The sequence below is a fragment of the Paenibacillus camerounensis genome, from assembly GCF_000723885.1.
GTDB lineage: Bacteria > Bacillota > Bacilli > Paenibacillales > Paenibacillaceae > Paenibacillus_AQ > Paenibacillus_AQ camerounensis.
On sequence record NZ_CCDG010000045.1, the window covers coordinates 1 to 53,039 of the forward strand.

Annotated in this window: 42 protein-coding genes and 1 other annotated feature; of the genes, 10 read left to right on the forward strand and 32 right to left on the reverse strand. The window is 52.1% G+C overall.

Features of this window, described 5'->3' with window-relative positions; all coding sequences use genetic code 11:
* Window positions 1-375 precede the first annotated feature (375 nt).
* The 7 genes from BN3772_RS17555 to BN3772_RS17585 form a co-directional block, all read right to left on the reverse strand.
* A complete protein-coding gene (locus tag BN3772_RS17555; RefSeq protein ID WP_042201047.1) occupies window positions 376-2,283 on the reverse strand; it encodes a beta-glucoside-specific PTS transporter subunit IIABC in 1,908 nt (635 codons plus the stop codon).
* A gap of 116 nt (window positions 2,284-2,399) precedes the next feature.
* Window positions 2,400-3,233 (reverse strand): BglG family transcription antiterminator LicT, encoded by an 834-nt coding sequence (gene licT / locus BN3772_RS17560; protein ID WP_042201048.1) that lies wholly within the window; start codon window positions 3,231-3,233, stop codon window positions 2,400-2,402.
* Between the two features lie 209 nt (window positions 3,234-3,442).
* Window positions 3,443-5,335, reverse strand: coding sequence for a serine hydrolase domain-containing protein (locus tag BN3772_RS17565; protein WP_052380563.1), 1,893 nt, complete (start codon window positions 5,333-5,335; stop codon window positions 3,443-3,445).
* 182 nt (window positions 5,336-5,517) lie between these two features.
* Window positions 5,518-7,902, reverse strand: coding sequence for a phosphoketolase family protein (locus tag BN3772_RS17570; RefSeq protein ID WP_209443665.1), 2,385 nt, complete (start codon window positions 7,900-7,902; stop codon window positions 5,518-5,520).
* A gap of 394 nt (window positions 7,903-8,296) precedes the next feature.
* Window positions 8,297-9,019 carry a GntR family transcriptional regulator gene (locus BN3772_RS17575; protein ID WP_042201049.1) on the reverse strand — a complete coding sequence of 241 codons (723 nt, stop codon included), beginning with the start codon at window positions 9,017-9,019 and terminating at the stop codon, window positions 8,297-8,299.
* A 169-nt stretch (window positions 9,020-9,188) separates the two neighbouring features.
* Window positions 9,189-10,229: a methyl-accepting chemotaxis protein gene (locus BN3772_RS31555; protein WP_052380564.1), complete on the reverse strand. Its 1,041-nt coding sequence runs from the start codon at window positions 10,227-10,229 to the stop codon at window positions 9,189-9,191.
* 12 nt (window positions 10,230-10,241) lie between these two features.
* Window positions 10,242-11,273: an FIST signal transduction protein gene (locus BN3772_RS17585; RefSeq protein ID WP_042201050.1), complete on the reverse strand. Its 1,032-nt coding sequence runs from the start codon at window positions 11,271-11,273 to the stop codon at window positions 10,242-10,244.
* Window positions 11,274-11,548: 275 nt separating this feature from the next.
* Between BN3772_RS17585 and BN3772_RS17590 the strand changes: the two genes are divergently transcribed.
* Window positions 11,549-11,734: a hypothetical protein gene (locus BN3772_RS17590; RefSeq protein WP_042201051.1), complete on the forward strand. Its 186-nt coding sequence runs from the start codon at window positions 11,549-11,551 to the stop codon at window positions 11,732-11,734.
* Window positions 11,735-12,378: 644 nt separating this feature from the next.
* Here BN3772_RS17590 and tyrS read toward each other — a convergent pair.
* From tyrS to BN3772_RS17675, 17 genes are all read right to left on the reverse strand, one after another.
* Window positions 12,379-13,641: a tyrosine--tRNA ligase gene (tyrS, locus tag BN3772_RS17595; RefSeq protein WP_039878439.1), complete on the reverse strand. Its 1,263-nt coding sequence runs from the start codon at window positions 13,639-13,641 to the stop codon at window positions 12,379-12,381.
* Between the two features lie 168 nt (window positions 13,642-13,809).
* Window positions 13,810-14,036, reverse strand: a binding site (T-box leader).
* A 69-nt stretch (window positions 14,037-14,105) separates the two neighbouring features.
* The gene (atzF, locus tag BN3772_RS17600; protein ID WP_042201052.1) at window positions 14,106-15,896 is read right to left on the reverse strand and encodes an allophanate hydrolase; all 1,791 of its coding nucleotides are present in this window, start codon (window positions 15,894-15,896) and stop codon (window positions 14,106-14,108) included.
* 5 nt (window positions 15,897-15,901) lie between these two features.
* Window positions 15,902-17,536, reverse strand: coding sequence for a PucR family transcriptional regulator (locus BN3772_RS17605; protein ID WP_042201053.1), 1,635 nt, complete (start codon window positions 17,534-17,536; stop codon window positions 15,902-15,904).
* 15 nt (window positions 17,537-17,551) lie between these two features.
* The gene (locus tag BN3772_RS17610) at window positions 17,552-17,983 is read right to left on the reverse strand and encodes a cupin domain-containing protein (RefSeq protein ID WP_039871350.1); all 432 of its coding nucleotides are present in this window, start codon (window positions 17,981-17,983) and stop codon (window positions 17,552-17,554) included.
* A gap of 24 nt (window positions 17,984-18,007) precedes the next feature.
* Complete coding sequence (gene atzD, locus BN3772_RS17615; protein WP_042201054.1) at window positions 18,008-19,078, reverse strand: cyanuric acid amidohydrolase; 1,071 nt, start codon at window positions 19,076-19,078, stop codon at window positions 18,008-18,010.
* Window positions 19,078-19,830: an ABC transporter permease gene (locus BN3772_RS17620; RefSeq protein WP_042201055.1), complete on the reverse strand. Its 753-nt coding sequence runs from the start codon at window positions 19,828-19,830 to the stop codon at window positions 19,078-19,080. The genes atzD and BN3772_RS17620 overlap by 1 nt, the downstream gene beginning before the upstream one ends.
* On the reverse strand, window positions 19,827-20,648 hold the full coding sequence (locus BN3772_RS17625) for an ABC transporter ATP-binding protein (protein ID WP_052380565.1): 822 nt from the start codon (window positions 20,646-20,648) through the stop codon (window positions 19,827-19,829). The genes BN3772_RS17620 and BN3772_RS17625 overlap by 4 nt, the downstream gene beginning before the upstream one ends.
* Window positions 20,649-20,659: 11 nt before the next feature.
* Complete coding sequence (locus BN3772_RS17630; RefSeq protein WP_042201056.1) at window positions 20,660-21,670, reverse strand: ABC transporter substrate-binding protein; 1,011 nt, start codon at window positions 21,668-21,670, stop codon at window positions 20,660-20,662.
* A gap of 63 nt (window positions 21,671-21,733) precedes the next feature.
* On the reverse strand, window positions 21,734-22,417 hold the full coding sequence (gene biuH, locus BN3772_RS17635; RefSeq protein ID WP_042201058.1) for a biuret amidohydrolase: 684 nt from the start codon (window positions 22,415-22,417) through the stop codon (window positions 21,734-21,736).
* Between the two features lie 344 nt (window positions 22,418-22,761).
* Entirely contained in the window at window positions 22,762-23,562 is an 801-nt protein-coding gene (locus BN3772_RS17640) for an ABC transporter ATP-binding protein (RefSeq protein WP_052380566.1), read from the reverse strand.
* 32 nt (window positions 23,563-23,594) lie between these two features.
* On the reverse strand, window positions 23,595-24,719 hold the full coding sequence (locus BN3772_RS17645) for a taurine ABC transporter substrate-binding protein (RefSeq protein ID WP_244444774.1): 1,125 nt from the start codon (window positions 24,717-24,719) through the stop codon (window positions 23,595-23,597).
* 30 nt (window positions 24,720-24,749) lie between these two features.
* Window positions 24,750-25,640 (reverse strand): ABC transporter permease subunit, encoded by an 891-nt coding sequence (locus tag BN3772_RS17650; protein WP_244444775.1) that lies wholly within the window; start codon window positions 25,638-25,640, stop codon window positions 24,750-24,752.
* A 79-nt stretch (window positions 25,641-25,719) separates the two neighbouring features.
* Window positions 25,720-26,628 carry a LysR family transcriptional regulator gene (locus BN3772_RS17655; protein ID WP_042201059.1) on the reverse strand — a complete coding sequence of 303 codons (909 nt, stop codon included), beginning with the start codon at window positions 26,626-26,628 and terminating at the stop codon, window positions 25,720-25,722.
* Between the two features lie 98 nt (window positions 26,629-26,726).
* Window positions 26,727-27,110 carry a thioredoxin family protein gene (locus BN3772_RS17660; RefSeq protein ID WP_042201060.1) on the reverse strand — a complete coding sequence of 128 codons (384 nt, stop codon included), beginning with the start codon at window positions 27,108-27,110 and terminating at the stop codon, window positions 26,727-26,729.
* Between the two features lie 7 nt (window positions 27,111-27,117).
* Window positions 27,118-29,175, reverse strand: coding sequence for an alkaline phosphatase family protein (locus tag BN3772_RS17665; protein ID WP_086074636.1), 2,058 nt, complete (start codon window positions 29,173-29,175; stop codon window positions 27,118-27,120).
* Window positions 29,176-29,323: 148 nt separating this feature from the next.
* Window positions 29,324-29,818, reverse strand: coding sequence for a MarR family winged helix-turn-helix transcriptional regulator (locus tag BN3772_RS17670; RefSeq protein WP_052380567.1), 495 nt, complete (start codon window positions 29,816-29,818; stop codon window positions 29,324-29,326).
* A 36-nt stretch (window positions 29,819-29,854) separates the two neighbouring features.
* Window positions 29,855-30,286, reverse strand: coding sequence for a MarR family winged helix-turn-helix transcriptional regulator (locus tag BN3772_RS17675; protein WP_042201061.1), 432 nt, complete (start codon window positions 30,284-30,286; stop codon window positions 29,855-29,857).
* Window positions 30,287-30,419: 133 nt separating this feature from the next.
* Between BN3772_RS17675 and BN3772_RS17680 the strand changes: the two genes are divergently transcribed.
* Window positions 30,420-30,875: a CBS domain-containing protein gene (locus BN3772_RS17680; RefSeq protein WP_042201062.1), complete on the forward strand. Its 456-nt coding sequence runs from the start codon at window positions 30,420-30,422 to the stop codon at window positions 30,873-30,875.
* A 98-nt stretch (window positions 30,876-30,973) separates the two neighbouring features.
* Here BN3772_RS17680 and BN3772_RS17685 read toward each other — a convergent pair whose 3' ends face one another.
* Together BN3772_RS17685 and BN3772_RS17690 are read right to left on the reverse strand one after the other, a co-directional pair.
* A complete protein-coding gene (locus tag BN3772_RS17685) occupies window positions 30,974-35,131 on the reverse strand; it encodes an S-layer homology domain-containing protein (protein WP_042201064.1) in 4,158 nt (1,385 codons plus the stop codon).
* Between the two features lie 884 nt (window positions 35,132-36,015).
* Entirely contained in the window at window positions 36,016-37,302 is a 1,287-nt protein-coding gene (locus BN3772_RS17690) for a Gfo/Idh/MocA family protein (RefSeq protein WP_086074637.1), read from the reverse strand.
* A 139-nt stretch (window positions 37,303-37,441) separates the two neighbouring features.
* On the opposite strand from BN3772_RS17690, the gene BN3772_RS17695 reads away from it, so the two are divergent.
* Window positions 37,442-38,272 (forward strand): AraC family transcriptional regulator, encoded by an 831-nt coding sequence (locus tag BN3772_RS17695; protein ID WP_341872578.1) that lies wholly within the window; start codon window positions 37,442-37,444, stop codon window positions 38,270-38,272.
* A 589-nt stretch (window positions 38,273-38,861) separates the two neighbouring features.
* On the opposite strand, the gene BN3772_RS17705 is transcribed toward BN3772_RS17695, so the two are convergent.
* Window positions 38,862-39,242 (reverse strand): hypothetical protein, encoded by a 381-nt coding sequence (locus tag BN3772_RS17705; RefSeq protein WP_042201068.1) that lies wholly within the window; start codon window positions 39,240-39,242, stop codon window positions 38,862-38,864.
* 233 nt (window positions 39,243-39,475) lie between these two features.
* Between BN3772_RS17705 and BN3772_RS17710 the strand changes: the two genes are divergently transcribed.
* The 3 genes from BN3772_RS17710 (at window position 39,476) to BN3772_RS17720 (ending at window position 42,465) form a co-directional block, all read left to right on the forward strand.
* Entirely contained in the window at window positions 39,476-40,450 is a 975-nt protein-coding gene (locus BN3772_RS17710) for an aldo/keto reductase family protein (protein WP_042201070.1), read from the forward strand.
* A gap of 387 nt (window positions 40,451-40,837) precedes the next feature.
* Complete coding sequence (locus tag BN3772_RS17715) at window positions 40,838-41,371, forward strand: hypothetical protein (RefSeq protein ID WP_042201071.1); 534 nt, start codon at window positions 40,838-40,840, stop codon at window positions 41,369-41,371.
* Between the two features lie 239 nt (window positions 41,372-41,610).
* Window positions 41,611-42,465, forward strand: coding sequence for an AraC family transcriptional regulator (locus BN3772_RS17720; protein WP_042201072.1), 855 nt, complete (start codon window positions 41,611-41,613; stop codon window positions 42,463-42,465).
* Here the strand turns inward: BN3772_RS17720 and BN3772_RS17725 are convergent.
* The 5 genes from BN3772_RS17725 to BN3772_RS17745 form a co-directional block, all read right to left on the reverse strand.
* Window positions 42,456-44,759 (reverse strand): helix-turn-helix domain-containing protein, encoded by a 2,304-nt coding sequence (locus tag BN3772_RS17725; protein ID WP_052380568.1) that lies wholly within the window; start codon window positions 44,757-44,759, stop codon window positions 42,456-42,458. The genes BN3772_RS17720 and BN3772_RS17725 overlap by 10 nt on opposite strands.
* A 63-nt stretch (window positions 44,760-44,822) precedes the next feature.
* Window positions 44,823-46,424 carry a type 2 periplasmic-binding domain-containing protein gene (locus BN3772_RS17730; RefSeq protein ID WP_052380569.1) on the reverse strand — a complete coding sequence of 534 codons (1,602 nt, stop codon included), beginning with the start codon at window positions 46,422-46,424 and terminating at the stop codon, window positions 44,823-44,825.
* 36 nt (window positions 46,425-46,460) lie between these two features.
* Complete coding sequence (locus tag BN3772_RS17735) at window positions 46,461-47,339, reverse strand: carbohydrate ABC transporter permease (RefSeq protein ID WP_042201073.1); 879 nt, start codon at window positions 47,337-47,339, stop codon at window positions 46,461-46,463.
* 15 nt (window positions 47,340-47,354) lie between these two features.
* Window positions 47,355-48,326: an ABC transporter permease gene (locus BN3772_RS17740; protein ID WP_042201075.1), complete on the reverse strand. Its 972-nt coding sequence runs from the start codon at window positions 48,324-48,326 to the stop codon at window positions 47,355-47,357.
* A gap of 105 nt (window positions 48,327-48,431) precedes the next feature.
* Entirely contained in the window at window positions 48,432-50,741 is a 2,310-nt protein-coding gene (locus tag BN3772_RS17745; RefSeq protein WP_042201076.1) for a glycoside hydrolase family 95 protein, read from the reverse strand.
* Between the two features lie 417 nt (window positions 50,742-51,158).
* Between BN3772_RS17745 and BN3772_RS17750 the strand changes: the two genes are divergently transcribed.
* The 4 genes from BN3772_RS17750 to BN3772_RS17765 form a co-directional block, all read left to right on the forward strand.
* Entirely contained in the window at window positions 51,159-51,740 is a 582-nt protein-coding gene (locus tag BN3772_RS17750; protein WP_052380570.1) for a TetR/AcrR family transcriptional regulator, read from the forward strand.
* 13 nt (window positions 51,741-51,753) lie between these two features.
* Window positions 51,754-52,092: a DMT family transporter gene (locus tag BN3772_RS17755; RefSeq protein ID WP_042201078.1), complete on the forward strand. Its 339-nt coding sequence runs from the start codon at window positions 51,754-51,756 to the stop codon at window positions 52,090-52,092.
* Between the two features lie 2 nt (window positions 52,093-52,094).
* A complete protein-coding gene (locus BN3772_RS17760) occupies window positions 52,095-52,409 on the forward strand; it encodes a DMT family transporter (RefSeq protein ID WP_042201079.1) in 315 nt (104 codons plus the stop codon).
* An 88-nt stretch (window positions 52,410-52,497) separates the two neighbouring features.
* A partial coding sequence (locus BN3772_RS17765) for a hypothetical protein (RefSeq protein WP_042201081.1) occupies window positions 52,498-53,039 on the forward strand: 542 nt, incomplete at its 3' end.

Here is a 53,039-nt window from a genome sequence, read left to right on the forward strand (position 1 = left end):
TTGGACTTCCGGCCGCTGTTGTCTGCAGATTTCTTGATTTGATACCGCTGTTCGCGGTGGAAATCCGCAGACAGCTTATGCTTCCGGAGCAAGCTTTTCTGCGAAAAGCTTTCAGGCGGTCGCTAACGCTCCTACAGTTCCAAAATTCTCCTCCGCCACTTTTCCCTTAATTTAGGTTTTCAAGATCAATCTATATAATATTTTTTGTAAAAAGTGCTCTGTATCTGCTGCGCCTCTAATACATTCCTGGTTAGTACTACAAAATTGATCTAATTGCCCGGGAAATTCCCGATTTTGGCACGTCAGGCACGGATTCGGGTCCGTCTACTGTAGTCTATTGATACTGCCCACAGGTAGCAGCGTTTAGCACCCAGCCTACAGCTCCGCCCGCACCACCGGCTCACCAAAACCAACCGGTCCCAGCTTAATCGGCAGAATCTGCTTGTAGTCTGCAGTGTTCGTAACAACCATCGCGGTAGTAATATCATAGTTCTGGGCAATCTGCTCCAGATCAAAGGTAAGCAGCTTGTCGCCGGCCTGCACCTGATCACCGGTCTGCACATGTGCTTCGAAGAATTGTCCGCGCAGCTTAACCGTATTGATGCCGACATGGATCAGCAGCTCCATACCGCTGTGGTCACGGATGACCATGGCATGTTTGGTTTTAAATACATTCATTACTGTACCGCTGACCGGAGATACCAGCTCACCCACTGTCGGCACAAAAGCAATCCCCTTGCCCATCAGCTCGTCACCAAAGGTAGGGTCGTTGACCTCTTTTAAAGGAATCGCTTTACCTGTCATAGGTGCGTATGCTGTGCTGTCTGCAGTTGCGGAAGCTGCTTCAACTTCTACCGCTGCCGGAGCCGCAGACTGCGGAGCCTCATTAGCCGGTTTGGCTGCAATATTACCGGAGATCTGTGCAGCGTCATCCGCCTCTTCCTGGAATCCAAGCAGCACTGTAACGACAGCGCCGACTACAAAGGCAATAACCATCCCGCCAAAAGCGTACCAGAACGTCTGGCCGACCAGTCCCGGAAGACCTGGAATACCGCCGTTACCGGCAAGTGCGTAAGCCTTGGCTCCAAAAGCCAGCGCGAAGCCGCCCCCTGCCGCACTACCAATCATCGCCGCGATAAACGGCTTTTTGTATTTCATATTTACACCGTACATCGCCGGCTCGGTAACACCCATAAGCGCGGTGAAGCTGGTGGAGAGTGCTACGGATTTCAGCTTTTTATCTTTTGCCCGGAAGAATACGCCCAGTGTTGCACCAGCCTGTCCCATATTGGAGATATAGGTCAGCGGCAGGAATTTGTCGAAGCCAAGCGTAGCCAGATTGCTGATGATAACCGGAACCAGCGCGTAGTGCATACCCGTCATAATAATCAGGGCCATTGCGCCCCCGAGGACGATACCGGAGATCAGTCCGCCTTCATTCAGCAGCCAGTTAATGCCGCCGGACAGGCCGTCGCCGATAAAGGTTCCCAGCGGTCCGATCGCAATCAGCGTTACAGGAACCATAATAAGCAGTGAAATTAACGGAACGAGCAGCAATTTAAGGGATGGCGTGATGAAACGGTCCACCGTCTTTTCCACATAAGAGAGCAGCCATACTGCCAGCAGGATCGGAATAACGGATGAAGCGTACGATACCGCAGTAACCGGAATGTTCAGAAAAGCAACCGGATTACCGCTCGACATTAACACCCCCATGTCCGGATACATCAATGACGCACTTACTCCAACCGCAATAAACGGATTGCTCCCGAATTTCCGGGCTGCGCTGAAGGCAATCAGAATCGGCAGGAAGTAGAACACACCGTCACCGATGGCGGAGAGAATCCGGTACGTATCCGTTCCGGTTGTCAGCCATTCCAGTGTTACGAACAGAGCCAGCAGACCCTTGAGAATACCTGCAGCTGTGATTGCCGGCAGCATTGGCGCGAAGACGCCTGCGATCGTTTCAAAAATCTTCAGGATGACGTTCTGCTTCTTTCCATCCTTTTTTTTGCTGCCCTCGCCGCTTTGCTTGAGCGCCGGGTAAGCTTTTACCATCTCATCAAAGACCTTCGGCACATCGTTACCTATGATGACCTGGAATTGCTCGCCTGAGATGTTGGTTCCCATGACCATATCCAGCTTTTTGAGCGCAGCCTGATCGGCCTTGCTGTTGTCTTTAAGCTCAAAACGCAGCCGGGTTACACAGTGGTACACCGAGTTGACATTGTCCACCCCGCCCACGGACTGGACGATTTGCTGTGCTGTTTCCTGATGTTTCATCTTACTTCCCCCTATTTTTGGCAACTAAAAAACCCGAACGAACACACAGTCTCCGCGCCTTCGCGCGTGCCGTGCCTCATCCGGGTTTTGCCTGATTGAACAGTAACAAGCCCTTGTTATTTACTTTTCATCAGCCGCTCCAGATGCAGTGTCAGGTAGAGCTGCTCGGAATGCGTCATGACATAATCATAGTTTTTGAGGATAAACGTTTCGATCTTGATGATGCCTTTGAAGGTCTCCGGGTAATTCTTGCGGACAACCTCGTACAGATATTCCTCCGTGTCATCATGACTGGAATGGGTAATGACCCGCTGGCAGAAATATTTAAGATGCGTAATGAACCGGAAATAGTTGACGCTGTCCTCATCCAGATCCACACTGAAATGATATTTGATGATGTTCATAATCTCCTGCAGCAATTGCATCAGATGCGTCACATCGTTCATCGAATCATTGACTTCAGCATTTATGAAATGAAGCGCAATATTGCAAATCTCATCTTTCGGAAAATCTATCCCCAGCCGCTCCCTGAGAATCGTCAGCGCTTCCTTGGCCACATCGTACTCCGCCTTATAGAAGTGCTGCACCTCCCACGACAACGGGTTACGGACAATCTGGTCCCGCGCCATCCGCTGTACAGCAAAGTTAATATGATCTGACAGGGATACATAAATCCCGTCGCTGATCTGCTTATTCAGCTGCATGCGCGCCAGACTGACAATATCATCCGTCACCTGCAAAATTTCAATCGGCACCTCGGTAACAATCGCCTTAAAGCGCTCGTAGATGGAGGAGTCCTGCAGACGGAAGATTTTTTCAATCCGCCCCTCATCGATCGTGTCGCCTGCACGGAACTGGAAACCGATACCCCGGCCGAGGATAAGCAGCTCCTGGTTCTTGTCATCAAGCGTGCTGACGATGTTGTTGTTAAAAATTTGTTTGATGATCACTATAAACCCACCTGTGTTTGAGGAATCAAAAAAGGGCAAAACAACAATGGACATGACAGAATCATTTCCACTGTGGTTTTGCCCGCATTACCGGTAACAAGCCTCGGAAACAATTTAACACAAGCTGAAAACGGTGTCAACCACTCTTCAAAAAATCTGCAACCTAATTTTAACCAGCCGCAGTCTGAACTATACATCCGCCCTACATACTAAAAGTACAAATCCCACCCGATGATCAGCGCGCTGAACAATACCGCCGACAGCCCGGACAGCACGTACAATACTTTTCTCACTCTTCTGCTGTCCGAGCGCCGCAGCTTCAGGAGAAGCATTACTATGTATCCGGCGGTCAGCAGACAATAGAGAATGTTTATTATTAGATGAACTCTAACTGTAGCGTAGGATGTTAAGCCAATATTACGATAGGCCAGAATAACAATATTCAGAACCAGAAGCAGACTGGAAGCATTGATTATTAAATGGTACTTTTCCAAGCCGGGTAACGATCCGGCCATTCTTTTGAATGTACGTCTACTGAAGTGCAACAATCCGTTAATAAGTGCAAACAGGGTATACGTTATCCCAAGCACAAGAGCAATCAGCGTAATTCTTACACTATACAAAGCCAGACCTGTCAGGCGAAAATAATCACTGCTCTGAATAGAAAGCTTTTCAACCTCGCCCTGATCATTTCTTACAAAGTATTCATTGGCCGACCAGTATACCTTAGAGTATGCATCCGGTGCAAATTGGCTGGAGGGCTGTTCATTCCAGTTATACGTGCGGTTATTTACAGCAACAATGTCCGCCGTATTAAAGTAGGCATACATCTTCCCGAAGCCGTGAACTGCCCGCCGTGCCGGAAGATAGGTCCCAGCGACCTCAGTAGTGTCCGGCAGCTTACCGCTGTAAGTCTCCGGTCTATAGGTGCCAAAAACGATGTCAACCAGCCCCGTAGTAAATTGCCCTTCATTCTTCTGATTCGTCATCACGATCATCCCGAATTCAGAGACAGGGTCAAACACAAAATTGCTTGTAAAAGCCGTCGTATTGCCCCCATGCTCCAGCGTGCGGACTGCGTGTTCGTTTACGAGAAAGCCGTGGGCAATCCTTGCCATATCAGTGCCTTCATACATCAGGCTTGGAGTCAGCATTTCCTCAAGTGTTGCATTACTCTGAAACAGCGGGCTCGTGCTGTCAGCTGGCGGGACAATCGCGGCCATGAACTTTGCTGCATCTGCCGTTGTTCCGAGTGCAGCCCCTGCCGGATAAATACTGATAGGCAATTGATTCTGCCGTATCAGCTCCCGTTCTGATGAATAGCCCTGAATCCTGTCCCTTGCAATGCCGGCTGCCAGATTATCCTGCTGTAACGGATGAATAGAGGTATGCTCCATACCCAAAACACTAAAAATATGCTCATTAACATATGTATAAAACGACTGGCCGCTCTGCAGCTCAACAATATAGCCTGCCAGCGCTGCACCGTAATTGGAATAGGCTACTACTCTACCCGGTTTGTAAGCTTGTCGGGGTTCAAAGATCCGTAGCGCCTCAGCCAGATCAGGGACATCTTTTTCCTGCAAGAAATATAAACCTGTGTACTGCTCCTGCCAGCCAGCATTGTGATTCATCAGGTTAAGCAGCGTAATCGGCTCATCATACTTCAGCTTCTTTAGGAAGCCTTCCGGCAGATACTCGCGGATATCTGTCTGCAGTTCCAGCTTTCCCTGCTCTACCAGCTGCATGACACTCGTCCAGACCAGTAGCTTCGTCACTGAACCCCATTCAAATACCGTGTCTGTATCAGCGGCGGTATTATTTTCAACATCCGCTAAGCCGTAGGCTTTGTTTAATATAATGTTACCGTTCTTAACTATTGCAACAGATACCGCTCCAGTCGTCTCCATACGTGCAGGAGTCATATAAGAATCAATAACGGTTTCCAGTGAAGACAGCCTGATTCCGGAAGGGCTCTCATCATTGGCCGGCACTTCTCCTTCTGCCGCATAGGCAGGAACTCCGGCAGACAGCAGTAATAACATAGCCATCAGACAAATAACCGGCGGCTTAAATAAGGCAAACAATCTTTGCATATACATGTACAGCCTCCTTTTGTAACGCTGGTATAAGAGTTAATTAATCCCATAAGTGCGTATAACTGCTACTACGGTCATTTGGGACATTCGGTGCAAGATTTTACTTTAATCGCAAAATGCTTAATTATCCGCAAAAAAAACCTGCCCCCGGCAAGGGAGCAGGCCTTCAATCCAATATACAAACCTTATTTCAAGCCCTTCCAGACCCAGCTTTCAACCTCCGGCAGGTCAATGCCTTCTTCGCGGATAAAGGCATTGTGCTTCTTGACCATAGCATCCATTTCAGCCGCAATAGCAGAATGCCCGGCAGACTCCGGCAAGCTCAGTACAGCTTCCTTAGTCAGATCGAAGCGGTCCATCTGGTTCAGCACGCGCATATCGAACGGAGTGGTAATGTCGCCGTTCTCGCGGTAGCCGTGCACATGCAGATTGTGATTGTGACGGTCGAAGAACAGGTCCTTGATTAGGCCTTCATAGCCGTGGAACGCGAAGATGACCGGTTTATCTTTTGTGAAAAATTGATCAAACTCTTCGTCGGACAAGCCGCGCGGATCAAGCTTCCGGCTTCTCAGCTTCAGCAGGTCCACTACGTTGATATAACGGATTTTGAGCTCAGGCAATTTCTCATTGAGGATAGAGATAGCCGCCAGGGCTTCAATCGTTGGCTCTGTACCTGCGGAAGCAAAGACCACATCCGGCTCGCCGCCCTTGTCAGTGCTTGCCCAGTCAATAATCTTCAGGCCTTTATCAACCAGCTCCTGCGCTTCTGCTACACTGAACCACTGCGGACGCGGATGCTTGGAGGATACGATCAGGTTGATCTTTTGGCGGTCATTCAGCACAGTGCCGAATACAGCCAGCAGGGAGTTCGCATCCGCCGGCAGATATTCACGGATGAATTCTGGTTTTTTATCAGCCAAGTGGCCTAAAAGACCCGGATCCTGGTGAGTGTAGCCGTTGTGATCCTGCTGGAATACAGTCGAGGTTGCCACAACATTCAGGGACGGGATATCGGCGCGCCAGCCCTGATCGGTTGCCTTGCGCAGCCATTTGAAGTGCTGGGTAATCATCGAATCCACCACACGCAGGAACGCTTCATAGCTGTGGAAGAAGCCGTGGCGTCCAGTCAGCACATAGCCTTCCAATAAGCCTTCCGCCTGATGCTCCGACAACTGGGAGTCAATAACACGGCCGTAGGAAGCCAGGAATTCATCATTTGGTTCAATAACCTGATCCAGCCATTGGCGTTTGGTCACTTCGAACACAGGTGCCAGACGGTTGGACATCGTTTCGTCCGGTCCGAAGATCCGGAAGTTACGGTTAGGCTCATTACGCAGGACTACCTCTTTCAGGTATTTACCGAGAACAGCCATATCCTGTGCCACCACTTGACCCGGAACAGCATTGTCCAGCGCATAGTCGGCAAAGTCAGGCAGATTCAGGTCCTTGATCAAATTGCCCGCATTAGTAACAGGATTCATTCCCATACGTCTGTCGCCGGTAGGCAGGATTTCAGCAAGTTCAGCATTCAGGCGGCCGTTCTCATCGAACAGCTCTTCCGGTTTATAGCTGTGCATCCAATCCAGCAGCGCCGGAGCATGCTTCATATTCTTCTGGTCCACCGGAATCGGCACCTGATGGGCACGGAACGAACCTGTATTAGGCACGCCATCCCACTGCGCAGGTCCAGTCCAGCCTTTAGGGGAACGGAAGACGAGCATCGGCCATACCGGACGGGTAAGGTCGTTATGTTCACGCGCATTTTTCTGAATAGCTGCAATTCTTTCAACGATAGTATCGAGGACCTTAGCCATTTCCGGGTGCATTTGTTCAGGGTCTTCGCCTTCAACAAAGAACGGCTCCCAGCCCATGCCTGTGAAGTAGGCGGTAATTTCTTCCTTCGATTGACGGGACAGGATGGTCGGGTTGCTGATCTTGAAGCCGTTCAAGTGCAGAATCGGCAGCACAGCGCCATCGGTTACAGGGTTGATGAAACGGTTGGAGAACCAGGAAGCAGCCAGCGGTCCGGTCTCTGCTTCACCGTCTCCGACAACTACAGCCGAGATCAGATCCGGGTTATCCAGAATAGCTCCAGCGCCGTGGGATAAGGAATAACCTAGCTCTCCGCCTTCATGAATGGATCCCGGAGTTTCTGGAGCAGCATGGGAAGCTACGCCGCCAGGGAACGAGAATTGCTTGAACAGTTTTTTGAGACCAGGGATATCCTGGGTAATTTCCGGGTAAATTTCGGTGTAGCTGCCATCCAGATAGGAGTTGGACACCATAACCTGGCCGCCGTGGCCCGGTCCTTCTATATAGAACATATTCAGATCATATTTGGTAATAACGCGGTTGAGGTGAGCATAAATGAAGTTCTGGCCGGGAATCGTTCCCCAGTGCCCGATCGGTTTGATTTTAACGTCAGCATCCTTCAAAGGTTCTCTTAACAACGGATTATCCTTTAAATACAGCTGCCCTACAGAAATATAGTTCGTTGCCCGCCAGTAAGCGTCAAGCTTCTCCAAATACGTTTTTGATGAGTAATCAACACTCATGGTCGATAATCCCATTTTCTCCACTCCCTAATGGATTGTATTTATATTTGCCAATCTTTTCTCTCTACAGGTACATCATACCTCCGAAAAAAATAAATACAACCTTTTAGACAAGTGATACGGTCCAATTTTGTGAAATTTTGAACATAGTATGAAATGTGCAGGTAATTGTCTGGGAAAACACTCTACCGCTATGTCTTTCGCCAGTTTTTTACATTCAACGAAACCTAAAGGCTATTTGTTAGAGGAGGATTACTGTTATGTTGAGAACAAGTAGAAACGGCTATGCCGTCCTTCAGAGAAGGCGGTAACCGTTCCTGCGAGAAAGATAAGGATTATGGATAGCGTAAAACATATAAAAAATTCTTATATTTCAAAAAAGGCCCGGGACAATTTCCCGGACCTGCGCTTAAGTAACCGATACAAAGGTATTAAATTTCAGATATTTGTAGTGGAATCTCATATGGGAGAATTCAAGCGGAGTGCCGTTATCAAGAAAGAAAATCCCCTCCATGATGCTGACAGGCTCATTCGGCGCCAGATTAAGCAGCTCCTGGTCACCCGGCTCGGACGGTTCTGCAAACACAGACAGGAAAGATTTGGTCACCGCGAGATTGCGCGAATCCTCCAGATAATTAAAGATCGAGCCTTCGATAATTGTCTGATTGAGGTCCTGAACAATTTTGATCGGGATATAACCGGTCTCAATCATGAACGGTTCGTCGTCGAACAGACGGAGCCGGACGATCCGGTATACGAAATCATGGGGCCCGAGGAATAAATCCCGCTGCAGCTCTTTGGTCGGAGGGATGACCTCGAAATTCAGCACTTTGACTTTGGGCTTGGTGCCGTGCATCTGGAAATTGTCGGTGACTCCCAGATTGGAGCCTTCATAATTAAAGATCGATTCATTTTTTATGTACAAGGGATTGATAAAGGTGCCTGAGCCCCGTTTTTTGAAAATAATGCCGACACTCTCCATCTTGGCGAGTGCGCGTTTGATTGAGCTGCGGCTGACCTCATACGTCTCACTGAGCGTACGTTCATCCGGCAGGCGCATATCCGGGTAGTCTCCGGCAAAAATTTTCATTTTGAGGTCATCAATAATCTGCTTGTAGACAAACTGTGTCATGAAGTACTCCCTTTCAGGTCTGCTGTCACTTCGTAAAGCTTACTGTTAACTATAGCATAAACAGCGTCTCTATCATACCGACTCCCTGGCGTAATTACAGCAAAAACCCGCAGCCCGAACTCTGCCGGCTGCGGGTTTGCTGTATCGCCATTCCATACGCTGTAGCTGCTCAGTGCACGCTTTGCGCTTCATCAAGCTGCTGCAGCTGCTCTATCTGATGCAGATGGTTGAGCAGCTGCTGATAGTGATCGGCTTTTTGCTGGACAGCCATTACGAGCTTCTGGAACTGGTCGGAATCCTGGCCTGATTTCTCCAGAATACGCAGCAGGTCGCCGTTGATCTGCTCGACATCCTCCATGCTGCTCTCCTGAGATACCTGGATTTTCTCCAGATGTTCAAATACCTCTTCCTCCGCCTCCACAATCTCGTTCATATATACGGTTGACTGGCTGATCTGCCCGGCCGTTTCGGCCATCGCCCTGGTGCCATCAGCGGATTTGCTGTGCAGCTGCTCCATTACATCGGTCATTCCTGTGAGCGAGCCCATAATTTCTTTTACATGGCTGCGTGTGCTGTCGGCAAGCTTACGGATCTCACTTGAGACAACGGCGAAGCCGCGCCCATGTTCGCCTGCCCGGGCTGCTTCAATCGCCGCATTAAGCGACAGCAGATTCGTCTGCTCGGCGATTTCGGTAATGAATCTGGCAAGCTGTTCAATGCTGGTGAAATGCCGGCGCAGCTCTTCGTTCAATGTAACGAATTCCGTAAATACCGCAGATGCCTTCTGCATTTCGGCAGCAATCTGGAGGTTGGATTCCTTGGCAAATTCGATTTTGTTGGAGGAAAAGGACAGGCTGCCGTACATATCATTGATCAGATTCTCAGTCAGTCCGCTGTTCGCCTTCAGATGCTCCAGCAGCTGCTGGGTTCCGCCGACCTGGGTGATTAATTCGCCGCCACCTGCCCGCAGAGCTGCAAACTCCTCGACCATTTGTCCCTCCTGCTGAAGAATAGCCCCGGTTTCGCGGCGGATCTGCTCAGCCAAGGCATAGGCATGAATACCGTAAGATACAGGTGCAGGTACAGCAGGTACAGGTGCGGTGTCAGCTTCAGTAACTGCTCCTGCAGGTATAGCAGCTCCCGGGATCATGATCTCATGATCTGACTTTGATGTTATCCAGAAAGAGCGCAGTTTGTTAATCCATTCCATATATGATTCCCCCTATTCAACCAGCAGCAGTATCATGGTCTGGTTGGCATGCTTTTTATAATATTGCTCTCCGTAGCTGATGAAGCCTGTAGTGTTGCCGCAGAAGCTGAGCATCTTCTCATCGAACGCCGCCCACAAGTTATCCCTGGTGAACAGCTGGTCCCGCAAAGTACAGTTAATATTGAGCACAAAGGAAGGCTTGTACGGGCTTGTCTCCAGAGTCTCTTCAAGCACCGCCAGCGGATCTGCCGGATTAAGCACCTCTACATAAGTACTGGACATAATCTGACTGTAAAAAGTGACGGACTGATCGGGATTCACTGTCATCGGGGAAGATATGATCAGATCATCGGCATACCTTTTACCCAGCGGATTGCTGAGGAAATGCCGGTCCAGCTCTCCTTCCGGAACGCCAAGCGCGCGTGCATACTCCTCAGAAGCCGGACGCCCGTTGAACGAATACACGGTTCTCGCGAACACATCGGCTTCTGTAACCAGCAGCGTATTGCCGGTCGGGACATAAATATTCTCTTTAACCAGTGTGGTGCGGACAGACATGTCGAAGAATACGCCAAGGTTCTGAACACGGCGGCTGCCTATGAAGATGTAAGCCTCTCCGTTCTCATCATCCGCTGCACTCCCGCCAATAACCTTGAAATCCGGTTCAACGAAGAACAATGAGGAGAGAATCGTCTCCTCCATCCCCGCTGTTCCGTCACACAGCAGCAGCAGGAAGGCATTGGCGTTGTTTTTTACCTTAAGATAAGCGGCCTTCAGCCTGGCACTGCTCAGAACGGGCGGCTGTACAATTTCTGTAATTTCGGCGATAGAGGCATCATATTCAAAGCCGGTAACAACGCCGCTCCGGTAGCCCTCCGGAGTATACTCTCCTTTGGTCGAGCAGAGCAGAACACGCGGCGGAGCCAGCGGAGACAATTGCCGGACAGCAGCAGCCGAAGCGAACAGCACCAGGCCGCGGCGCTCACCCAGCGCTTCCAGATGACGTGTGGCTTCGTCCAATGTGTGAAACGATACAGCTTTCATTATGTATAACAACCTTTCTGTGCGGGAAGCTCCCTTATAAACTTTTCTAAAAATATTAGCTTTAATTTTTGATTATATCTTATGGTTAAACCAGAACGGCCTTGCTGTCTGTGAATTATGTCGCTTTTTGTTCTTCCGGGTCGGATTCATTTCTGTTGACGGGAGACCTTTTCATGAGGGCACCGGTTGAGCACATCGCCGAAAGCTTGTATCATGAGCTTACGGCGGCGACAGCCGAAATGATGGTCCTACTATGTAAAAAAGGAGTGTGAAGCATGACCTACTCTCAACGCTCAGCGCGCACCGGCGCTTCATCCGACTACACCTATCTGGAGGATCAGATCAGCAGGGCTCAGGATGCATTGGCACAAGCTGAACAAGCTGGTGACGCGGAGCTTGCCGGCGCCATCCGGAAAAAGCTGGCCGGGCTGGAGGATGAGCTCGAGCAGCTTGAAGACTAAACTGGAACACCTGGAAAACTAGCAGGAACAACGGGCAGACTAAGCTTGGGGCCTGCTAGGGAGAATAGGAAGATGCGCAGCTATATATAGAATGTTATTAAGAGGCTAACAAACCGTCTCCTGTTCCCGCCTTAGGTAAAGCGTTGAGCAGCGGATGGATCTGCCTTGCCAAAGCGCTAACCGTAGTCAGTCGTTTCGGAGCCAAATGAGTTTTAAGTGTAGTTTGTGCAATTAAAACAGGGGAATTCCGTCATTTTAAGGAGATAACTGTACTCTGTACATCTATTTTTCGCAAAAAAGCCGGTTCGGGTCGTTTTCAGCAAATATAAATGTATAGAGTACAGTTAAAACCTGCAACAAAGCTAATTAGCCTAGTTTAGTTGCAGAAAGTACAGTTATTTCAAACCGGCTCATTCATGATGCTGTGCCATTACCTGCGAAACAGGGCAAGTGCATCACCGAGAAGAAGGAGAGGCGGACGCTGCCGCCTTTATAGCGGGATTTCCCCCTCTAACAGCACCGCCAGCCGAGCAAACGAGCGGGCTTCCTTGCGACCAAAACAAAAAAGGCTATCCCCTGGTCATGCGAAATGACCGGGATAGCCTTTTTTGTTTGCTTTTGCCGCCTAACTTATCAGCTGCGGATTAAACCAGTTTTACCAGGCTGTAGTTTTTCTTGCCCTTACGGACGATGATGAACCTGCCGCCGATAGCGTGCTCAGCGGTAATATCAACCTCCAATTCATTGACACGTTCGCCGTTGATCGAGATTGCACCTTTGGTGATGTCCTCACGCGCCTGGCGCTTGGACGGCTCGATGCCAAGGTCAACCAGCCATTCCACGATATTCTTCGTTTCGTTAGTAGCGGTAAAGGTAGGCATTTCCTTGAAGCCTTCCTCAATCTCATCGGCAGTCAGGGAACGGATATCGCCGCTGAACAGCGCGGCAGTAATACGCTTGGCCTGCTCCAGCAGCTCTTCACCGTGTACGAACCGGGTCATTTCTTCCGCCAGCGCCTTCTGAGCTTCGCGCTTGTGCGGCTCGGATTCTACCTTGGCGGCCAGTGCTTCAATTTCCTCTTTGCTAAGGAACGTGAAGTACTTGAGGTATTTGATTACGTCCCGGTCATCTGTGTTCGCCCAGAACTGGTAGAACTCGTAAGGGGTAGTTTTCTTCGGATCGAGCCACACAGCGCCGCCGGCGGTTTTGCCGAACTTGGTTCCGTCAGCCTTAAGCATCAGCGGGATGGTCAGACCGAATGCTTTGGCTTCATTGCCTTCTTTTTTACGGATCAGATCCAGACCGCTTGTAATATTGCCCCATTGATCGGAGCCGCCGATCTGCAGCTGTACATCCTCATGCTTGTACAGGTGTAGGTAGTCGATCGACTGCAGAATCTGGTACGAGAACTCGGTGAACGAAATCCCGCTGTCCAGACGGCTGGAGACAACATCTTTGGCGAGCATCGTGTTGATGCTGAAGTTTTTGCCGAAATCGCGCAGGAACTCAATGACATTAATGTTCTTGGTCCAGTCGTAGTTGTTGACCAGTCGGACCTGATTGGCGTCATCCTCGGAGATAAACAGCTTCTTCATCTGCGCAGTCAGCGCATCCACATTCTCCTGTACCTGCTCCAGTGTCTGCAGGGAGCGCTCGCTCTGGCGTCCGCTCGGATCGCCGATCGTTCCGGTAGCTCCGCCGATCAGGATCACCGGACGGTGTCCTGCCAGCTGAAAGCGTCTGAGCACCATAAACGGGATCAGATGCCCGATATGCATACTGTCTCCGGTCGGGTCTACACCGCAGTACAGTGAAACCGCCTTAGTATTCGTTAATTCGCGCAGTCCTTCCGCATCCGTCTGCTGATTAATGGCATCGCGCCATTCCAGTTCATCAATAATATTCAACATGTACAGCCCCTTTGTTAGTGATCAGTATGGTTAGCGGGATACGTTGGAGGGTGAGCGCCACCCGGTGATACGGCTAAAAGTCCGCGGACCGCCAATCTCTGATTTTATGTCACACAGTCCGCCAGCCCGGCAAACGCAAAAAAAATCGCCCCTTGTCTATTCAGACACAGGGACGATTGAATTAACCGTGTTACCACCCAAATTGCACAGACAGCCAAAAATCAGCCGGTCCATACCACTCATAAGCGAGTTATCGTTCGCTTGATTCCGCTTGGCATTACCCAAGATACTCCAGAGTGTATTTCGCAGCCCTCGTGTGTACCGGGTTCCATCACCCCCCGGCTTTCTGTGACAGGGACTAAGCTGCTACTGCGCTCATTCAACGTATACAAACTATAAGATTACAGAAAGTATAGCCAATTCACAATTTGTTGTCAATCCGGCCGGTAACCGGATTAATATCAGGCATAACGCCAGCCGCCGCTGGCCGTTATATTTTCCGCTTCTGCCTCGGCATAGCCTTCACAGATGAATCCTATAACCTCACTTCCGTCCTCAAGCTCCACCTTCCCAAGCCCCAGCGGCGCGGGAATCAGGGCTGCAAATGCGCCGACCGATTGAACCGGCATCTTCCATAGCTCAAGCTGAATCGCTGCTCCCCCTTGAGCTTTCTTAATCAGCCCGGGCTTGGCAGGAACAGTCTGCAGTCTGATCATGTCATAGCAAGGCGCCGTTCTCGTCTCACGCCAGAAATAAGCGCCATGGCCGGTCATCTGCTTCTCGAGCGGATAGCCCTGCATGTGCAGGCCGCAGACGGCGATTGTTGTATATTGCTGTACAGCAGTCGGTATCGCTATTTCCTCCGTTTCAGCCGCTCCAACTGGCTCCGTATCCTTCAGCCCGGAATCTCCCAGGTAATGCCTTGCCATTCCTGCCAGCAGATGCTCGCTGTCCGCCAGCGCGAATAAAGTTATTCCGAACGGCAAATCCTGCGCTGCTTCTCCGGCAGGAACGGCCACTGCAGACAGATCAAGCAAATTGCAGTGATTGGTGTAGCGGCCCATCTCCGAATTGGCGCCGACGGGATTCAGCTCCACCTGCTCTCTGGTCCAGGTTCCTCCACAGGTGGGCATGACCAGCACCGCATCCTGCAGCAGCTCGCGGGATTTAGCCTTGTACTCCTGCAGCCGGTGCATGGCCTGGAACAAGCTGGAGGCTGTATGCCGTTCCCCGTTTCCTGACGATAAAATCTGTTCTGTTACAGGAAGCACAGCGGCGCGGTTATTCTCAACAAATGCTCCCAGACCGGCCCAGCGCTCTGCCACCCAGGGACCATCGTACAGGATGGATGCCGCTTCGAAGAACATCGTACAATCCACGTATTCTATTGGAATACCCAGCTTCTTCAGAAATTCGCCTGCTGCCTGCCAGGCCAGCCGGTATTCCTCCTCATGAGGGCCATAGAAGCCAAGCGGCTCTGCCGGGAACAGCAGTCTGGCAGGACGACGGTCCGCCTGCCGGGGGATGCTGCGGGACCAGGGATCGGAGACATCCAGGCCGCGTACCTGCCGGTCAACCAGCAGCGCCTCCTCGAGGCTGTTCGCGAACACCGTGACACAGTCCAGGCTTGCGCACGCCGGGACTACTCCCAAGGTGGGCCAGGCTCCCAGGCTGGGCTTATACCCTACCAGACCATTCAGTGCCGCAGGCACACGCCCCGATCCGGCAGTATCCGTGCCAAGCGAGAAGACTACCTGGCCGCGTGCAACAGCAACTGCCGAGCCGGAGCTGGAGCCGCCGCTGATATATTCCGGTCTGAGCGCGTTATGCACAGCCCCATGCGGGCTTCTTGTGCCGACCAGTCCGGTGGCGAATTGATCCAGGTTGCTTTTGCCTACAGGAATCGCCCCGGCACCGACTAAGCGCTCCACCACAGAGGAATGTCTGTCCGGTATATAGCTGAATTGCGGGCAAGCAGCTGTGGTAGGGAAGCCCTGCACATCTATATTATCCTTGACTGCAAACGGAATTCCCCAGAGCGGATACTCCTCGATGTCCCTATGGCTTATTGCCTCCAGATAAGGCTGTATCCGCCCGTAATCCGGCGGCTCAATCCAAATGTTCAGCTCCAGATCCTGCTGTGAACGCCGGATAATCTCGCGGATAACCTTTTCCGGCGTGAGTGCTCCGCTTCTGTATTGGTCCCGCAGCCATCCCGCAGACAGCTTGAGCGGCAATTCGGCCATAGCCATATCTTTCATCTCCTATTCTGTGGGTTACGCTGCTTCTCATAGGGCCTCATCTCATGCAGCTTAAGGGCCAACTGAAGCTCAAGCATATCGTCCCCGTCATCTGAGTTCAGGTTCAGCAGCTCACAGGCACGTTCAATCCTGTAGGTCACGGTATTATAATGCGTGAACAATGCGGCTGAGGTTTTTTTTACATTGCGGCTGTTCTTGAAGTACTGGGTTAGCGTCTGCAGCAGGGATACGTTGTGCTTGCTGTCGTAATCCAGCAGGGGAATCAGATACTGATCCCGGTAATCCCGGATTTCTTCAAGCTCCGGCAAATGGTACAGCAGCCTGAAGACGCCCAGCTTTCTATAATCTATGAACGGTTCACGGAAACCGCAAATCTCACGGATATGATAGATCTTCTTCGCTGACTCATAGCTGAAATGCACCAGATCAGGGCGGCTGACCTTGTCTCCGATACAGAAGACAAATGTATCCTTGGCACAAACCGCACTAAGCTCCGTTAGCAGGCGCTGCAGCGTATCAGACAGTAGGATGTCCCCTCGATCAGCAATCGTGACCGCAAGCTCGCCTTCAATGATCGTCATTTTCACATGCTGTAAATCCGGCCTTGTTCTGATTCTCTTCACGGCCTGCTGCAGCTGCTTCACCTCAGGCCTCATATCCAGCCAGCCGACCACTGCTGCAGTCATTGCCAGATCAGGCAGCGGACAGCCGCAGGCCTCTGCTCTCAGCTTGAGATCCTCACCAGCCACAATTCTGCCGCTGATCCAGTCCTGCAGGAACTGGTCCACGTACTTCAGCTCAACTTCTCTGCGGGCATTCGCATTGATCATTTCCAGTCCGACCAGAACGCCTACCCGGTCTATAGTCAGCTGATCGACCATAGTCAGCTCCTGGTTCCATTCGAGCAGTATAAGCAGGCACTGGTTCATCTGCTTGTCATTGACTGCAGACACATAAGCCCTGATCCGCCGTTCCCCAAGGGTAATGAAGCAGATACCCAGACCCGCCTCATCCCTGAGCTGAAGCCAGACCGGTGACTGGCGGTGGAATTTCAGCTCCTCCGCCTGCGGTGAGCAGAACAGATGGTCCATATCATCCAGAAGCACAATCGGATTGTGCAGCATCCCGTCCAGCGAGCGCAGAAAATCCTCAATGCCGTCACCATGCAGCAGCTGCTTCGACAGCTTCTGAAACCGGCTCTGGAGCTGGGAGAGCTCCCTGGCCTCCTGAACCAGCACCCGCTCCATGATATCCCTGACTACATCAGAGAATGATGTGGACGAGGGCAGCTCAAAAATCGGGAAATCCAGCTGGTCGGCAAGCTCAAGCGCCCTGGCCGGAACCTCATCAATAAACCGTTTGGTTTTGATCCCAAGGGCGGAGACACCCTTCTGGTTCAGCTGCGGAATCATGTCTGAAATCAAATCCGGCTGGTCACGGAAGGGGAAGCCGCTGGTAATCAGGAATTCCCCCGGCCGGACCCAATCTATGACATCAGGAACCTCCATCACATTTACGCGATTTATGTAACGGTGCAAACCGCCCGCTCCGGCAAGCACTACTGCCTCCTTAAGATCGGGAATCAACAGGATGTCGCTGCAGGTCAGACCTGTGATTACATTGTTCGCCATGGGGCTCCGCCGCCTTTACTTTAGCTTTGAGGAATAGATATCTTCAATAATGGTTGTGCCGAAAAAGGAGTTTGGAGCTACCTGATCTTCTGCCGGCAGAAAAATGCTGATCTGCTCGGAGGGCGAATCCCCGGCATTGGCTACCGAATGGACAACGCCGGCCGGCACATGAAAGGTATCTCCGGCCCGGTAGCTGGTCCACTCGCCGCCGCTCAGCAGCTTAACCTCGCCTACGGTAATATGAATAATCTCCACCACGTCGTGATAGTGGGGAACCACCTGCCCGCCGACACCGAGCTTTTCCCATAAAATAGAGCTCATCCGTATCCCCAGCTTATCCGCCTGCGCCGCAGAGACAATCTCCCGGTGATACAGCTCGATATGGTTAGGCATCAGCTCCCATGTCATTTCCTCTGCCGTCAGAACCTCGGTTTCCTGTGTAAGCATATGTCATTCCTCCATAAGATTCATTTATTGATTTCTGCGGAATACGGCCGCCACCGGCCCTCCGCCTGCCGGACCCTGATGCTCCCCGCCGCCGGATACATAGATCATCGGATCTCCGCATACATAAGCCAGAACACCGCCGACAACAGCACGGGCATGCCGGGTATGGTTGATATCTGAATCATCCAGCATCGTATGACGCCGTTCCCGCACATAGCCGGAAGGGTCAGCTTCCGCCTTGGCCAGCACCTGAATCAGCTCATCTCCGGCATGCCGGTCGATCATGCGCTGCAGCGCCGCTCCGTCAATGGAGTCCTTCATAACATCATGGTCAATATAATAAGGACCCTCCGCTGCGGAAGAATTACCGAATACAATGATCTCACAGCAGGAAAGCTCACTCCCGGCAGACGTCGAAGCAACCGCGCTGTACAGCTCCCAGTTCACACAGATTTCTTCATCCCGGAGCTCCTCCCGGCTGATTTCCCCAAGCGCCACTGCAACGCCGAGGGCGGAAGCGCCTCTGGAATACCCCATCGACTTATAGGTATCCTCAGTCACAAGCTCAGCCTTTCTGCTATGGGCTTCATGCATTTGCTCCGCAGTCAGAAGCGGGCATTTAATCTGTACAAAATGCACATCCTCCGCAGACGCAATACCGGCATCACGGACCGCATGCGATACCGCTTCAGCCACTGCATCCACCTGGCTCAGGCGCCCCAGCTCCTCCGGCAGGAAATTCCTCGTTCTGGAGACGCCAATCGCGAGTGATTTCAGCCCAAGCCCGGCCTCTGCCGTCTCCGGCGAGCCGCTGCGGCTCATTACGGTGAAATGCGGACTCAGTATGCCCTCCGTGCCCCCTGACATGATATAGGACACAGCCGGCCGGCTGTCTGCGGAATAGGAAGCGAAAAACTGCTTCAGGGCCATCACCGCGTATCCCCGGGTAAAATCGTTGACACAGCCGTTGCCCTCGGTCTTGCCCAGCACGGCAACTACATGTGCAGGGTCGATAACCCCGGCCTCTATAGAGGCCTTAAGGCCTGACATATCATGCGGAGCACCGGCAGGCACTTTTATAACGGAGCATCTCATCACAGATCATCGCTCCTTGTCCAAAAGATGACTTTCTTCTCCAGCAGTCCGACACACCAGAACAACAGCAGTCCGCAGGCCGCCGAAGCGATAATCGCCGAGAACATTACCGGAGTATCCATATGATAGGAAGAGACCAGAACAACGTATCCAAGCCCTTTATTCGCACCGACGAATTCGCCGACAATAGCTCCGACAATCGCCAGGGAGGTTGAGATTTTAAGCGCAGAGAAAATATATGGCAGACTTGTCGGCAGGCGCAGCTTCCAGAAAATTTCCCACTTCGTCCCTTTATAAGTAGAAAACAGCTCCCAGGCTTCATATTCAATCGCCTTAAGTCCTTTGACACTGTTCACCAGTATCGGGAAAAAGCAGATCAGCGTGGACGCCACTATCTTGGAGGAATATCCGGTACCCAGCCACACCACCAGCAGGGGGGCCAAAGCCACAAGCGGTGTTGTCTTAAGGGCAATAGCCAGCGGAAAAGCGCCCTTCTCAATCGGTTTGGAATGTACGAAAATAACGGCTGTAACAAATCCCAGAATGTTGGCCAGCATAAATCCGGCCAGGGATTCCATCAGGGTAACAAGCATATGTGAGCCTAATGAAGCTTCAACCGCTGATAAGACCGCTGTGGGAGCCGGCAGCAAATATACAGGAATGGAGAAGAGGCGTACGGCCAGTTCCCAGAGCAACAGAAACCCCAGGCCGAATCCGAGCGGATACAGGCTGTCTTTAAGCTTGGCTGTCATAAATGCTTCACCCTCTTTCTCAGTTCCTTGACCGTATAGTGGAATTCCGGCAGCTCTTCCATCCCGGCCTCCCGCGGCGAGGGCAGCGGAACCGGGATAATATCCGTAACTCCGGCGGGCCGGGGCGACATCATCACTACCCGGTCAGACAGCAGCACCGACTCCTGAATCGAGTGTGTAACCATTACGATGCTGCTCAGGCTGGTTTCGGGACTCTCCCATAGACGGAGCAGCTCGAAGTTCAGCTTTTCGCGGGTTAATTCATCCAGGGCACCAAAGGGCTCATCCATTAATAGCACCGCCGGATCAGCTGCCAGCGCCCTGGCGATTGCCGCCCGCTGCTGCATGCCGCCGCTCAGCTGATGCGGAAAATGATTCATGAAATCCTGCAGGCCTACCAGGCGCAGTGCGCTTTCCGCCTTCTCCCGCGCTTCCTGCTTCGTGAACTTTTTCTTGTTGCCGAGCTCGAGCGGAAGCGTGACATTCTGGAGTGCCGTAAGCCAAGGCATAAGCACCGGCTTCTGAAAGACCATGCCCAGCGACAAGTCGGAGGAAGCATAGGTGACCATCCCTCCCTTGTCGGGACCCAGCAGCTGAAGCATCAGCCTCAGCATGGTCGATTTTCCGCAGCCGCTCGGCCCGAGTATGGAAATGAATTCATTCCGGTATACATCCAGATTCACCCGGTTAAGCACCTGCACCTCTCCGAAGGACAGGGAGCAGTCTGATAACGAGAGCATCACTTCACGCTCTTTGGATTTCTGTAAGGGACGATGCTCTGCCATGAAGCTCTTCTGCTCCTTAATTACCGCCGTCATAAGACCGCCTCCTATTCCAGGTATTCGTTCGTAAACAGTGACTTCAGATCCTGCTCTTTCTTCACAAAGCCAAGCTCAACCAGACTTTTCTGCAGGGTACCCCATGCCTCTTCCTCTGTCGATCCGAGCGGCAGCTTCTCCGGCTCCAGGAGCGGAATACTGGCTTTCATCATCGCCACCTCATGCTCCAGATCCAGCTTATCTCCGTACTTCAAACCGAATTCCGCCGCTTCCTCCGGATTCTTCAGGGCATAATCCCAGCCTTTCATGGAAGCCTGCACGAAGCTTTTTACGAGCTCAGGGTCTTTTTCAATGACAGATTCAGTAGTAAACAGCGTATCCGCATAGAAATTGATGCCGTAGTCATTCGGATCAATAATGTTCACCTCTTTGCCTTGCTCCTGCACAGCCAGCACTTCATTGATCACGTACCCCGGCCATGCCTTCACCTGACCTGTCAGCAGCGGGCTGAGATCATATTTAATCGGCATTTCCTCAATTTGAGAGGTTTCGATGCCTGCGCTTTTCTCCATCGCCCGGAACGTCAGCTCCTCATTGCCGCCCAGCTTAATGCCCACCTTCTGGCCGACAAGATCCTCCATAGTGGAGATACCCGATTCTTTGAGCGCGAACATTACAAAGGGGGTTTTGCGGTAAATCGTTGACACGGCCTTGACCGGCACTCCCTTTTCACGGGCAATAATAATCTGGTCCGCTCCGGTTACCCCGAACTCTTCACTGCCGGAGGCAACCATCTGCACCGACGGAAAATCCGATCCGCCCGGCCGTATCTCCACATCCAGTCCGGCGTCCTTGTAGTAACCCTTCTCCACAGCGGTGTAAAAGCCGGCAAACTGGGCCTGATGAATCCATTTCAGTCTCAGTACAACCTTCTTGAGCTCCCCGGAATCCTCCTGGCCGTCAGCCTTGATGGTCTCCCCGGAGCCGGAGCCGCAGGCGGTAATCAGCAGCATAAGTGACGATAACAGGACGAGCATTGCTTTTTTGGACATTTTCCACATAGGATATTCCCCCGTTATGATGTAATTGTAATGGTGAGTAATACTGTTCGGCCGCGCGGCAGTCTAATACTGCTCCAGTGCTTTGAGGACCTCTGCAGAATGGCTGACGCTCCCGAATACGCCTCCCTGCATTTTGACCATTTCCAGTGCAGCCTGATGATTGCGGGGATCAGTAGCTCCTGTGCAGTCCTCCAGGATCAGACATTCATACCCCCGGTCGTTCGCCTCCCGCATAGTGGTGTGGACACATACATCGGTTGTGATGCCTGTAAGAATCAGATGGGTGATGCCCCTGTTCCGCAAGATTAAGTCAAGATCCGTTGCATAAAAGCTTCCCTTGCCGGGCTTATCGATGATAAATTCCCCGGGTGCAGGCGCAAGCTCCTCAATAATCTGCCAGCCGCGTTCGCCCCGGACAAGGATCCGTCCCGCAGGACCAACAGACCCGATCTCCGCCCCGATTTGTCTGCTGCGCCACCGTTTGTTGGCAGGCAGATCGGATAAATCCGGCTTATGCCCTTCCCTCGTATGAATGACGGTGAAGCCTTCAATACGGCGGATACGCTCAAGCAGCTGTTGAATAGGCTCAATCGCCCTGGCTGTCAGGGATAGGTCGTAGCCCATCTGCTCCACGTATCCTCCCTTACCGCAGAAGTCGGTTTGCATATCGATAATCATGAGTGCTGTCCTCCGGGGATCCATGGCCCCGTCGTAAGGCCACACATAAGGTGATGCTGTGATCTGCATAATATCGTTTCCTCCCCTAAATAAGCACATTATTTATGTTAGTTTATATAACACTTGTGTTCATTTATTTCTTATGAGTTAGATTATATTACAACAAAACTAATATGTCTTCGTTTTTATTACAAGATTATCATCTTTTGTTTCGTATTTTTCTATAAACATCACTCATTAAGTTATATAAACTAACACAAAATACCTGCCTATGTACAGTTTTTGGATGAATAAGGAATATGAGGTATGGATGCGGCTGCCCCCGAACGCTGTAGCTGTTAATCAAACAGCAAAAAAAAGCCGTCCAGGACACCAGGTCCGGACAGCTTGCTGCAATCTCTTCACTTCACGCTTCAAATCAATGTATTCACGCCATCCATCCGCGCCAGCAGATGCTCCCGCAGCCTGCTGTAGTCAGCGCTGCTGCGTATTCTTGCAAATGACGGATCTGCTGCACCCTCTGTAAGCGGATTGGCGAAATCCTCCACCACTCTGCCCGGGTCAGGGTGCATTACGATCAGACGGCTGGACAGGAGCAGCGCTTCATCCACATCGTGAGTGATGAAGAACATGCACTTGCCTGTTTTGTGCCAAATCTCCCGCAGATGCAGCTGCATATTTTCACGGGTCAGGGCATCGAGTGCGCTGAAGGGCTCATCCAGCAGAACAATTTCCGGGTCGGTGGCAAGCGTACGGGCAATTGCCGCACGCTGCTTCATCCCGCCGGACAGCTGGTGCGGCAGCAGCTTTGCAGATGTTTCCAGTCCCATCAGCTCCAGAAAATAGGCCACCCGTTCCCTGCGCCGGGCTTTGGAGATACTCTGCATCCGCATGCCGAACTCGATGTTACGTGCCAGGGACAGCCACGGAAACAGATTGGCCTGCTGGAAGACGACACCTACCCCCGGATCGGGCCGGGTATGCCGTTTGCCGTTAATGGTAACCGTGCCCCGGGTCGGCCGCAGATAACCTGCAAGGATGTTCAGGAGCGAGGTTTTGCCGCAGCCGGACGGGCCAAGGACAGCTACAAATTCTCCGGGTTCCAGCTTTAGGCTAACGTTCTGCAGCACCTGGCGCTCCGACGCCCCTTTGCCGTAAGTCAGCCCGATTCCGTCCAGCAGAATCCCCTGATCCGGCTTTTCTTCATAGATCACTAGGGCTCCCCCCCTTTCCTGCTGCAGATTGTTTATTCTGCAGAATACAGATCATTGCGCAGTGCCTTCTGATATACGGATAACTCCGGCGATTCGGTAATCGATTTCTGCTCCACCAGGAAATCAGCGGTATCCTTCAGCAGCTGGCCGAACGCGCCCGGCTGACCGGGAGTCCCCATATATTCTGGCGCTGTCTGCTGCGAAGCATCAAGCACAATAATTTCGTTCATCGCTTTAAGGGTGGCTTCCGGGGTCAGTCCCAGCTCCGCAGATAACGCCTCTGCCGATTCCTGCGGCTGGTCACGGTAGAGCTTAACCGCCTCATCCAGCACTGAGATATATCCTTTGACCACATGCGGATATTTGGCGATAAAGTCATTATGGACGACGCCGAATTCACCGGTGATTCCGCCTTTGGCTGCAACCTCGGCAGAGCTTATAATCACCTTGCCGCCGTCTTCTGTCAGCTTCGACTGGCTCGGCTGCCAGGTGTATGCACCGTCAATATCGCCGCGCTGCCAGGCGGCTACAATGTCCGGAGCCTGCATATCAAGGATGGTAAGGGTAGCCGGATCAATGTTCTCCTGCTTCAGAGCAGAGAGCAGACTGAAGTGGGAGGTGGAGCCGAAGGTAGTGGCAATGGTGTGCCCCTTCAGCTCCGCAAGCGAGGCAATCCCCGAGTCACTCTTGACGACAAGTGCTTCGCTCTCACCGATTACATCATGGATATAATAGACCTGATCCGGCAGTCCCTGGGCAATACCCGAAGCGCCGGGCGGCGTGCCGAGCAGGCCGAAATCAATGCCCCCGCTGGCAATCGCCACATTCACATCACGGCCGGAGTCGAACTTCAGCCAGGAGACAGTGACATCCGGATATTTCTTCTCCAGCAGACCCAGCGCTTTGGCCAGCAGCTCCCCGTTCGGGGATACCTGGTAGCCGATGCGGATCTCCTTCGGCAGCTCCTCCGCCGCATTGTCCGGCTTGGCAGTAGCGGTATCCGCAGCAGCCGTACCGTCCGCCGCTTCCTTCGCTTGCCCCGCGTTCTTGCCGCTGGCCTGATTATTATTGCCGCAGGCGGAAATCACCAGCAGTACTGCCAGCACCGCCAGCAGCGGGGTGAACCTGAATAATGTGAATGCGCGGATTTGTCTCAAAGCATTCCTCTCCCTTTTGAATATATAGTATTATTGCTCTGTCCACGGCGAGACACGCCGGATCAGGCTGCGGATTACAAGATCAATAGCTATGGCGATCAGCGCCATAATGATAATGCCCAGATACATGATGTCACTCCGTAAAAACTTGCTCGCATCCAGCACCAGCCAGCCGATGCCGGATACAGCAGCGACCATTTCAGCGGCTACCAGTGTGGCATAGCTTACACCGACAGCCGTGCGCAGCCCGGTCAGAAGCTCCGGGAGCACCGAGGGGAAGATAATGAACGCATACAACTTCCAGCCCTTAGCGCCCAGCGAACGGGCACCGTTAATCCGGTCGGGACTGAGCCGCTGGACGCTGAATACCGCCGTGATAAACAGCGGGGCAAACGCACCGAGAAACAGCAGCAGCACCTTGGACACATCCGTGATTCCGAACCACAGAATCAGCAGCGTGTAGTAGGCAAGCGGCGGCAGCGGGCGGTAAAATTCAATAAACGGGTCCACGATTGCCCGCAGCACACGGAACCGGCCGCAGAGGATTCCCAGCGGAACCGCTGTGGCAAAAGCCGCCGCCAGCGCCAGAAACAGCCGCCGCATACTGGTGCCGATATGGTTCAGCAGCGTCTGTCCTTTGTAGCCGTCGCGGATGACATCCATGAAGGCGGACCATACAGTCTGCGGCTTGGGCAGGAACAGCGGATTGACCCAGCCGAACGTTGCGGCGCACCACCACAGCAGCAGTACCGCAAGCAGGGAAGCGGCGGAGATTCCGCGGTACAGCCATTCCTTTGATATTTTCCCGCCAGCACCTCTCCTTGCAGCAGCCGGTGCAAGCCGGTCCTCCCCGTTCTTTAGCGGCACTGCGGCCTGTGCCTGTGTGTTGCTCTGCATATCAGCATCTCCTTTATGCTTCATTCAAAAAGGCCTGCCGCTCAGCCCGGGCATACTTCACCCGTATGGCTGAGACAGCAGGCCTCCGGTTGTCCGGTCAGCTCTACCCGATAAACTCAAACATTGCACAAAAGGATTTGATCGTCTCCATCATTTCTTTTTCTATCAGGGACAGGTGATGCCGTTTGGTCCAGGCCAGAACGATCGATACATCCAGCTCGGCACCGGTAATTTCAAGCGGAACAATACTGCCCTTATTCACAAAATAATCACTCATAAATTCAGGAGCAAAGGCTGCGCACAGGTTCTGCGAAATCACTTTTTCCAGCATCGGAAAGCTGTCCAGCCGGTAAGCCACATTACATTCCCCGTAACCCCCAAGCAGCTCGGAAACCCAGCAGTCAGTAGCAAATTCCGTATTGTATAACACCAGGGGCTGAGCCATCGCCTCCTGCAGCGTAATGCTTCCGCCAGCGGCCAGCTCCGACTCCCTGCTGACCAGCAGCACCAGCCGGTCCCTGAACAGCTCCCTGAAGAAAAGATCCCGTTCGCCGCCCGGGCTGCAGCTTTTCATCACCACGCCGAAATCCGCTTTTCCCGCCGCAATATCCCGCAGGTTGTTATTGGACTCCCCGACCTTCATCAGCACATTCACATTGGGATGCCTGTATTTGAACGTTGTCAGGGCATTAACCATAATCGTGTTGCTGATGAACGGCTCTACCGCCAGATGAATGCTTCCGGTCATACTGCGTGTATTCTCCTCAGCAAGCGCTTTGATATCCTCAAGCAGATCAATGGCCTCCATAGCCTTGGCGATGACAGCCTGTCCGATTTCTGTAGGATGCACGCCCTGATTGGTCCGCTTGAACAGCGGAACCCCCAGCTCAACCTCAAGCTTAGATACCGAGGAGCTGAGTGCTGGCTGTGATATATAGGCGCGTTCAGCTGCCGTCGAAATGGACCCTGTCTGGGCAATCGCCACAATATGATAGAGCTGCTCCAGGCGCATAAGCGTCTTCCTCTCTCAACGTAATAGCCTCATTATATAATCATAAATCCAATGTGACTACTAGGAAAAAGATCGCAGACAAGGACACAGGCTTTATCTTATTGTCCGGGCTGCTGCCCGTTCTTTCCCGGCTCTCCTGCAGGCACCCACGCCTCCAGCTGGTCAGCCAGGGCCTGCCGGGGATGATACCCGCCGATTCTCATCCTCACCTCACCGCCCAGAAACAGCACCAGATGGGGAATCCCCTTCAGCCGCAGCCTGTTGAACAGATGCCGGTATCTGTCGGCATTCACCCCGTATACCTGCAGCCGGCCGCTGAAATCATGGGCGACTGCCTCGGCTACCGGGAACAGCTCCCGGCAGATTTTGCAGCGCCGGGAACCGAAGAACACCAGCACGGGCTCTTCACTGCCAAAGGTCAGCTCATCAAATTCACGGTCCGTAATATGGGGCACATGCTTGCGGGGCACCTCGGTCCGCATCCTGTGCTTAACTTCCTGCTCCTGCCGTAACGGGCTCAGCCGCAGGATCGGCTGCTCCAGATGCCCCGTCCGCTCCGCCGGACAGAATCTGATACAGGATTCCTCCCTCCGCATCCTTAGGCACCGGTGCTCCGGCCAGGTGGCAAATGGTTGGGACAATATCAACCACTTTAATCTTGCGGCCGATGACCTCTCCGCCCTTTACACCGGCCCCCAGGGCAATAAACAGAGCCTGCATGGAATAGCCCTGCAGCGTATGATTGCTAAGGCCGTTGCCGTGGCAGCGGGTAAAATCCGGCTCCAGAATGTAGAAGATATCCCCGGAGTTTTCGCCTCCCAGCCCGACAAGCTCCATATCATTGCGGTTCAGGGCAAAGCTGATTACCCTTCTGCCGGTTTTCGGATCACGGTAGCTGTACAAGTCATCAATAATCTTCTGAACCGTCTTATCATAGTCGGCAGGATCAACGATGCCCTGCGGGTCGCGTCCTTTTAAATTGAGATAAATGAACGTGGCACGCTGGGCGACTGCAACCGTATTGCTCCAGTCAATCTCCGGACCTCCGCCGTTATCCTTCAGTCTGGTATACCCCAGCTCACCCATGATACCGACGTTGATGCCCCACATATCTCCGATCAGCGGGTGATCCGTTTCAGGATTTTTAGCTACTCCGGCGTGATCGGAGACAATGAACACCGCCGTCTCTCCATCCAGCCGGTCCAGCAGCGCGCCGATGAAGCGGTCGCTGATTTCATAAATCTTATAAATGATCTCTTCATAGCGCTGATAGTCTGGTGAAGCGGCAGGCAGCGTATGATCGAGATAGAAATGGTTGAACATGTCGATGCCGTGCATATGGGTATAAAATAAATCCCACTCGTTCCCGCCCAGCAGATAAGTGATCGCATCCACATGCCAGCTGTACATTTCCCCGATGGATTCGAGCAGCACCTGATCGGCTTGCGGATTCAGGCGGCTGTAGTTGGACGGCTGCAGCATCGGGCCTACCTTGCTGTACAGCTCCTCACCAATCTGCTGCGGATGAAAATATTTGCCGGTCTTCAGATCCAGCACATAGGAGGAATAATATTTGAAGCTGCCGCCCGCCGGGTCCAGCTCCAATATGCGGATCTTATAGGCAACCGGTATGCTGGCGCCGTCAATAATGTAGCTGTCGTAAATCCACCCGCTCCATTCACCGGATACCGCTTCGCCGAGCGGGGCTCCCGCAGTTTTGGAAGCATAGATGGCGATCCTGTTGTAGGTTACCCCGTCATCGGCTGTAAGAAGACCCCAGCGTCTGGCCTGGCCGTTATTTACCGGCACCGGGAATTCTTTAGCGTCTGCCGGGGCAGTGCTCCAGCCCTCAGCCGGCTTGACCGGTGTGAGGATCTGATCCGCAGTAGGCGTATCGGCTGACAGCTCCCCATCCTGTACTGTAGTAACCAGCCCCGGCTGTGTATAGCCGTAGCCCTCATAAGTCTCTTTGCTCAGCTCTGCCTTCTGGGTCGTTTCCTCCCCTTCAAAACGGCAGTTCGCTCCCGTATTGTCCACCACATGCGGAATTTCAATTAACTCAAAGTCTCCGGCTCTGCCCTCGTAGAGCTTTTCATAGTCAATGTAGCCGCGGAGATTCGTGTAAATGCTGGTTCCGTCCACATAGATCGCATCCTGCACCTGCGGCGGCCATGAGGTCGGATAGTTGAAGATGATGCTCTTCTTGCCGGCTCTGGCATAAGCCTCCCAGATCGTCTCGGCCTTCAGAAGCCCGGAATCAAAGCCGTAGTCCAGCACATCCAGCTCGTTACCCAGCGTATGGTTCCAGAAGCAGGTGATCCCATGCGTAGCCGGATACGCTCCGGTGGCAATCGATGCCCAGTTCGGCGGGGTGATTGCCGGAAGCACACTCTGCATGCCCAAATCGCCTGCTGACGCGCCTGCTTCAATCGCTCTCCGGAAATTGGGAAGCTTCCCTTCTGCCACATAACGCCGGATCACTGACGGGTCAGCCCCGTCAAGCCCCAGCAGCATTACCTTTTTCGCTGTACCCTTGCTGCCTGCCATATCTATTCACTCCGTCCATTAATATTATGGATATTCCAATGAGACAACTTGGAATTAATCTCCTGGAAACATTATAGACAGAGAGTCCGGCAAAAGTTAAATAGACGCTGCTTATACTGGTATAAGCGGCGTCTATCCCTTTTGTTTCCTATGAGGTTATACCTGCCGCGTACCGCTGTCTCACTTCCTCCACTACACTACGCAGCCGGTCACAGGTGGTCAGCAGCTGCTCAACCTCTTCCCGGCCTACCTTCTCGACTATTTCATTCAGGATACCGGAGTAACGGGCCATCCGTGCCCGGAATACCTCCTGTCCTTCACCGGTGAGGCTGATATAAACAGCCCTGCGGTCTGTCTCAGATACGGCGCGTTCAATATACCCCTTGTCCTCCAGCGTGCTGATAGTCTGTGAGGCGGTTGGTCTGCTGATCTGCAGTAGATCGCTTAGCCTGGAGACCATGATTCCGCGGCACTCCGGCCTATCCGGCCGGGCCCCTTCCTTCTTCATCATCACATCAATCATGAACATCATCAGAAATTCACCGTAGGGAAGCGGATCATTCCAGTTCGTACGGTTCGTTAAACTTCTGATATTCTCAAATACCTTCAGCAGCTGCTCTTCCTGATGATTCTGGGAATCCATAAGATACCTCCGTGTATTGTATAGTCAGCCTGGACATTACATGGCCCGAGAAACAGCATCGTTCAGCTTCCGCAGCAGCTGACCCAGCTGCCCGCGCTCTTCTTCACTGAAATCCTCCAGCAGCTGCGCGAATTTGTCCCGGCGGACATCCGTATCACTCTTCAGTGTTTCAGCCCCCAGCTCTGTTATCTGCAGCGTGTACGCTCTGCCGTCGAGCGGATCGGGAACCCGGTATACATAGCCCTTCTGCTCCAGGGCAGAGGCCTGACGGCTGATCGTAGAGATGTCCAGATGGAACTCATCGGCCAGTGCCTTCACCCCGGCGGAGCCGTGTGAGGCAATCTGATGAAGCAGCAGGTAGGCCGAATGATCGAGAATACCATACTTTTTATAAGTGCTGATAGAGGTCAGCCGGCGGCTGAGAATGGTCATTTCCAGTTCAATTGCTTCTAACGGGCTTCGTTCCATAGTGTGCGGCAGCCTCTCTTTCCTCTGGCAATATCATTGACTTCAAGCATTCAGCTTGTATAATACAAGTATATAGTTTCATTATACAAGTTATTTGTACAAAAGCTAGTCCATTCATAGTTGGGGGAACCTCATGAAAGCTCATGAAATTATGATCAGACAGGTATACAAGGTGAAGGAATACGATACCGTACGTACCTTTATTGAGAAATGTCTGGAGCACCGGATCAGCGGCATGCCGGTCGTTAATGACCGGAACGAAATTGTCGCATATATCAGTGACGGGGACATCATGCGTTATATCGGCAAGCACGATGATCTGATTATCGACTCTTTTTTTCAGGTAAATGTAATCAAGGGCGATGAGGATGAATTCGAGGAACGGACCAGCCGGCTGCTCGGCCTGAACGTCATGTCAATCGCCAAAAGGAAAGTCACCACTGTCACCTGGGACGAGGATATAGAGCGGATCGCTGCTGTACTGGGTAAAAAACAGATTAAAAAGGTTCCGGTTGAACGCAACCGTGTGCTCGTCGGCATTATAAGCCGCGGGGATGTTATCCGTCATTCCTTCAAAACCCTGTTATAAAATCAGCAAAAAGCCTGTCTGAAGCCGTAAGCTACGGCATTCAGACAGGCTTTTGCTTTATTCTTTACAGCTTAATGCTTGCTTGACTGGCTATAATCCTAGTCGGCAAGAACCTCTTTACCGTTCTGGATCGTGTATTTGTGATTTACAGCGGCTTCCTCAATGTCTGCAAAAGCCCAGTGTGCTGCCGGGACATCAGAGAAGCTTGGACGGGTTACACCCGTAAGCGGTCCTCTTCCGAACAGACGGTTGATTACAGTTACCGCTTCTGCACGGCTTAATGTCTTGGCAGGGGCAAAGCTTCCGTCTGCAAAGCCGGTCATCAACCCCGCAGCCTTCACTGCATCAATTGCTCCTGCAGCCCAGTGCTTGTTCACATCCGGGATAGAGGAAGCTGCTGCCCCGCTCTCATCAAAGGACAATGCCTTCAGACGCGCACTCAGAACCGCCATCTCGGCACGGGTTACTGCACGGTCCGGCTTAAAGCTGCCGTCCGGATCACCCTTCATCAGGCCGGCTGCTGCAACTGTCGAGATATACTCCGCAGCCCAGTGCTGGGCTGTTACATCTGTAAAGCCTGCTGCAGCTGCAGCAGTTGTCCCCAGGTTGCGTACAAGAAGGGCTGCAAGCTCCGCCCGCGTTACTGCACGGCTTGGCTTGAAGGTACCATCCTCATACCCTTGGATATAAGAGGAATGCGAATAGGTTGCTTCTGTTGCCGTAGTCTGACCATCAGTGACAACACCTGGCACGGCCGGCACGGCTGCTGCAGGCGCGCTGCTGCCTGGAAGCGAGGAGCTTGTCTCGACTACACTAAAGGTACTGAATTTGTTAATTACAAAGGAAATACCTGCCGGCTCTTTAAGCTCATTGTACACGACAGTTCCCGCCGAAAGCTCAATATCCCCGTCGCTGTGGACAATATAGACGGCCAGACGGTTAAGGTCCAGCGTACCATTGATACCGTTTTTCACAAAAGGAATCATCAGCGTTGTCTCAAAGCCGCTGTAATTTGTTTCGATCTCAAGCGGCTGGCCAAGCGCTTTCAGATTCTGTCCGCCAAAGGACGTTGGAACCGGAGGTGTTACTTCTGCCAGTGCTGAGTTGCTGTGAACGGGCACAATCCGGAAATACAGATCCAGATTATCCCCCATCATGGACTGCAGCTCAGCTGAATTCAGCGTTATGGTTGAATAGTCACTCTGGATATTCAGCCTGAAGCTATTTGCTCCCAGAAGGGCAAGTGTACTTGCCGGAACTTCAATTGCAATTTCATCAGCGGCATTTCCGGCCAGCTCGTCAATATATACAGTAGTTGCATTATTGTAGCCCGGTACAGAAGCTGAAATGATCTCCTGTGCCTTGGCAGTATCGAATACTACCTTGTCAATTTTGGAGACTGTACCGTCTGCAGCCGTTACGTTAATCCGTTTTACCGGAACCTGGGCTGTTACATCCGACTGGTCCTTCACTTCCACATTGCGGATATTGCTGGTATCCTCAACCTTTGATGTTCCTTCTGCAGTTACAACCAGCAGGAAGGTGCGGATTTTCTCCTGTCCGTCCCGGCTGACTTTCGCACTAAGCACTACAGACTCATCCTTGGTACCGCGGCTCACAGCAGCCTTGATGGTGCTGCCTGACGCTGCGGGAATTTCAATAACCTCCGGCTTGCTGGAGGTCCAGCTGATCTGTGTACCGTAGCTGCCGTTCGAAGCAAGGGTCAGGGCTGACAGTACATTCTCCCAGCTTTCACCGGCTGAATAGCTGATTTCAAGCAGCTTGGAGGCCTCATTTACAGCGTCTGCTGCGTTGATAGTTATCATTACACTAAGCGGAGTACTCTCCGTTTTTTTATTTTCTGTCAGTGTAACGGAAATGCTGTCGCCCTCGGTCAGGGCGAGGCCTGTAAATTTCAGCGGACCTGCTGTATCTGTGTTATTTACAGCGCTGATCAGCAGCTTGTTATTTTTGTTGTAGATAGAAGCTGCCGCGCCTGCCGGCACCTGATTGACAACAACCGTGCTTTGAGTGGCACTGATATCAATATTTCCGGCCAGAGGCTGGACAGTCCGCTCATAAACGGCTTTAACCTCCACCTTGGCGCTTGCCGCTTTATTCACTTCAGTGTAGCTGACCTTAACAATCTGTCCCAGCGCAAGGCCGTTCACTGCAAAATTAAAGTCAGCCGCAGCACCGGTATCATTATAAGTAGCCCCCAGCACAGTTACAGCATCTTCTGCGTATACAGATACCGTAACACTTGCCGGAACGCCGCTTGCTGTAACTACGCCGGTCGTCGCATTGGCCGTCAAACTACCGGCTGCCGGCGCCACGGTCGGCTCATAGGCTGCGGGAACTGCTGTCAGCGGACTTTGATCCTTGCCCGGCTCCTGCGAGCCGATTCTTACGATCTGTCCGTCTGCAAGACCGGATGCAATTACGATATTTACATCAGCCGGGCTTCCAGTCTCATTGGTAACTGTTCCGAGAACGGTAATGCCATCTTCGCTATATACAGATACCACTGTGTTTGCAGGCACATTTTTTACAGTAACAGCAGATGTAGTTGCATTGGCAGAAATATCAGCCGCAGCAGGCGATGCCGTCACTTCATTTAGGGCTGTGATATCTGTAAGCTCGCTCTCAGCCAAATCAGGCTCAGTCAGACTCACCTTCAGGGCTTCCCCTGCACTTAATCCGGCTGTAATGACTACCGTAACATCGGCAGCTGCATCAGCAGTGTTCTTCGCTGTTCCGAGTACAGTCGTACCGTCTGCGGCATATACCGTAACTTCTGTACCGGCAGGAACATTTTTAACAGTCACTGTGTCCGTAGTCGCATTAGCAGTAACATCGGCTGCCAGCGGTGCAGAGCTGCCTGCCGCAGCATCACTGATACCGCTCAGCAGAACTACACGATCGGGCTCGCCGTCTACCTCAAGGGTCAGCTTGCCGTTGGAGGTACCCGGACCCTGCGGTAAATACTGCACTTCAATCACACCGCCCTCACCCGGGGCAAGCTCGGAAGCAACGGTGTTGCTGACGATGGAAAAGTCGCCGCTGACCGATACTTGATTGATTTTAAGCGCGGCATCCGACGTATTGGTTACTGTGACGGAGCCTTTCTTTTGTGCCGGATAATTAAAATACAGATTGGTGTTTGAGAGATACAGCTTGTAGCCGCTCAGCAGACCCTGGAACACCTTGAGGTAGATCTTGCCGCTCTTCTCATACAGATAGAGAACGTCACCATTCGTCGTATTGATTGCCGCATTAGCTACGTCAGTGGCTGCGACCTCAACCGCTGAGGAAAGGGTAGTGCCCAGATCCTGGCTGACGCTGAAAAATACGGAAGAGCCGTTACTGAAGCCGGTCACGACATTGCCATAGCTGTCTGCGCTAAGGGAACGTCCTTGTGCGGACAGGTTGTTTCCGCCCTGCAGATCCGTTACAGATTTGTCCTTGATATTCATTCGGACCATATTCGAACCCGATCCGGCTACAAACAGGTATTGGCCTTTGCTGCCCGCCGATAACGCACCGACAGAATAATATACCGAACGGTTAGGAATTACAGCCGTCTCAAAGGTCTGACCGTGGGTGCTGCTGACATAATACTTCAGGGAAGGATCATCCTTTTGTACAATCAGATTACCTGTCTGAGGGTCAACATGCAGATCGGTAAAGGCATAATATTCATTAAAAGCGTACTTTTTAAAGGTCGCCCCTTCATCACCGCTGTAATAAAGGTCTGATCCTACTGTGTCAGTCACATAAACGTAGCTGCCGTCCACAGCCATATGTACCGCACTGCCCATAAAAGAGCCTATTGTAGCTGGCGTACCGAATGTTTTACCACCGTCAGTGCTTTTCACCAGTACACCTGTACCTGATTCCACTCCCACAACATACACCGTACCGGAGGAAGAAACCGCTATCTCCGGCTCGTAGTCACCCGTTGCAGCGATAACACTCTTCTGGAAGGTCTTCCCGTTATCCGAGCTCTTGGCGACACGGATCTCAGTACCGCCGTTATATACGGCATAAATGGAGCCATCCGGCGAAACCGCTAAATTTCTTGAGGTATTGCCCGGTGCTATAGTCCAACTGGCAGAATCGGTATCGCTGACCAGGACCTCACCATACGCGCTTGTATCCGCCGGGCCCGCATAGCCGATGCCTGCAAAAGAGCCAATACTCAAACTGACGGTAGTAACAATAGATAAGACCTTTGATAAAAAACGTTTCTTCATGCTGCTTACCTCCCAAGTTAAAATGCTGCGGCTGACTAAGGCTCACTCCTGTAATCAACTACTTTGTACCTATATTTTTAATCCTGGAGTCATTGTAGCAGACCGCTCTGAACAAACTCTCAACAAATCTCGACATATTTCACATTTTTCAAGGTCTTTTTTTACAATTTCTCGCCAAAATATGATCATTCATCAACTTTTCCGACAAAAAAGACCGCCTGTATAATCAGGACGGTCTCTGGAAGGCTTAATATATAGTACGTAATTAAGTTTATAACCTGACGAGATTAAGTTTATAACCTGACGAGGAGGCGATCTATCTCTACCACAGCCAAAGTCCTTCGATGGAGTTAAGGTTTGGGCTAACTTGGTGAACCTGGCTGTTCTCCAACAGCAAAGCTATTTTTCTACTAGGGTAAGCAGAGAGGAGGGATCTGTACAACCAAATAAAGGCGGCAGTCTCCCCCTCTTCCTCTTCCTCTTCTCGGTGATGCACTTGACCTGTTTTAATGTTAATGGCACAGTATAATGAATGGCCGAGCCGAAATAACTGTACTTTCTGCAACTAAACCCGACTAATTGGCTCCACTGCAGGTTTTAACTGCACTCTGTACACTTATTTTTTGCCAAAGACGCCCAAAATCGGCTTTTTCGAGGAAAATAGATGTACAGAATACCATTATTTTCTTATAATGATTCATTTCCACTGTTTTAATTGTACAAAGTACACTTAACCTGATACGACCCTGAACCCACTGACTGAGGTTAACGTTTGGCAGGGGCGCTCAATCCGCTGACCGCCGTTTCTCCTACGTGGGAACAGGAGGCGTTTTGTTAGCTTCTTATAGACGTTACATATAAGTTGTTCTTTTGAATCAGATTCGTTACAGCTTAAGCAGCTGATCCACCTTCACCGGCAGGCCGGTGGCGATCGACTGGTTGGCGGCAATCCCGGTCAGAATCGACTGGGCTCCGGCAATGTGCGAGGCAGCCCGGTTGAACCGATCATCCGCCGGATGCTCGAATATATCACGCAGCATCACCGGATCACCGCCGCCGTGTCCGCCGACGCCTTCCTCGATCTCCACCTCATACGGAGCAGCAAACTGCGGGAAGATGGTGATCTGCTTGTCCTTGACCGCACCCTCCTGATCCTTGCCGCCTCCGGCATTAACGTAGGACTGCTCAACAACCTTAACCTCCATCCGGCCTTTAGTGCCGTTGAAGACAATATTGAAGCCTTCCCACGGCAGGTAGGCATTCAGCGAGTAGTTCATGATCGTCTTGTTCTTGTATTTGACCATCACGCCCATGGTGTCCTCAATGCTGATATTATCGCCAAAAACATTCTGGTCGCGCAGGTATCCATCCTCATGCTCGGTATCCAGATACATCTTTTTCAGCTTCTCATTATCCTTGAGATGCAGGGCGAACGGATCGTTCTCGGCCGCCTTGCTTCCGTGTACACGCTGGTAGAACTCCGTAACTCCGCGCTTCTCGGCATTCTCCCGCCCGTAGAAACGCAGATCGCCCATCGCAAATACCGTATCCGGCTGCGAGCCGAGCCAGAAATTCATCAGATCGAAGTGATGCGTCGATTTGTGAACCAGCAGCCCTCCGCTGTTACGCTTGTCGCGGTGCCATCTGCGGAAATAATCTGCCCCGTGCTGCGTGTTGAGCAGCCATTCAAAGTTAACGGACAGCACCTCGCCGATCGCCCCGTCCGTCAGCAGCTCGCGGATTTTGGTGTTATGCGGCGCATAGCGGTAGTTGAAGGTTACGCGCAGCTTTTTGCCGGTCCGCTCAATAGCGTCCAGGATTTCCTTGCATTTTTCCACATCCGTAGTCATCGGCTTCTCGGATATGACATCACAGCCCAGCTCCATGGCCCGGACAATATAACGGTGGTGCGTACGGTCAACACTGGTAACAATTACGGTATCCGGCTTCGTCTCTTCAATCATCTTATCGAATTCGTGCGCCTTATACGCTGGAACAGCATGGTAATTATATTTATCAGTCAGCAGTGTATTTACATAAGCCATTCTCGCCCCGTTGACATCACACAAGCCTACGATCTCCGCGGTCTCCCGGTAATTCGTTGTAATCTCCCCGTAAAAGAATTCAGCCCGGCCGCCCGTGCCTACAAATGCATATTTCTTGCTTCCCACTGTTATCACTCCATCGCTATTGTTTTGAATGCGTTTACTACGTATATTGTATAGTATAAAATACATTCATTTCTAAACGGTTTTTGCTGAAAACGAACTGTTTTATGCATATATTATCTTTAACGTAGGAGTGAACGAAGTGCAGGAGGAGAAGCAGGAATTTTTGTTTTGTGTGGAGCAGGTAAAAAGGGCCGGCTCCTTCAGCATGGACACCGACCATTTTCATGAGACTTATGAAATCTATTATCTGCTTGCGGGAGAACGCAGCTACTACATTAATAATCTGGTCTATTCCCTGCGCAAGGGCGATCTGATCTTCATTAACCGCAATGAGCTGCACCGTACGACGGCTAAGGGCAAAGTGCGCCATGAGCGTATTCTTATTAATTTCCGGCCTGAATTTCTGCAGGGGATGCTTGGCGGCAAGGGGCTTACGCTGTCCTTTTTCAGTGAGCAATGCCTGCTCCTGCGGCCGGATGGACACGAACAGGGTACCATTGAGAACCTGCTGTTTGCGATGCTGAAGGAGCAGCAGGAGCCGCGGAGCCACCAGAGCCTCTATCTGCAGACGCTGCTGATCCAGTTCCTGATTGAGATGAACCGCATCCGCGAAAGCGCGCAGGCCGCAATTGCCCCGGCCAATGACGAGAAGCAGCGTAAAGTATATGAGATTATTGAGTATTTGCAGGCCAGCTACACTGGCACAGTTACGCTTGAGGAGCTGTCTGAGCGGTTCTACCTCAGTGTTCCTTACCTGTGCCGCCTGTTCAAGCAGACCACCGGCTTCACAATTATTGAGTACCTGAACACGATCCGTGTCCAGGAGGCGCAGCGGCGGCTGCGGGAGAGCGGCGACTCCGTGACCCGGATCGCCGAGGACACCGGCTTTGACAGCATCGCCCACTTCGGCCGCGTCTTTAAGGCGATCGCCAAGCGCTCGCCGCTGCAGTACAGGAAGCAGAACCGGTGAGGGGGATTGCTTTGGATGCTGGGTGCTGGGTGCTCGGTGCTGGGTGCTGGGTGCTGGGTGCCGGGTGCTGGGTGCTGGGTGTTGGGTGCTGGGTGCTGGGTGTTGGGTGTTGGGTGTTGGGTGTTGGGTGTTGGGTGTTGGGTGTTGGGTGTTGGGTGCTGGGTGCTGGGTACTGGGTGCTGGGTGTTGGGTGTTGGGTGCTGCAGGTCTTGCGGACACTGCATTTGCTCAAGCTGCCGGATCGCCTTTCCAGCAGCAGCAACTAAGTGGAAAATCGCTATCTATTTACCCTGCTAACTGACGTGTAGAGATATTAGTTGGAAAAAGGCTGCTTAGATCAGACGTTTTTGTTCCTAAACGGGATTATTGCCTGAACTAAGTGACGTTTTTCCACCTAATGCTTGCGAAATTCAAAAATATCCAATATTAAGCAGCAAAAATCCACCTAATTTCTGCTGGAGCCCAAAAGCCCTGTTGAGTGACCTCCAACAGGGCTCGAAAGTACAAATGATCGTTAAGCTGTTGGTCCAGTGGATTTTATACATAAACTGATAGAACCCGATCGCACTAGCCTGGGAAGGAATCATCATCACACACAGAATAGCTCAACAGATTTGATATCATCCGTATATAGCTGGACCAGGTTGATAATGGGCGGCAGCGCCTGCCGCTCCGCAAAGGTCGGCGGCTGGCCCTCTACATCCCGCAAAAGCAGCTGCTGGATATACTCATTGGTGGATACCAGCGTCGTCAGAGAATTAATCTGCTCCAAAATACCTTCCAGACGGCCATTGGCCTGAACAGCCGTTTGCTGAATATGTTTTTCGGCGTTATTTTTGAGCAGCGTCGAAACGGAATGAAAGGTCAGATAGCCGACGAATGTGAGAATCAGAAGCATAACGGCCAGAAAGCCGAGCAGCATTTGACTCCTGAGGGTATTAAATTTCAGCCTTGTCTGCAGCCACCGCACGCGGCCTCTTCCTCCCCTTGCCATAAGACCACCATGGTGAGCAGCATTAAAGTAAGGGCTTTCAACCCTGACTGTCATTATATTAGCACGCCTTCGGACGACCGGGAACCCCTCATATTAGTGAGACCTGTCATCCAAAATAACTTTGTTAGCTCCACTGCTGCAGTTGTGATACTATTAACTTGATTGTTTCGAAACTACTACTACATTATTCCAGAAGGGATTGGATCAAAGTGAAGTACAGACGACTTGGCAACACCGGACTGAAGGTCAGTGAGATTGGGCTGGGCAGCTGGCTGACCTACGGAACAGCAGCAGAGCAAAAGGCCGCCGATGAGTGTGTGGCCGCCGCTTTTGAATGCGGTATCAATTTCTTTGATACCGCTAATGCCTATAACCGCGGTGAAGGGGAAAAAGCAATCGGGGCAGCACTCCGGCCGTACAAACGCTCCGATTATGTGCTGAGCACCAAGGTGTTCTTCCCGATGGGAGACGGCGTGAACAACCGCGGCCTCTCGCGCAAACATATTATAGAGCAGTGCGAAGCCAGCCTGCGCCGTCTTGGCACCGATTACATTGACGTCTATTTCTGCCACCGTTTTGACCAGGATACTCCGGTCGAAGAAACGCTGCGGGCACTGGATGACCTGACCGCACAGGGCAAGATCCTCTACGCCGCCGTCAGCGAATGGAGCGCAGCGCAGATCGCCGCGGCCAGCGGCATCAGCCGCCGGCTGAACCTGCGCCCGCTGGCCTCCAACCAGCCGATCTACAACATGTTCGAGCGCTATATCGAACAGGAAGTGCTTGAGGCTTCCCGTGAAGCAGGCCTGGGCCAGGTGGTCTTCTCTCCGCTGGCCCAGGGCATCCTGACCGGCAAATACAAGCCGGGCCAGCAGGCACCGGCAGGCACGCGAGGCGCCGATGACTCGGTCAACGGCGTCATCCGCAGCTATCTGCGCGACGATGTGCTGGGCGTTGTGGCCCAGCTCGATGAAGTCGCAGCCAGCCTCGGCGTGAAGCTGTCTCAGCTCGCGCTGGCCTGGGTGCTCCGCCAGCCGGGCGTCAGCTCCGCGCTGATCGGGGCGAGCAAGCCAGCGCAGGTCGAAGAAAATGCGCAGGCTGTTGACATCGTCCTCCAGCCGGACACGCTGGAGACGATCGACCGCATCCTCGGCCAGGTGGCTGATTTCGCACCGGCGAGATAAGAAGCCGGACAAGCGCCATAGCATCCGCCGGCACGAGCGGCGGATAGGATACAACAAACAGAGCAGCGGCTCCTCCGGGGACCGCTGCTCTGTTTGTTTGCCTCACACTAACTAAACTATTTCTCAGTCAGTTCGCTTATCTCCCCCTGCTTCACCATTTATCCACAACATCCCGCCCATTTATTAGGCACCTTACGGCTATATTCTGAATATTCTAATATGCTGCGGACGAAATCTGCAGCTAACCGCCCTTTGCCAAAAAATATTTGCAACATTTCCAGTAAATCAACGTTTATAACGGTACAAACCCGTTTGAACTGCATGGCGGCGGGTAAAGAATGAGTATGAGTGACTTTTCGGGTCACATTTTGCCAAGGGGGAAATGATATGATGTCTATTAACAAACCTAAAGTTGTGTTGCCTGTGCTGGTTCTGCTGTTTCTTTCCCTCATTACGACGGCAAGCACGCCAGGTACTAGAGTAGAAGCGCAGAGCGGAGCTCAGTCAGAGCACCTGACAGTATATATTAATGGAATCCAGAAAACGGCGGACGGCAGCCTGAAGCTGACAGCCGATCCGGTTGAATGGTATGAAGGCGCTGAGGCGGACCGCATTTTTGCCGGACGTGAGCCGGAGGCTGCTGCCGAGATTGGCGGAGCACCGGATGGCTACTACATCGTAAATGACAGCGATACGCTCAGCACCTATCCGGTCGCAGAGAACGCTGCAGTGACGATGCAGATCTTTGATCATACCGGCAATATTGAGGATCTTGATATTAACTGGAACGAGAGTATTACTCTCCGGCAGTTTACTGAGGAATTTGCACAGACGGACGTGTTTGACCTCAGCTGGACGCCTTATCATGTGACGATTGAGAATGGTGTTATCACTTCAATTGTTCAGCAGTACATCCCATAATCACATGCCGGCGCAAGCAGCAGACAGAGGCTATCCTGCAGTAGAGTGATCTACTTCAAGGGCAGCCTCTTTTTAATGACAGAACGTTTGCAGGGATGACTTGATTCAGATGTGGCAACGGCCTGTGAGCGGGTGTAAAAAGGTTATCTTTCTCCCTATGCAGGCACTTTACTTTAAGTGTTCTTTCCCCAATACTAGGAGTAACAAAGTGTACTAACGTTAGATAAGGAGATCAATGTATGCTTGCTTTTGAGCTGAACGTGGCTGGACCGGTTCATTTGGAGATGACTGGAAAGTTCGTCGCCCCCTCCAGTGACTGGATTCATCTGAGCCGGATTTTGCAGGATTATGAACTGATTATAATGACAGAAGGCGTGCTCTATCTGGCCGGTGATGATACCCGGTATACTCTATCTAAAGGGGAGTTCCTGCTGCTCCCTCCTTACACCAGACAATACGGCTACAAAGCCTCCGGCTGCAGCTTTTACTGGCTTCATTTTAAGACGGCCGGCGGACCTGTCATTACAGATAGTACGGGCCATACAGCGGATCAAATAGACAACCGGCTGCTGCTACCTCAATACGGCACGGTAAAAAGCCTGGAGAAAATCATCGTCATGATGAAGCAGCTCCAGGATTCTGTAAGGTCGTACAACCAGAAGACGCTTAACAACTATATGACCACGGTCATTTTGTGCGAGCTGTACAATCAGGTATTTCAGAGTGAGCATAGCCCGGTCAGAAAGACCAAGCAGGAGCAGCTTTATAACGATATTGTGGACTACATCAAATGGAGCCGCAGCGAGCATATCAAGGTATCGCAGATCGCCGCCTATTTTGGCTATAACGAAAAGTACCTGTCCCACCTCTTCAGCACCATCTCCGGCATCCCGCTCAAGCAGTACATTCTGCAGCAAAAAATGGAGCTGGCCAAGTTTCTGCTCACCGACACCAACCAGAATATCAGCGAGGTCTCGCTCCAGCTCGGCTATAAGGACTGCCACAATTTCATGAAATCGTTCAAAAAAATCGTCGGGCTCACGCCCACTGAATTCCGCAACGCTTATGCGAAGCGGCTGCTCTTTTATGAGTAAGCAGACGTATCACTGTTTCCGGGTTGCAGGGCTGCCTTTTGGCAGCTTGACCTGTACTCACCAGGCGTTACTCCGGTAAGCTGCTTGAAACGGCGTATGAAGCTGGAAGCATTGTAATAGCCGACTTCTTCGGCCACGGCTTTTAACTGCAGCTGCGTCGTGCCCAGCAGGGTTTTGGCTTTTTCCATCCGCAGCATGGTCATATATTCCAGCAGTGTCTGCCCGCTCTTATCTTTAAAAAGCTGGCTGACATTGGGCAGCGCCATGCCGAAATGGTCTGCCATATGCTGCAGCGTAAATTCGCAGCTGTCATAATGGGCGTTAATATACGCCTCTATCGCTTCGACCGAACAGTGGGCTGCAGGCGGCTTTTTCAGCTGCGCACATTGCTTTTGGCTGAAGATTCCGCATAAATCTGCGCTTACTGCGGTAATTAAGCCCTCAAATTCATCGAGTGTGTCCAGTTGGGCCAGCGAGAAAATATCCGGATACCGCCCGAACCGGCTTTCCTCCTGCAGACCCAGCTCCCTCCACATTCCGTTAATTAAGCGGATCATTTCAAAGCACAATCCTCTGGCCACGATCAGCGGCGGCTGAACGGTCCGGATATAAGACAGCACGAACGATAAATGTGCCGAAAGCGAATCCGCATCCCCCTCCCTGATTGCCCTCTGCAATTCATCAGCTTCAAGAACCGGGTACTCTGCCTGCTCCGCACTCCGGGTAATCCGCTCGTACATAATCACCCTGTTGACTCCCTGAACGAACCGGTAGCCCAAAGCAGTCTGCGCCTCCAGATACGATTGCGGAATATCCGTCAGGGATGCTTCAGCGCCTGCCCCTACCGTTACCGGACAACTCGTCAGCTGATACAGTGCCTCCCGGAAGGACTGGAGCGTTTCTTCCGCCTCCTGCACACCTGTTATGCCGCCCAGGAAAAAGATAACCTTATCGGCCTCGAAATGCTCTACCCCGTAGACCCGGCCGTTACCGGGAAACAATCCTTCCATTTGTGCAATGGACGGCAGCCGGTTCGCTTCGAGCTGAGCAGGCAGCTGGACGATAACAACGCGCATGCTCCCGCCGATGCCGGGGAAGCCGATCTTTTTACCGTAATCCAGCACCTCGTCAATCTGCTCATAATCGCCCTTCAACAGCATGACGAACAGCCGGTTTCTGGCAGCAGGTGCTCCCTCTTTGACATGCCGGTCAAGCTCGTTATTATGGCGTACCAGCAGCTGCAGCACATCGCGGACCGTATCCAGCTCGTTCAGGTTCCGGTCCGGATCAGACCACACCTGCATACTCTCCTTACGGAGCCGGTGTATCGGCCTGTAGTTCAGCAGCATGCTGGCATAAATCAGCGAACCGCCGATCAGCACGAGCGCAGCCACTCCATACAGATACCACTGCTGGGCCTGCTCTACCTTGCGGAGCACCTGATTGACCGGCAGCAGCGTCGTATATTTCCACCCGGTAACAGCCGATTCCATAAAAAATAAATAATACGGCTTCCCGCCGAGCTCCACCTTTTGGTTATCGGCCAGTCCGCCATGCTGGACCAGCTCCCGTACGGCTTGTTCAGGAGGACCTGACTCCGGCTGGATACCAGAGATAAACTGGCCGCTCTGGTCGAAGATCAGGGTAGAGCCGGCGGATTCATCATAGGCGGACATCAGCTGCTGAATGGCGGCTTCCTCAATCAGGTACACCAGCGTACCGTCCGAATGCTTCTGATTGGGGTACAGGGGAACAAAGATCCGCACATATTTTTTTCCGCTCTGCTGATCCGTTGCCGTCTTAAGCACCGTCATTTTATCGGGACTATTAAAATAGCTTAGCAGCTCTTTCTCCCGCATATCCCCGAATCTATAGATCTGATTCACCAGTACGGGAACCGTATAGACTCCGCTGCTGGTAAAAACCGATTTTTCGTCTTTGTAATACAGCCATATCTCATGAATAAAGGGGCTTAATCTTTGAAACCGTTTGAGCTCGCGGGTAATTCCCCATGTTTTATAGCCCCAATGATCTGATATCAGAAAAGGAGTAAAGCTGTTGTCTTCGGTCAGCAGCTGCCGGGTCATATCATCGATCCATTTCAGCTGATCATCCATGGCACTCTGCACCTTGTCGAGACTGTTTAAATTTCCGGAAATGACCTCCTGCTGGAGCTTGTCGACAAACTGGCTGTTCACAACCAGCGTTAATACGGTTATGGGAATGATGAGTAGCAGCAAATAAGAAACAAGGTGCTTAATAAATACAAAATACGCTCTGGCTCCCAGCTTCATCACAGGCCCCCCTGAACAGCATCAGCCGGAAACGCTTACAGTTTCCGGCTCTGCATATTGGCTTTATCTTTGCTGATAGCGGTCATACGCCGTCTGATAGATGGCAATGGCTTTTTCAATATTCATCTTCTGGAGTGTATCCCTGTATGTGCCGAATTTCTCCAGCGGCTCGTTGCCCATAACGAATTTAAGGAGCATTTCTTTCATGTAAGTATCCGCTTCGCTCATAATTTTGCTGATCTCCTGACTTTCACTTCCGCTGAACAGCAGCGGCGGCAGCAGCAGCGTACGGTCAGCATTGAACCAGCGTTCATTCGCTTCCTGGGCCTCCGGATGCTCCAGCTCAAAGGAAGCCCAGGCGTCATAATCCATCACCTTTACCATCCCTGAGGTAGGGTAGGCATACCGTGAAACAGCTACCCGCGATTCGTAGTTCGGATCTTTCCATACGGCATCTGTGAACGTCTTTGTTCCATTCTCTACAGTATAACTTTCCCCTTCAATGCCCCAGTTCTGCAGGTCACTGCCCTCCGGACTGATCATGTAATCAAGCAGCTTCAGCACGGTCTCCAGGTCCTTGGCCTGCGAGCTGACCACCGCGCCTTCCAGCGGTACATATTGTGCCAGCTGTTCAGCTGCGCTGAAGGATTTGCCTGCCGGGCCAACCGGAGGCGACACGCCAACCAGCTTAAAGTCCGGAATAGCCGCCTGCATCTGATTTTTGTAGGTATTAATACCGGAAATTGTACCGCCGTAGGCTCCTACGATGTTATTCGAGAATTTCGCTTCAAAGCCCTTCTTATCCGTAGCCGCGAACTCGCTGTCAATCAGGCCTTCCTTATACCATTTATGCATCGTTTCCAGATAGTCTTTAAAGGCCGGCTCATAAGGGCCGTAGGTAATTTTCCCGGTCTCCGGATTTACCTGAAAGGTAACGAGCAAGCCGTACGCGGTGCTGAACGAGGTGATACTGCCCATTCCGTTCTGGTCGCCCAGCGGAATCTCATCGGTTGTGTCGCCGTTGCCGTTCATATCGTTGTCTTTAAAAGCGGTCAGTGCCGCATACCATTCATCAATGGTCTCAGGCATCTGCAGCCCCGCCTGATCCAGCCAGTCCTGGCGGATCATCGTTCCGGCCCAGGCGTTGCGCCGGAGATCCAGATTGACCTGCGGAAATTTGGCAATGGTACCGTCATCCAGCATCACCTGCTTTTTAATCTCCGGATTCGCATCAAGGAGCTTCTTGTAGTTAGGCGCATATTGATCGATCAGGTCATTCAGCGGTATCGCCACCCCATCCTCGATCAGCTTGGCTACGCCGCCCGGATAGGTGCTCGGCACATAAATAATATCGGGATACATGCCTGAAGCCAGCATAATATTGAACTGGGACAGATTAGCCGTATCGTTATCCTGGAAATCGATGCTGATTCCGGTACGCTTTTGGATTTCCTGGTACGCTGCCACATCCCCGTAGCTTTTAAGCTCCGGAATTTTACTGCTGAACTTGCCGTTCCACAGGAAGCTGACCTGCTTGGCACCGTCTTCAGCTGCTCTATTACTTGGCCCGGCCTGGTTATCCGCATTACTGTTACCGCAGCCTGCAAGCAGCGATGCCGCCATCAGCATACCCGCAGAGAGTCTACCGATCTTCATCATGTTCATCCTTCACCCTCCATATGTTCAGCTAAAATATACCGCTCAGCCCTTCAGCGCCCCTATCATGACACCCTTCGTAAAATATTTCTGAATGAACGGATACACCACCAGAATCGGCAAGGTCGCTACGATAATCGTTGCGTATTTGACCACTTCCCCCAGGAACGGATCGCCCGTTGAGGTGGACAGATTCGTCGTGTCCGTGGTGCTGTTCTCAATCAGGATTTCCCTCAGCACCAGCTGCAGCGGAAACAGATCCCTGTCGCGCAGATAAATCAGGGCACCCGTCCAGGCGTTCCAGTGACCCACCCCGTAGAACAGCATCATGACAGCAAGCACAGGAACGGATAATGGCAAAATGATCTGGGCAAAAACCCGAAAATCAGACGCACCGTCAATTTTGGCCGCTTCCTCAAGCTCATACGGGATGGCCTGAAACGAGGTCCGCATGATAATCAGATTCCAGGTGGCAATCAGGCCGGGGAGAATCAGCGCCCAGCGCGTATCCAGCATCCCCAGGTTTTTGACCAGAATATAGCCGGGGATGAGCCCGCCGCTGAAAAACATGGTAACGACAACCATCATCATCATATATTTTTTCCAGTACATATCCCTGCGCGACAGCACGAATGCAAACAAGGCGGTAAAAAAGACGTTCAGTGTTGTCCCGGCCACCACGTAGATCAGGGTGTTTTTGTAGCCGGAAATGATCATATGGTTTTTAATTACCAGCTTATAGGCTTCCAGGTAAAAGCCCTTCGGCCACAGCAGAATGCCGCTGTGCTTGACCAGCTCGGACGGTACGCTAAGCGATGCGAAGATCACGTAGAGGAACGGATACAGCGTTACGATCATCAGCCCTGTCAAAAACAGAATGTTTAAAGAATCAAAAATATTATCGCCCAAACTGCGTTTTATCATGCCGGGTATCCTCCCCTACCATAGACTTGTATCATTGACCTTGCGGCTGATCCGGTTGGCGATAATCAGGAGCATAAAGTTAACAACCGAATTGAATAAGCTGACCGCGGTGCTGTAGCTGTAATTCGCCTCCAGCAGCCCGCGCCGGTATACAAAGCTGGAGATAACGTCGGCCGTTTCGTAAGTCTGGGGATTATACAGCAGAATGACCTTTTCAAACCCGACATCCATAATGCCGCCGATACGCAGAATAAGCAGGGTAATGATCGTCGGCATAATGCCCGGCACCGTTACATGCAGCATCTGCTTCCAGCGGTTGGCACCGTCTACTGTGGCTGCGTCGTACAGCTGGGTATCGATCGACGATAATGCCGCCAGATAAATGATCGAGCCCCAGCCGATCCCCTGCCATATTCCTGAGCCCACAAAAATGGTCCTGAACAGGGACGGGTCCAGCAGCAGATTTTGCGCCTCCACGCCAAACCAGCCCAGGATGACGTTAAACAGTCCGGCTTTTCTGGAAAAATCAACGATCATCCCGCTGATGACAACGATGGATACGAAATGCGGGAGATAGGTGATGGTCTGTACGGTCCGTTTAAAAAAGGTATGCTTCACCTCATTGAGCAGCAGAGCGAGAATGATCGGCGCCGGAAAAGCAATCAGCAGATCATACAGGCTGATGATCAGCGTATTCCGCAGCAGCCTCCAAAAGTAGAAGCTCTGGAAGAAATCCGTGAAATTTTTGAGGCCGATCCACTCGCTGCCCAGAATGCCTTTGACCGGTGAATAGTCCTTAAAGGCAATGGTCACGCCGTACATAGGGATATAGCTGAAAATGATGTAGTAGCTTACGCCGAACAGGCCTAAAAAGTACAGGTATTTATGCTTCTTGAAATCCCTGCGCAGCATAGCGAAGTAATCATTTATGCGGGACTTTCCGGGCTGTCCGCTCCGGCCCGCAGCCAGCTTCAGTTCTGATTTCATGAGTCTCACCTCCTTCCGGGTGTTTGATGATGCATGCCGAATATAGCACCCGGAAGAAAACGTTTACAACGCACATTAATTATGTGCAGAATTTATGCTTGGCCTTTAAGGAACCAAGGTATACTCCGCACCGGCAGCTGTCTGGAATTCAGTGATCTGACCCTGGCGGACTGCGGCTACCGGCAGGCCTTCAGCCGTGCTTACGCTTAAAGGAGACTCGGAGAATATGCGGACGGTCCCGCCCAGCCCGGAGCTGACGGTAGCCTGCTTTATTTTCCCGTCTGCCCAGGCCAGATCTATTCCGAACCCGCCCCGCGCCCGCAGGCCGGTTACACTTCCCTCCGGCCACGCAGAGGGCAATGCCGGCAGCAGCTGGATATAATTCAAATGGCTCTGCACCAGCATTTCTGCAATCCCGGCAATGCCGCCGAAATTGCCGTCAATCTGGAACGGCGGATGGTTATCGAACAGATTAGGCAGCGTTGATTGCCGCAGCAGCTGCTGCGTATGCTCGTAGGCCTGCTCTCCGTCCAGCAGCCTGGCCCAGAAATTGATGATCCAGGCCCGGCTCCAGCCGGTATGGCCGCCGCCGTTCTCCAGCCGGCGGATCAATGCGGTCTTGGCTCCCTCGGCCAGCTCCGGCGTCAGAGCCGGGCTGATGGTCGAGCCGGGATGAAGCCCGAACAGATGGGAGATGTGGCGGTGGCCCGCATCCGTCTCCTCGTAATCGGTCAGCCACTCCTGCAATTGGCCGTGTCTGCCCAGCTTCATCGGCGGCAATTGCTTAAGTATGGATGCCCACTCCTCCCGGAGATCCCGGTCTACGTCAAGCAGTTCACTTGCTTCCATGCAAGCCTTGAATAACTCTTCGATAATCTGCGTATCCATCGAGGGGCCATAGCATAAGGTGCCGGCTTCGCCGCCGGGCAGCCTGTAGCGGTTCTCAGGCGAAACCGACGGACTGGTAACGAGGTAGCCTTCCGGACTTTTAACAAGGAAATCTACAAAGAACAATGCCGCTTCCTTCATCGTGCCATAGGCCCGTTCCAGAAATGCCTGATCCGGATAAAACTGATAATGCTCCCAGAGGTGAAGCGTAAGCCAGGCGCCGCCCATAACCCATTGTGTTGCTGCCGCATAAATATCCTGCGGGGCCGTGTCTGCCCAAAGATCCGTATTATGATGGGCAACAAATCCCCGGCATCCGTACATCTGCTGCGCCGTCACCTGCCCGTTCACCTTCATCCGTTCCACCAATTCAATGAGCGGCTCATGGCATTCTGCCAGGTTACAGGTTTCAGCAGGCCAGTAATTCATCTGGGTATTGATGTTAATGGTATATTTGCTGTCCCAGGGCGGAGTCATGGAATCATTCCAGATCCCCTGCAGGTTAGCGGGAAGCGCACCTGGTCTGCTGCAGGAAATCAGCAGATACCGCCCGAAATGGAAGTACAGCGTAGTCAGTCCGGCATCGCCGGCCCCCTGCTGTACAAGCTCCAGCCGTTTGGATACAGGCAGCAGAAGCTGCGGTTGATCTCCGGACCGGCCGGCCAGCTCCAGCTTTACCCGTTTAAACAGCTGCTGGTAGTCGAGTATATGCTCCTGTTTAAGTTCCTCATAAGGTATGGCTGCAGCCTGGTCTATCCATTCGCAGGCCTGCTGCTCCGGCTGATCATAGCGGAAGCCCGAAGCGACGGCCAGAAGCAGCGTGACCTGATCCGCTCCCTGCACGATCAGATGCTCCCCGATTGCCTGGATCGAGCCGCCTGAAGCAACCGCCTTTACTGCAGCTGTATACGTCCCTTCGTTCACGCCGCCGCACGGGTTCGTCATAACAACCGTATTATCGCCTTTACGGTAGGACAGCTCCATATGCCGGCCTTTTTTACGTTCAAATCTCGCTGTAAAGGTCAGAGCCCCCGGACGGTCCGCCTCCAGCCTGATCACTATAACCCGGGCAGGAAAGCTGCAGAATACCTCTCTGCGGAATGTGACTCCTTCATACACGTATTGCATAGAAGTAACCGCCTGCTCCAGATCCAGCTCCCTCCGGTAAGATCCGGGCTCCGCCAAATCTGCAGCATGGTTCATGCGGATCATCAGATCGCCCGCTGTCATATAGTGCCTTTGGCTGCAGGGTGTACCGGACATCGCCGCTTCCACCAGCTCATGGGCCTCATTCAGCTTACCGTCGAACAAAAGCTGCCTTATCCGGGGCAGATGCTCAGCGGCATCGGGATTGTTCCGGTCTCTTGGTCCGCCCGACCATACCGAATCCTCATTAAACTGGATTTGCTCCTGCTTGATGCCGCCAAAGACCATTCCGCCCAGCCGGCCGTTCCCGACCGGCAGCGCCTCCTCCCAATTGCGGGCCGGCGCATCATACCACATCATTGTTTCAGATCTTAATGTCATTCTGTTCCCCTCTTTCTCCGTGAATAGTAAGGAAAGGCCTGCGGAAAAGAAAAGAAGCAGGTTCCCCTGCTCTTTCCGCCCGGCTATTTATGCAATCCGACCATAGCACAGTATTGAAAAGGCTTACAATGCACAAGATTTATATGCGGTATTTATAGAATTAAGGAAGGGCAATTACCGGTATCACCCTTATCCGTCTTCGCAAACTATGCTTTTGTCTCAAGTATAGTACATACTTTTAGTCAGATAGCAGACATTCCATGCTCACTTTAACGTTTTTTATACATCTATGCTCTGAAAGATATTACTGGCAGCAGAGAATCCTTTGTTTTTTTATTCAAAAGTAAAAACATTTGCATTAAAGGTAAACCTGTGTTTAAATAAACTGACGAACGTTCGTAAGGGAGGATGAAGCTGATGACATCTAATAAGATCAGGGAAATTGCGCTGTCCCATTTCGCCAAAAACGGGTATGAAGGGGCTTCGCTGGCTGATATATCTGCCGAGGTCGGAATCAAGAAGCAGTCGATTTACAACCATTTCAAAGGCAAGGATGAGTTGTTCCTGACGGTGTTCCGTGATGCAGCCGAGCGGGAAATGCAGTTCACTGAGAGCTACTTGCTGAGCGGCAGCAAGCCCCTGCTTAAGGATTTGCTGTATAACTTTTTGCATAGCTACAGCAAGCGTTATGAACAGGAGGATGATACCCGGTTCTTTCTGCGGATGGCCTTTTTTCCGCCAGTCCATCTGCGCGGGGAGGTTGTGGAATATAGCAACAAACATCTCGACACGATAGGCAAGCTGCTTGAGCAGCATTTTGTTACCGCAGCGCATGCCGGAACCATTCATCCGGAAGTGACTGCCGCAACAGCTTCAGCTGCTTTTATCGCGGTATTGGACGGAATGTTCGTTGAGCTGCTGTATGGCAATATGGAGAGTGCCGCCCTAAGGCTTAATGCATCGTGGCTCGTCTATTGGCGCGGAATCAGAAACAACTAGAGGAGGATCACAGATGAACCGCAGCTGGATTTATATTTTTATCGGAGCATTATTTGAAGTGGTATGGGTGATCGGATTCAAGCATGCCGACGACTTCGTTACCTGGGGAGCAACTGTAGCCGCACTTGTAGTATCGTTCTACCTCATTATTACCGCATCCATTAAATTACCGGTCGGGACAGTTTATGCCGTATTTACCGGACTCGGGACAGCGGGTACTGTACTGGCTGAAATGGTTCTGTTCGATGAGCTCGTTAAGCCGGTCAAGCTGCTGCTGATTGCCCTGCTGCTGGCGGGTGTGCTCGGCTTGAAGCTATACAGCGGCTCAGCTAGAGCAAAGGAGGCGGCATAACGATGGCATGGTTAACCTTAATGTTCGCCGGTATGTTTGAAGTTGTCGGTGTGCTCGGCATGAACCGGATCAAGCGGGACCGTAACAAAAAAGCATATCTTACGTTTATCTCCGGCATTGTGCTGAGCTTCGCCTGTCTAAGCCTCGCTATGAGAGACCTGCCTATGGGGACGGCTTATGCGATCTGGACGGGAATCGGTACGGTCGGCGGTGCACTGGTCGGCATGTTCTTCTTCGGGGAATCCAGAGAATGGCGCCGCACTCTGTTCATTGGAATGGTGCTGGCGGCAGCCGTGGGGCTGAAGCTGACCTCGTAAGGCGGACGGGCCGGAGATGGATAAGTAAAAAACAGCGGCAGTTTATGGACAAAAACAATGTCCATAACTGCCGCTGTTTCTGTTCGATTTGGCCGCGCCAGCCGAATTCAAGGGCATTTTTGCCCTTTATCCCGGCGATTTGGCCGCGCCAGCCGGATTCAAGGGCAGTTTTGCCCTTCATTCCGCCGATTTGGCCGCGCCGGCCAGATTCAAGGGCAGTTTTGCCCTTCATTTCGCCAATCTGGCTGCGTCGGTCGGATTCAAGGGCAGTTTTGCCCTTCATTCCGCCGATCTGGCCGCGCCAGCCGAATTCAAAGGCATTTTTGCCCTTCATTTTGCCGATTTGGCCGCTTCAGCCGAATTCAAGGGCAGTTTTGCCCTTCATTCCGCCGATTTGGCCGCTTCAGCCGAATTCAAGGGCATTTTTACCCTTCATTTCGCCAATCTGGCCGCGCCAGCCGAATTCAAGGGCATTTTTGCCCTTTATCCCGGCGATTTGCCCGCTTCAGCCGAATTCAAAGGCATTTTTGCCCTTCATTTCGCCGATTTGGCCGCTTCAGCCGAATTCAAAGGCATTTTTGCCCTTCATTTCGCCGATCTGGCCGCTTCGGCCGGATTCAAAGGCATTTT

Excerpts from the sequence above, each read along its gene's own strand:
- BN3772_RS17670 (WP_052380567.1), bottom strand. The coding sequence starts at position 29,818 with ATGGATTCCCAGAATCATCAGGAAGAGCAGCTGCTGAAGGTATTTGAG.
- BN3772_RS17620 (WP_042201055.1), bottom strand. The coding sequence starts at position 19,830 with ATGACAGCCAAGCTTAAAGACAGCCTGTATCCGCTCGGATTCGGCCTG.
- atzD (WP_042201054.1), bottom strand. The coding sequence starts at position 19,078 with ATGAGATGCTCCGTTATAAAAGTGCCTGCCGGTGCTCCGCATGATATG.
- BN3772_RS17685 (WP_042201064.1), bottom strand. The coding sequence starts at position 35,131 with ATGAAGAAACGTTTTTTATCAAAGGTCTTATCTATTGTTACTACCGTC.
- BN3772_RS17675 (WP_042201061.1), bottom strand. The coding sequence starts at position 30,286 with ATGGAACGAAGCCCGTTAGAAGCAATTGAACTGGAAATGACCATTCTC.
- BN3772_RS17760 (WP_042201079.1), top strand. The coding sequence starts at position 52,095 with ATGGCATGGTTAACCTTAATGTTCGCCGGTATGTTTGAAGTTGTCGGT.
- BN3772_RS17740 (WP_042201075.1), bottom strand. The coding sequence starts at position 48,326 with ATGAAATCAGAACTGAAGCTGGCTGCGGGCCGGAGCGGACAGCCCGGA.
- BN3772_RS17630 (WP_042201056.1), bottom strand. The coding sequence starts at position 21,670 with ATGTGGAAAATGTCCAAAAAAGCAATGCTCGTCCTGTTATCGTCACTT.
- BN3772_RS17725 (WP_052380568.1), bottom strand. The coding sequence starts at position 44,759 with ATGAAGCTGGGAGCCAGAGCGTATTTTGTATTTATTAAGCACCTTGTT.
- BN3772_RS17625 (WP_052380565.1), bottom strand. The coding sequence starts at position 20,648 with ATGACGGCGGTAATTAAGGAGCAGAAGAGCTTCATGGCAGAGCATCGT.
- BN3772_RS17565 (WP_052380563.1), bottom strand. The coding sequence starts at position 5,335 with ATGTATATGCAAAGATTGTTTGCCTTATTTAAGCCGCCGGTTATTTGT.
- BN3772_RS17555 (WP_042201047.1), bottom strand. The coding sequence starts at position 2,283 with ATGAAACATCAGGAAACAGCACAGCAAATCGTCCAGTCCGTGGGCGGG.
- BN3772_RS17720 (WP_042201072.1), top strand. The coding sequence starts at position 41,611 with ATGCTTGCTTTTGAGCTGAACGTGGCTGGACCGGTTCATTTGGAGATG.
- BN3772_RS17715 (WP_042201071.1), top strand. The coding sequence starts at position 40,838 with ATGATGTCTATTAACAAACCTAAAGTTGTGTTGCCTGTGCTGGTTCTG.
- BN3772_RS17605 (WP_042201053.1), bottom strand. The coding sequence starts at position 17,536 with ATGGCGAACAATGTAATCACAGGTCTGACCTGCAGCGACATCCTGTTG.
- atzF (WP_042201052.1), bottom strand. The coding sequence starts at position 15,896 with ATGGCTATGGCCGAATTGCCGCTCAAGCTGTCTGCGGGATGGCTGCGG.
- BN3772_RS17735 (WP_042201073.1), bottom strand. The coding sequence starts at position 47,339 with ATGATAAAACGCAGTTTGGGCGATAATATTTTTGATTCTTTAAACATT.
- BN3772_RS17570 (WP_209443665.1), bottom strand. The coding sequence starts at position 7,902 with ATGGGATTATCGACCATGAGTGTTGATTACTCATCAAAAACGTATTTG.
- BN3772_RS17730 (WP_052380569.1), bottom strand. The coding sequence starts at position 46,424 with ATGAACATGATGAAGATCGGTAGACTCTCTGCGGGTATGCTGATGGCG.
- BN3772_RS17750 (WP_052380570.1), top strand. The coding sequence starts at position 51,159 with ATGACATCTAATAAGATCAGGGAAATTGCGCTGTCCCATTTCGCCAAA.
- BN3772_RS17590 (WP_042201051.1), top strand. The coding sequence starts at position 11,549 with ATGACCTACTCTCAACGCTCAGCGCGCACCGGCGCTTCATCCGACTAC.
- BN3772_RS17655 (WP_042201059.1), bottom strand. The coding sequence starts at position 26,628 with ATGCGCCTGGAGCAGCTCTATCATATTGTGGCGATTGCCCAGACAGGG.
- BN3772_RS17665 (WP_086074636.1), bottom strand. The coding sequence starts at position 29,175 with ATGGCAGGCAGCAAGGGTACAGCGAAAAAGGTAATGCTGCTGGGGCTT.
- BN3772_RS17650 (WP_244444775.1), bottom strand. The coding sequence starts at position 25,640 with ATGAAGCATAAAGGAGATGCTGATATGCAGAGCAACACACAGGCACAG.
- BN3772_RS17575 (WP_042201049.1), bottom strand. The coding sequence starts at position 9,019 with ATGACACAGTTTGTCTACAAGCAGATTATTGATGACCTCAAAATGAAA.
- BN3772_RS17680 (WP_042201062.1), top strand. The coding sequence starts at position 30,420 with ATGAAAGCTCATGAAATTATGATCAGACAGGTATACAAGGTGAAGGAA.
- BN3772_RS17660 (WP_042201060.1), bottom strand. The coding sequence starts at position 27,110 with ATGCGGACCGAGGTGCCCCGCAAGCATGTGCCCCATATTACGGACCGT.
- BN3772_RS17755 (WP_042201078.1), top strand. The coding sequence starts at position 51,754 with ATGAACCGCAGCTGGATTTATATTTTTATCGGAGCATTATTTGAAGTG.
- biuH (WP_042201058.1), bottom strand. The coding sequence starts at position 22,417 with ATGCAGATCACAGCATCACCTTATGTGTGGCCTTACGACGGGGCCATG.
- BN3772_RS31555 (WP_052380564.1), bottom strand. The coding sequence starts at position 10,229 with ATGGAATGGATTAACAAACTGCGCTCTTTCTGGATAACATCAAAGTCA.
- BN3772_RS17585 (WP_042201050.1), bottom strand. The coding sequence starts at position 11,273 with ATGAAAGCTGTATCGTTTCACACATTGGACGAAGCCACACGTCATCTG.
- BN3772_RS17745 (WP_042201076.1), bottom strand. The coding sequence starts at position 50,741 with ATGACATTAAGATCTGAAACAATGATGTGGTATGATGCGCCGGCCCGC.
- BN3772_RS17610 (WP_039871350.1), bottom strand. The coding sequence starts at position 17,983 with ATGCTTACACAGGAAACCGAGGTTCTGACGGCAGAGGAAATGACATGG.